The sequence below is a fragment of the Candidatus Hodarchaeum mangrovi genome, from assembly GCF_975850365.1.
Genome location: NZ_CDLCQJ010000133.1, coordinates 1 through 40,827, shown reverse-complemented (window position 1 = coordinate 40,827; position 40,827 = coordinate 1). Strand labels below are relative to the sequence as shown.

Here is a 40,827-nt window from a genome sequence, read left to right as displayed (position 1 = left end):
GTCCCCAATCCAGAAATTTATGGGTGTCTTGAGTTTAAGAACGATTTATTAGTTAAAATACATGAAAAAAGTCCAAAACCTATTAGTAACATGATTAATGCTGGAATTATGACCCTTCCTAGAACTATTTTCGATTTATACCCCGAAATTGTAATTTCTCCAAGAGGGGAAATTGAATTAACTGATATAGTTAATATGGCTATTTTAAAGGGATTTGAGTTTTCAATATTCCTTATCAAAGAACATTGGACTGATATTGGATATCCCTGGCATATTTTAGAAGCTAATGAAGCTTCTATGAAAGAATTAGTTCATAGAGCTCTCGAATCTAAATTTAATGGAGCAAATATCGAAGGTCCAGTTGAAATCAAGAATAATGTTGATTTAAAACCTGGTGTCTACATTCAAGGACCTGTATACATTGACGAAGGCGCCTTTATTGGCCCTAATTGTTATATTAGACCGTATTCTTACATTGGAAAGCATGTAAAAATTGGTAACGCTGTAGAAATAAAAAATAGTATTATTCTTGATAATACAACTATTGGACATCTCACCTATATTGGAGATTCGGTTATTGGTCGAAATTGCAATTTTGGTGCTGGAACTAAGGTGGCAAATTTAAAGCTTGAAAAAAACGAAATTAAAATGAATATAAAAGGGGAAAGACTTCAAACTGGTCATAGAAAACTAGGTATTATCATGGGTGACGGGGTTAGTACTGGAATCAATGCCTCCCTAATGCCTGGTGTTATTTTAGGAGAAAATTCTCAGATTGGAGCTCATACACTCGTTACTACTGATGTTCCAGCAAATACCATTTATTATTTTGATACGAAAAAGGGTTTAATGATAAAAAAACTTGGTAAGAGCAGAAATGACAAGTAAAATTAAAGAAATAAATGTAATTCAAAAACCCAAATCATCAATACAATGGCGAATAGGGCTAGTATATCCAAATTCGTATCAAGTTGGAATGTCAGGACTAACGATTAAGCTACTTTATTCTTTACTTAATCAACACCCAAATATTAGTACAGAAAGAATATTTTACTCAGCTAAGGATCCAAGATTGCCCACTTCCTTAGAAACGAAAAAAAACCTTCATCAATTTGATATCCTTGCTTTCACGTTTCAGTTTGAATTGGATTATATTAATGCAATACGAATGCTTCAACAGTCTAAAATACCAATTCTGTTACATGATAGATCTTCATCTTATCCTATTCTTATTGCAGGAGGACCCACGGTTACCATAAATCCAGGACCACTGCTTAAAATTTTTGATCTTTTCTTTATAGGGGAAATTGAAAGTGTTGTCCTTGAATTTCTTCAAACAATTGTTAACAGCAAATTTAAAAGTTTAAAGGATTCAATTTCCTCTATATCTGGTTTTTATTACCCTGATATTAAATTTGAGAAATGGTTTCCAGTAATTACACCTGATCTTGATAAAGTACCCTTTCCTACAGCTCAAGTTAGACCTTTAGTAAAAGAGAAGAAGAAAGGTAGTTTAAATGGGTTTTTTTTGCAAATAACAAGGGGTTGTCCGCATGGATGTCATTTCTGTTTAATTGGAAAAGCTTTTCGTCCAATGAGAGAACGTTCTTTAGCAAATCTTGAATTAATTATTAAAAAAGGAAGTATAGAAACACAAACTAATTTTTTTTCTCTTATTGGATCAAGTACAGCGGAATATAGCAAAATTGACCAATTAATTGATTTTTTTTCTTCTAAAAAGTTAAAATTTACTTTACCAAGTATTAGAATGGATTCAGGAATAAAATTTTTAGAAAAATTAAATTATTCAGGCCAAAAAAATCTTTCTGTTGCTCCTGAAACAGGTTCTGAAATATTACGAAAAAAAATAGGAAAAAATCTGTCGAATCAGCAGATCAAAGATTTTATAACGAATGCTGAACGCAATGGAATAAGAGAACTAAAATTTTATTATATTATAGGATTATCGGAAGACCCAGTAATAGAGGGACAACAAATAGCAGATTTTACACAAGAACTCGTGGATCTTTTTCCTTCTATTAGATTCAAATTATCAGTTAATCCATTAATTCCTAAATTAGGGACAAAACTCAGTTCACATCCAATTAATTATTCTTCAATTCAAGAGGGTCTTGAGTATCTAAAATTAAAGTTAAAATCTAAACATCAATTTAAAACATTTCCAATCGAATGGGCTACAATCCAAGCAATTTTATCTTTAGGAGGTCCAGAATTGACACCAATATTATCTTCAGTAGCTAATAATGGTGGCACTCTTCAATCATGGAAAAAGATCCTTAAAGGTAACCCTATAGAGTTTTTTAAATCAAATTATCAAAAATAAAAAATCTTTTCTTGCTATCTAGGTTGTGATTCAGTTACAGATTTAGCATCTTGAAGATATTGAATTACCTCTTTGAGATTACTCATTGGGGAAACCGGTGTTCCTGCAGAACGGGTATCACGAATATTATCCAATAATTTCTCTGCAAGAATTAAAAACCTTGGCACAGATTCCTTTGTATTAGAAATAAGTGATTCTAATAACTCTTCTGCTTCATCATATCTTTTTTGAGCAGTAAATAGGATAGCAGACAAATATTCTCCCTTAATACGACTTGGTATATCTTCAATTCTCTCTAAACCCCTTTCAATAACTTTTTGTGCCTCTAATAATAAATCATGATCTTCAGAGAGTCGAAATTCATGTAATAATATTTCACCATATTCTAATAATATTGTTGAATGTAATTTTTTACACTTATTTAATTCAGGTATTAAAGTAGAAATTATTTCTTTAGCTGTTCCAATATTTCGTTTCTTCAGTTCAAATTTCGATTTTACAAAATTAAAGTAAATCTGGATACAAGAATCTAAATCAGAGATATAAAGATTAATTTCATTCAGGTAGTTATTGATATTGTCCAAATGATTTAGTTCAATTAAAAGATCGATATGCTCAATTAAATAATATTTATAGAAATGACCGTCTTTAAAATTTGTACAATAAGAAAAAGCAGTCTCTGCCTGATCAATTGCTAATTTATTTTGGTTTAATAGAAAATAAACTTGAGCTAATCCATGATATGATTTTACCAGGTATATTTTACTTGAACATTTTTCAGCAATGATGATAACTGTTTTGAATAAAGCTTCCGAACTATGTAAATGACCCATTCTTAATTCAATGTAACCTTTCATTAAATACGGATAGAGATGCTGAGACCTCTTTTCTTCAGGTGAAATCTCATCTGCTAAATTTATAGCTTTGTTAGTATATTCTTGTAACATTTCTAGAGACTGCTTCGTCGAGTAATGACTTGCCAAGTTTGTATAAGCAATTAGTAATCGCTGCTTTGCATTAATTTTATTAAAGTGATATATTGCTTTTTTCATATTATCTATATAATTGGTATCCTCATGGAGATTTGCATAGTATATATATGTCAATCCAATAATTAAATTGTCCTTTCCTTCAATAGCAATGGTCAAGTAATCCAATTCTTCATCGATTATTGTTTTTTTATCCTTTTTATGCATAAATTGGGTGATTGGGATTGTTAAATGTTGATAAATTTTATTTCCATGAAATTTTTGAAGAAAAATTTCATCTATTTGTTTTTTGAATGAAATTAATTGATCAATCTTTTCTGAATTATTGAGAATTAATGCATAAGCCGTCGAAACTTCGAGTAGCCCTAACCAATCATTTTTTTCATTTAAAACGTCAATATTTTGCTCAATTAACGTAAACCCATCTTGGAAATTGAAAAATTCAGTTTGTGAAATCCCATAATAAATTAAGGATATTGAATCAGTTAATTCTGTATTAATTTTTTGCCCATATTCTTTGAAAAATTCAATATCAGCAAACAACCACGCAGTTTTGATTAATGCTGCCCATATCTCTTGTGGTAAAGAATCATGATTAAAAATTAGGTAATTTAGGAATTTATACCACGAAAGTAAATCATTTTTTATTTCATTCTTGAAATATTCTCGATTCTTATTCAATAATGTTTTTTTCCACTTATCGGTTAATCGATTTAAGATGAGAGCTATTTCAGATGGTATTTCTTGAGAACTTTTCACAATTTCCGTTATGAGAGAATAAATATAAACCTTAACGTACAATTATACGTATCTATCAATGTAAAGTGAATTCAGTATAATTTTTTTATTTTTTACATTGAGTTAAATTGTATCGAATAAAGGGTATTTAAAAAGTAAAATATTAGCTTCAAAATAATTTAGAAAAAAAAAAGTAAAAGGAGAACTAATTCTAATGGGTGTCTTAATAGGGATAGTAGGAAAACCGTCTAGTGGAAAAACGACTTTTTTAAATGCATTATGTGGGACATCAGCAAAAACAGGAGATTACCCCTTTACGACGATTGATCCAAACCAAGGAGTTGGTTTTGTCACAACACCCTGTGTATGTAATGAATTAAATGTTACTTGTCAACCTAGAAATTCTGAATGTATCGACAGAATTCGAAAAATTCCAATAAAACTTATTGACGTAGCAGGATTAGTTCCAGGTGCTTATAAAGGAAGGGGGATGGGTAATCAGTTTCTTGCAGATCTTGCTCAAGCTGATATCCTAATTCATGTAGTAGATGCTTCAGGTTCTCTTAATGAAGAAGGAGAAAATGTAGAACCAGGAAGTCACGATCCAATGATTGATATTTCTTTTTTGGAAGATGAAATCACCCAATGGATGAACGGAATACTCAAAAAAGATTGGAATCGGGCTATTAGAAAGGCTCAAACTGAACAAAAGAATATAATAGATTTTATCACTGAAAAATTCACGGGGTTAAAAATTACCAAATCGGACATTTTACACGCAGTTAATGAATCAAATTTAGACTTAAAGAACGTTCAGAATTGGACCGATGAAGAAATTCTTAAACTTTGTAATTCTGTTCAAAAAATTGGAAAACCAATACTTATTGCAGCAAATAAAATAGATAAACCAACTTCCAAGTCTCATCTTGAAAATCTGCAAAATATGTTTGGAAATTTTGTTATTCCAACTACTGCACTAACTGATCTAGTTTTAAAGAATTTAAATACGCAAAGAAAGATAAATTACATCTCTGAAAGTGGAAAATTAGAAATTATTGATGAATTATCTACTAAAGAACAGCAGATTATATTAAAGATTGAGAAAGAAATATTACTTCCTTATAAAACAACAGGTGTTTTTGAGACTCTTAACAGGGCTGTTTTTGATGTTTTAAAATTAATCCCAGTCTATCCTGTGGCAGATAGCACGCATTATAGTGATCAAGATGGCCGTATCCTTCCGGAAGTTTTTTTAGTAAAAGAGGGTACGACTGTTAAGGAACTTGCTGGTATTATTCATCAAGACTTGTTCAAAAACTTCATTTACGGAGTCGACGCTAAAACAAACAGAAAATTATCTGATAAATCTGTGATTAAATTTGGAGACGTAATTCGTATTGTTGCAGCAGTATAATAAAAAAAATTCAATCAAATTCTTCTAAGTCTCTAGATAAAGAGTATCTTTTTTTAATTACATGTTTGGTAGATATTTCCCCTGCTTTCTGAAAATAATAATTAGGTCCTCTCAAAGGTCCAAAGCTTCTAATTCCATCTTTTTTTATTTTTTCCCTTATTTCGGTAGCAATTTGAGAAGTAATTTTCTTTTGGTTTTCTAGAAAGTCAACTAACTCGTTTCCTTCAGCTTCTGTTTTTGCTCTGGCCAAATAATCAAATATATCTGGTTCGTAATTAGTAAAAGGATCAAATGTTGAATCATTTTGAGTTTTGAAGCCATTAGTTTCAACACTTTGTTCATCAATCTTTATTTTCATTACTTCTTTATTGATTTCTTGATAAAGAGCAGGAAAATGCTCCTTGAGTTTTTCAAGAGGAATTTTTTGTTCAAATGATAGAGTTTCAAACTCCAGGTCATCTTTTTCATTCGTTTTCTCTATGAAATCCTTTTTTTTAGGAGATCTTCCCATTTAAATCCTTCCAATTATTATTTAATCAAATATTTCATTATTAACACAAAATACAGGACGATTTCCTTGTAGAACAAATCTTATCTGTTCAGCAATAATTTCACCAGCTCTTTCTTGAGCCTCTATGGTTGAAGCAGCAATGTGAGGAGATACATAAACATTTTCTAACTCAAATAATTTATTTTCTTTGGCAGGTTCAATTTCAAATACGTCCAAAGCTACTCCTTTTATTCTTCGCTCAATTAAAGCTTCATATAAAGCTTTTTCGTCAATTATACCTCCACGAGCGCAATTTATGATAAAAGAGGAGGATTTCATAATAGATAATTCTTTTTCACCAATCATTCCGTATGTTTCATCAGTCAATAGAGCATGGATTGAAACAAAGTCAGAAGTTGCAAGAACATAATTGAGGTCATTAAAAAGTTCAACATTAATTGATTTAGCTATTTCTTTAGGGAGATAAGGATCATAGGCAATACATCTCATCCCAAAAGCTTGTGCCCGTTTTGCAACTTCAGCTCCAATCCTACCACAGCCTATAAATCCTAATGTTTTTGCATATAATTCTGTGCCCATTAAAGCATTTTTTGGCCATCTTCCAAGCTTTGTTTGATAATTAGCATCAACTAATTTACGACTTAATGCAAGCATAAAACCAAGGGACATTTCAGCAACAGAAATCGTTGAGGCGTGAGGTGAATTAACTACAGCAATTTTCCTTTCTGTAGCAGCTACAACATCAATATTGTCTATTCCTACACCAGCTCTTCCTATAGCTTTTAGGTTAGTTCCTTTTTCAATTACTAACCGAGGTACTTTAGTTGCGCTTCGTACAATTAGTGCATGAAATTTAGAAATTTCATCTATTAATTCATTTGGAGAATAATGATGGACTACTACGTCATAATCAGCTTTAAGAAGTTTTACTGCAGAGTTAGCGATTTCATCTGCTATTAATATCTTCATTTTAATATCTCCTATAAGAGCAGATCTTTTTAACAGTTATTTATATTGTAATTATCTGATTTCGAGAAAGAACTTAAATCATTTATATTTCTACGTTATTTAATCTTTTTAAAGCTTGAAAGAAATCTGTTCGTATTTATTCAAAATATATTCATTATCCATCATTAAATAATAAATTTTAATTAAACTTAGTAAGCGTTTAAAACACTACAAAACAACGCCAGATTAAAGTATCTCCACTTTGGAATGTTGCGGAGAGAACACAAATCTCATTTTCGCAGAACCTAAAGGAGGATTTTCAATGAATGCTTATAAATATGTGTCAAAATTTTGGAAAGAACAAAAAGAAGATTTTAAACAATTACGAATAGCAAGACTAATCGAATGGCGTAGGGAACCAAGTCTGGTTAGAATTGACCACCCAACACGAGTTGATCGTGCTCGTGCATTAGGATATCGTCGGAAAAAAGGTTTCATCTTGGTTCGTACTCGAGTTCCAAGAGGTGGAAGAAGAAAACAACGTCCTGTAATGGGAAGACGTTCAAAGCGAATGGGTGTTAAGCGCCTTACTCCAAAAAAATCAAGACAATGGATTGCTGAAGAAAGAGCTGCACGTCGTTTTAGAAATCTAAGAGTTTTAAACAGCTATCCAGTACATGAAGATGGTCTTTCACGATGGTTTGAAGTAATAATGGTAGATCCGAATGCTCCAGAAATAATTTCAGATTCTAAAATCAATTGGATATGCAATTCGAGTCATAAAGGGCGAGTGTTTCGAGGGAAAACCTCTGCAGGTAAAAAATCTCGAGGTTTAAGGCGAAGAGGAAAAGGATCAGAACATTTAAGACCATCTTATGATCGTTGATTATAGAAATAACTCTTTATCGAGCTATTACTTAGGTAAAAGCATTTAATTAAAAAATATAATTAAAAATAGTTGTCAATTTTTTTAAAAGATCCCTGAAAGATCATTAATTAAAGTGTATAAAATGGTTCGCGTATTCGTTGACACTTTAAATCCAAACCAATATACATCAGAAACTGAACTACTTACTTGTGTGAAATTGGTTAGAGCATTTAATTTTTCAGTGATTTGGTTAAGTAATTTACCCACTTCTCTATTTGATCAAATCAAAAAAAATTACCAAACTAAGAACTTTTTAATTTATCCAAGACTTGATCTAGACACAAGAAAAGAAAATAAAGAGGATATTGTCCATTTATTAAGGCAAAATAGAAGGAAATATCCTATTATTGGTATTGAATGTACAACTCCAGATATTGCAGCTTGGGCAGCTCAAGACAATCGTATTGATATATTAAAATTTCCAGTTCTTCAATTTAATAAACTTTTTTCACTTTCTGTTGGAAATTTAATGCAAAAATTCAATAAATTTTTAGAAGTACCACTATCAACTTTATATGCCTCATCTGAAAGAATTCATATCCCTATAATACGCGAAACAAGATTTGCGCTCAGTAGAGCTGTTAAAAAAGGTATACCTATTATATTTAATTCATCAGGTTCTAAACCAACTGATCAACGAAATCCACTTGAATTAGCCGCTTTGGGGCATATTCTTTGTCTAGACTCTCAGAAAGCTTTAGATGGCATAAGTACTATACCAAACACGCTTTTAGAGCACAATCTAAAAAAAATTGATTCAAATTACATCATGCCAGGTGTTTTTCGTTTTAATATTGATCAAAACGAGGAAGAATAAATCGTGATAAAAGAACGTACCCGTTACATTGTTATCAGATTCATTAGTTCCAGCCTTATGAATGAACGGGACGCATGGAAAGCAGTTTCCTCAGAAATTCGGAAACTTTATGGAGTTTATGGCGCAGCTAGAGTAGGACTTTATCTATCGTATTATGATTTTGACCTTCAAACTGGAATCTTTCGATCATCTCATAATTGTATACCTCATGTTCGTGTAGGACTTTGTTATATCCACAATTATAATAATCGTTACCTTTATGCATTCTCAGATTATGTTTCTGGAACATTAAAAAAATGTAAAGAATATTTAAAGAATCCTAAAAGCCAAATAATATATTCAAACCTTCGAGAACTCCTTCTCACACAAGAAGAACCCTTAAAACACAATGATGAGTATTACTAATCTGATTTTGATGATACCGTCCCAGACTGAGTGTTTTGAGGGAAATTCTTAAATTTAAAGAAATTTATACTTAATTTAGTCCGTATATCTAATTTTTAAATTAAGATTGTTAACCACAAAACCTGAAAAAGATGAATCTACATTATTCATGATTTAAAGATAAAAGATTTCTTAATTTTGCCCTTGAATTATTGAGAATTTGGCAAATACTACTCATTCTGCATTAATATGTATAAATACAAAAGAATTAAACCATTTAGACAAAGCAGGAATAATGTAAACCATTGATCATAGATCAGAATCGAAGTTACTAAAAATGCTATTAGAATAGCCCCAATTTCTAAAAGTCCTGTTCTTCGCCCACTATATTCTTTAACACTTGTATAGACCAGAAGAGTAGAGAAGAACATTATTCCCCAAATAGCTAAATGAAGAAGAACAAGCAATGGCTGAAAATTTCCTTCGAAAAGGATTATTTCCACCATTATAAATTGGAAAATCGTATTTTCAAGAATATCTGGAAAAAAAAGAAATGAAAATTCAAATAATACACACATTGTAAGTATTAAACTGGACAGAATCAGTGTGCGTGCATCTCTAGAAGCCCATATATTTCGATAAAGAACTTTCATCTTATACTTGTCCTCTTAAAAGAAAATTTTCTCATTCAGATTAAAAGAGCCTATAATGGACGACTTTAGAATGTACCTTTTGTGTTTTCTCGAATACTTTATTTTTACTAAAATCTTTTTGTAGAATTTTATTAAAAATAAGTTTAATTCCCCTAAAGGAAGATTTTTCCATCTTATTAAAACAGATTCCAAAAAGTATTGCCAAAATATAACGTTTTATTCCTTAAAATATTTTTAAACAGAATTTTTAAAATACAAAATCCTAAACTTGAAACTTAAATCCTTTAAAACTTGGTACAATAAGAATTAAGGAAGCAAATAAAGAAAGAAAGCGAATCTTTATAAGTAATTGAAATACTAGTCAATAGGCAAAGCTTAGCAAAGACTTCCTTTTTGTCTTTGATCGGAAAGGTATATTTAATTTACTTTAATCCCTATGAATAATCTTGCTTAGCTATAGAGAGTAACGATCTTAGAATATAAAAATCTCCGTATGCAGTCAAATTTGCGTGGCCCTGAAAAATGAAGATAGTTCTATTAGGTCCTTATAACAGTGGAAAATCAACAACAGTACACCAGATTTGCGGTGGATCAGCTATTTCTATTGATTATGGTGGTACAACTGTTGCATTAGATCACTGTAAAACCGAAATTTATGGTGTAAAAGTCTTTTTATTTGGGACACCAGGACTACAGCGTTTTGAAGTAATTCGAAAGATCTTGAGTAAGGGGGCAGATGGAGTTTTATTTGTAGTCGATTCAGTAAATGTGGCCTCCTTTGAAGAGGCAAGTAAATTATTACTAGAGGTAAATCAAATCCTTCCAAGTGTTCCTATAATTTTATGTGCAAACAAACAAGATATAATTGGTGCTAAGACTCCCGATGAAGTAGCTAATGCTGTTTTAGGTAAAAATTCCGATAAAATTACAGTAATTGGAACTTCTGCGAAATCTGGAGAAAATATTGAACGTGCTCTAGGAATGATAGTCTTAAATGCAATAAAACAATACTATGATGTTCTTCTTGCAGTTAAACATTCAACAGGCAATCTCAAAGATATAGCTCAAAATCTACGGCAATCAGAAGATAAAGTACTTTCCCAGCTTCAATTCGCCTCTTGGAGGCGTCTTATTCTTGCTGATTGGGATAATCAAATATTTAATTTACCTAAAGGAGTTGCTAACATCACAGATATTCTCGAATTTGGTCATAAACAAATCTAAATATTGTTGGTGGAAAAATGGTAGAAAAACCTGATGTTTATATTTGTCAGAATAAAAATTGTGAAAATAGATTCCAGAAAGCTGAATTTATAACATTAGAGGAAGACGGTATCTATATTACCAAACCTTCATGCCCAAAATGTGGATCCACAGATCTTATATCTTCTGCTTGGTTAATTCGTGAATAACCTAGGGTGGTGTCGAATATGAGCTTTTTAATTAGCTCACAAAGAAACCAAGAACGTGATGCGCTCTCGGAACTCTATTATGTGATTACTGATGTCTTAGATTATAAAACAAAACCTCTAAAATCACGTGTACCAGGTTTATCGCTACTCACGCTTCAAGATGAGGAAATCCATCCATTTCAGGTAGTTTTAAAAATCCGTGAATATATTGAAGAAAATGGTCCACTCATTGCCTGTTTAAGAATAACTCCGTTAGAACATTTATTTAAGACTGATATCTTACAGATCACTAATCATGCTTATGAATTAGTCCAAAAGAAAGTTACAAGAGAAAATACTTGGGCAATCGTATTACGTAAGCGACAAACTAATCTTAGATCAAAGGAAGTTATTTCAGCTGTTGCTGATAAAATAACATGGGGAACTGTTAAACTTACCGACCCCGATTATGAAATCCGAATAGAAATCATTCGAGATTTATCTGGAATAAGTGTGATGAAGCCAAAAACAGAAATCAAGACTTCAGATTATCTGAGAAGAATCTAGTATAAAAAGGCTTTATCCCAGTGCTAACAGTGCTATTCTTTGCAATAACACAGTTTCAATTCCCTGATAAGATAAATTATCCTTAATATAACCTTCTTGGATGAATTTCTTTGAAAAGTATTCATATTTTTCTGCTGTGGGATTAAGGATTTTTTTATTTAATTCTAGACTATATAAAGATAATAATTCATTAAAAGCTAAATGGATATTATGATGATTTGAACCTATTATAATTCCTAGTACTTTTCTTGTACCTTCCTTCAGTCCATACTCCTCAATAGCTTTACTTATTTGCCTCTCACCAGCGAGGTATAATAATAACTCAATTGCCAATGTATTAGAAATTAGATGATTATTTTTAAGCGCATTTATCGAATGCCAAACTGCTGACTCAATGTGCGCCAAGCTCCAAATATTTAAAGAATCCAGCATTTGGATTGCAACAAGAGAGTTATTGTCGCTTAATTCCTTGAGTTTTTGTCCCAATGAATATAACTCAATCTTGGACTTCAATTCTCCTTCAAAAATTAGCACTGAATATGTTTGTATTTTTTTCAAAATATATAAAGCTATAATTAACCCACTCCAGGACTTTCAGGTGGAAATTTATCATGTAACACAATTTTAAATTCAATTAAATAAGTAAATGTATTTCAAAATTAATTAAGATATACCACTGGTTTAACTCATGATGAAATTTAAAGTATTAAAGTGGCAAGATATAGATAGACTAGCAAGAACGTGTTTTCATTTGATAAAAAAAGATGGATACAACCCAGAAATAATCATTGGTATTAGTAGAGGGGGATGGATACCAGCTAGATTACTAAGTGATATGTTCGAAGCAGAGGTTCCTCTCCAGAAAAAAACAGGCACTTCAATTCTAGCAACAATGCAGATTAGATTTTATACTGCAATAGCAGAAACACATACTCGCCCTGTAATAGCACAAGATGTTGGTGTTGATATTTATAATAAAAAAATCTTATTGGTTGATGATTTAGCAGATACAGGTGAAAGTCTTGAAATTGCATTGGAATATTTAAAGCTTAAAAGCCCAAAAGAAATAAGAATTGCCACTCTTTTATATAAACCTTGGTCCAAGATAAAACCAGACTATTTTGTAGAGGAATCCACTGAATGGGTTGTTTTTCCACATGAATATTATGAATTTATGACAGAACGAACACTTTCTGAACAATATGATAAGACTCGGGCATGGGCAACATTTCTTGAACTGGGAATCCCAGATTCTTCTGTTAACTTTTTTGTTGAAAATTTTCTGTGAGGGAAACTTAGTAATCTTACGAGACAAGAGCTTTTGAATATTTGACAAATAAGTATAAAATGACTATAAATACCTCATAAATCCATTTAGGGTTGATCTTATGCAACTTTTACTTATCCATTCACATGGTTTTGCTTGGAAAATAAATGAAAAAGCTATCAAAGATCCTGAACCATTAGATGAAGTTTTAGGCGAATACAGTACAGAGAGTTCTGTTTTAATTGTCTTTATATCAGTTGAAGTTGAAGACACTAAAAATAGAGATAAAGTAATTCTACAAGGTTCAGATGAGATCATACATGCGTTAAACGATATAAAAGAAACTAATGTTATTATTTATCCTTGGGTGCATCTAACTAAAACTAATCCAGCCAGGTCATCAGAAGCTTTGGAGATGTTAAGGGAACTAACTACAAATATAAAAATAAAAAACCGAAAACTGAACATTATTCGTGCTCCATTTGGTTACTATAAAAGTTTTTCAATAAATTGCAAAGGACACGCCCTTGCAGAACGTTCAAAAGAGATTTTGGGCGATATAGATATTAAATCTTCAATTGAAGTTACCAAAGCTTTGGAAGCTGAAGATCAAACAAAATCAGAATTTTTTATACTTACTGAATTTGGGGAAAAAGTAAATTTCAGAGATTTTAATTATAACCAACATAAAGAACTTGATGTTTTTGTGAAATATGAAACTGCTAAAGATAGGTCAATAAGTACTCCTCCAAAACATGTGGACCTGATGAAGAAACTTGAATTAATCGATTATGAATCAGGAAGTGATTCGGGAAACTTTCGAATTCTTCCAAGAGGATTTGTTGTAAAAAGATTGATAGAAGACCAAGTTTTGAAGATAGCAGCTCAATATGGAGCTATGATTGTTGAAACACCTTTAATGTACTCTTATGAACATCCTTCTCTTAAAAAATATTTAGAAAGATTCCCTGCACGTCAATATGTAGTTAAATCTGGTGATAAAGATTACTTCCTACGTTTTGCTGCTTGTTTTGGTCAATTCTTAACTTTGTCAGATGCTCTGATAAGTTATCGTCAGCTTCCTGTTAAAATTTTTGAACTTGCACAATCTTTCAGACGAGAACAACGTGGAGAATTAGCGGGAATTCGCCGTCTTCGGGCCTTCACGATGCCTGATCTTCATACGGTCGCTTTAGACATTGACATGGCAAAAGCTGAATTCGAGACACAATTTAAAATGGCTTTTAAGTATATGAAAGACATTGATATTACTTTTGAGACTGCCTTTCGTATGACTTACGATTTCTATGAAGAAAACCATGATTGGATTAAGGCAATGGTTCAAAGCCTGAATAAACCAGTATTACTTGAGCTATTTAACATTAGGTATGCTTATTTTATTCTAAAGTTTGAATTTAATGTTGTAGATGCACAAAAAAAGGCAGCAGCATTATCAACAGTTCAGATCGATGTTGAAAATGCTGAAAGGTTCAATATCAAATATATAAATGATCAGGGGCAGGATAGTTATCCTCTACTACTCCATTGTTCATTATCTGGTTCAACAGAACGAGTTATTTATGCTATTCTTGAAGAACAAATTAAACGAATAGAAAAAGGCCAAAAACCACAATTTCCTTTGTGGCTAGCACCTATTCAAGTTAGAATCATTCCTGTGACTGATGATCTTACTTCTTATGCATTAGAGATCTCAGAGTATCTTGAAAGTCGAGGGATTCGTATTGAAATAGATGATAGAGATCTTTCTTTAAGTAAAAAAATTAGAGCAGCAGAAAAGCTTTGGACCCCTTATGTAATTGTTATTGGAAAAAAGGAATTTGAAGATAAAACTGTTAATGTTAGATCTCGTCAAAAGAAAAAACAAGAAACACTTTCATTAAAGGCATTAGAAGTGCTAATTAAAGAACAAGTAAAGGATAAACCGATTATTGCAAGAGTCTTCCCAAAATTAGTCTCAAAACAACCGATTTTTACCCGAGAGGTATAAAAAATAAGGAGAGAATTTCTAGTTTTAAAACAAACAGTTTTTAATGATGGACTTAATTTCTTAATTACAAACTAAGTCAAAACTCTTACTTTATTTAATGATTAATTCATTAATCATTGAAGAAAAAATCAAGAAAACGACCTATTTCACTTAAAATTTACAATGTAAAGCACCTAATTACTTTAATAATTCATCGATTAATTTATTATTTTGATTAAAAAAGGAGATTTTGTATGCCAACAAAAATATTCGGTCGTGAAATAGAAAATCAGATGACCTTCGTTGGATTAGCTAATGCAGGGAAAACAACATTAGTAAGAAGATTGAAAGGACAAGATAACCTAGAAACTGTTCCTACGATGGGTATGAATATTGAAACACTAAAAATTGGAGATATTGAGGTCATGGCTGCTGATCTGGGGGGTCAGGTTACATATCCAACTAGTTTATGGGAACCTTTCGTAACCAAGTCAGTAGGAATTGTGTTTGTTTTTGATTCAGCAGATAAATCAAAAGTTGAAGAAGCAGGGAAATGGTTGCAACAAGTAATTAAATGGGCCCCAGAAGACTCAGCTTTTCTTTTCCTAGCTAATAAACAAGATTTAGCTGAAGCAATGCCTTTAGAGAAGATAATTGAATCATTAGGGTTAGAAAGAGAAATTAGTATGCGACCAAGGACATTTGCAGTATATCCTTGCTCAGCACTTACAGGAGAAGGAGTTGATGAACCCTGGCAGTGGATGAGTGAAAGATTTCGCATTATAATAACACGGAAGAACAAATAGGTGCCCAAAAATGAGCTTTTTAACCAAACTTAGAGCAAAATTTGCCAAAGAACGTCTAACAGTCAAAATTGCATGGTTAGGGCTAGATCACGCAGGTAAAACAACGATTGTTAAAAGAATTACATCGGGTGAATTTGACAGTAGCACATTTAGAACTCTCGGAATGAATGTTGATGAATTCAGCTCGGGAAATGTAAGGTTTATTTCGTGGGACATTGGAGGGCAAGAAGCATTCCGTGAATCATTGTGGGAAAGTTACATGGCAGGTTCCATGGGAATAGTGTATGTGATTGATTCAGCTGATAAAGCACGATATGAAGAAGCAAGAAAGGAATTATGGAAGTATGTTCTTAACAATGATCGCGTTCAAAATATTCCTATATTGGTTTTAGCAAATAAACAAGATTTAGAAAATGCTGGTTCTGCAGGAGAAGTAGCTCGAGCTCTCAATCTCCACAAAGTTACCACACATTCTTATGCAATTGTACCAACTTCAGCGAAAACTGGATTCAATGTTGAAGAAGGACTTGAGTGGCTTCGACAACGTGTAACTGAAAAATTAGAAACCCTATAGAATTTAAAATTTTCTCTTCTGATCTAATTTCGAGTTTTTTTCATTACAGTTTTATCAAATACTTGGTCAACCCTCTCACACAAAGCCATAAATGTTATGTATAACTGTTCAAGGTCTAAATCCTTATTTATCTTGACGTATATTCGAATAGAAGGATCATCTGAGGAATCTATAGAAATTCGAACAAGATTGTTTCGCAATTTATGTATATTTTTCAGGAGAGTTTTATCTGAAAGAAAATACAATCCTGATCGGCTTGATGATGCTTTCCAAATATATGTCTCATCAAGCTGTCTCACCCCTAATTCTATTTCATCGAGAGTAAATAGCAAATCTTGGTGTTTCTTAATTTGTCCTTCTTCTTTCTTAGGAATTATTTGAATTTTGGTTGATGTTTTTCCACGTTTAGGATTAGCTTCTAATGCAATATAATCTTTAGCTCCTGAAAACCAAGAAATAATAACAGATAGCATTAAATGACGTTCTTCGAGAGCAAATACAACACGAAAGTCCTTAAAGGGAATTACAGCAGATTTTTTGTATTTAGGAAATAAAAGGCCCCCATTTGAACTCATCTGCTCCATAATGAGATCTTCGAACTCTTTTGAGAATACTTGGATTAAAGACTCCTGTGTTATCCTCATAATCTTGCGATTCTTCCTTTTTCCTGACCACCAAAGGTAGAACGTAAAGAAAAGTACTGCAGCTGGACCTAAAAAAACAAAAAAATAGTCAATTATTGTATAATCAGTTGCTGAACCGCTTTGAAGGAAAAAATGAGCTATTTGACCACTAATACGCTTATAAAAACTAAAAGATAATGATGTGGACACCATTTTTTATTATTCCTTTGAAAAACAATTAATATCTCGAAACAACTTATATTTAACCTAAATTAGTCTTTTGATTTTATGATATAGCTAGCTATTTCGTTATAAATAAAGGGTGAAATCCCATTTTCTCCTTTTACTTGATAACATGTAAAATCAGCACATTGATTATTAATTCTTGTTGGATCTAAAACTAGTGCCACAGATAGTGGATTATGAACTTGAAAGGAATAAATATGAGTTGTTAAATCAGTTGGAGAAAGAAACAATCCATATCCTGGATGAGAATGCCACCATCCAATGCAATGATTATTTTCATTAAGAAGATCCTCAAAAGACTTGAAATCATCATCTGAAAAAGATACTGAGACTTCGTCGCCAGTGGATATATGAATTACTTTTTCTACCAAAAGTTCACCTTTCCTAATTTCTCTCCCTCCGAGAAGACCGATAGCTTCGTTAGGTATAGATCGTACGGAAAAATCGGTCATCTTTTGAATGTGTTTCCAGTAGATCGAAACCGATTTTACTTTAATATCTAATTTAACAATCTTTTTCTTGTCTTTGTTCTTTGATGAAGGTTTCTTAACCTCATTTAGATGATTTTTTTGATTATTTTTTTCGTTGCTAGATTCTAAAGGCATTCGAATTTCCTCTAGTTCAGCTATGCTTCTTTGTCCAATCGGAAGCTTTTTCCCAGTAAGCCCGAAAGTTTTCTTTCATCTCTTTTCCTGCTTCTGGATTAAATGGATCCTCTGGATCAACAAGATACTCAGGAAAGTCAGCATTATCAACACTTTCATATATATCCAACATCATTTCAATATGTTCAAATACACTGGGTAAAGTAATCGTTTCTTTCCAGCCGCCTGGTTTCCCCAAATTATTCCAATTCACCAAGCTTAAACATACATTAGATCCCCAAGTCCATTTTGTTTTTCCAACAGCAATATTCGGATGCCAGATAGGTGTTATAAAGTTAACAATGGGAGGTTTGAACGGATACTCGGGTGGTAAATCTACTGTAATATCCCATTTTCCACCTTCAAATGGTGTCCCAGTTTTACCAAAAATAGTCGCACGATAATGATGAAGGTCATTATCGATTATTTTCCATTTAATATGACTGGATTTTGGTGGAAATATCTTTAACATTCTCTTAAATTCTTCTCTTAACCTTCTTGAATGCAGGTCTTGCATAGCTATCTCACTTCGGTAATAACTTAGAGTTCGATATAATGGATCTCTTAAAACACTCATTCAGTCCTCAATATTTAAAAGGTTGCCTTATTTATGGTTGAATTGCACCAGAATGAGCTATCTTTTTAAGGTCTGTATTCTAAGTCATCATACAAAGAATCGTATTCATCCGAGATGAATTAATTAATAAATCCTTCAACCCTATCTATAATCTGTAAGTTAAATAAAACAATATCTTAGTCATAATTAATTAAGATTTAAAATTAGCTTCCGTAAAAAACACATAAAATTATCTTTGGTGAGAATGTATGGATTTCGAAATTCAGAGTAATATTGCGCAGTGTAATGGTTGTGGTGCTCCTCTCTCTCAAAAACCCATTTTTCAATTTCCTGTGAAGTGTGATTATTGTGATCTTACAAATTACATAAAACGGTCCTCTTTCACAGCTGAAAATGAATCGATTGTCGATGATGAATTAAAAGCTGAATCTTACTATTTGATTTACCAAGAAGGGCAAAAAGTATTAGAAAACTTTCCTGGTGAATATATTGGGGATGAGATTGGAAAAATCAGAATCAAAATGCAAGTAGGGGCCTATGCATTTCCATTGCTCGTAGTTTTAGATGATCTGCCTGCTCGTCCATATATCGATGGACCCAGTCAACTTCGAGAAATTCTAGATTGTGAACTCAACGATTTACCGTCGATGAAATCTTGGACTCCTAATTCTTCAAGCATTCTCAACGTATTAGAAGAAATCTACAAGCTTGCGGAGGATAAAATTCCAAAAGCCTTAGGGGAGGTTGATGTAAGCATAAAAAAACCTGAATTTTCAACAGTTGAATATGAAAAAGACCCACTTATCAAAAAAATCCTTACAAACTATGATTCAACGGTTAGTACAAAAGATATTATTGTAAAATTCTATGCACAAGATGGGGAAATCATTAATTTAATTATCAAAAGAAAAAAGAACTATCCGATAGGGCTCGAAAGTGAACTACTAAACACATATCCGCTCATTAAAGGTCCTTTAGAGGATTATGCAAAAGGTAGAATTGATCTTTTAACAACTCTATCCGAAATTGAACGTTTACTATATGTCTAATTTAATAAAAGGTGATAATATTGTCTAAAAAAGATGTTATATGGGATAATTCAGTCAGAAAAGGTCCCTCCGATTCAAGTATAGAAAAAATGGTGAAAGTACGTTTTAAAGATCCTCAGCTCCCTCCAGATCAAAACGTTCGTGAAAAATATATCAATATGAATGGGAGCGTTTTTCAAGCTATTGGAGCAGCTCGTGATGCGTTCAATATTCCTGAAGTAGTGCCAATTGCTCTATTATACAAAGGTAGACGCATGAATCCATCAAATAGCTTATCAAGTTACAACATTGAAGAAAATGCAATGCTTATGATTGTCCCTGATCAGATTAAGGGTGGATAATACCTTTTCTTTTTATTTAAAAGGATTATTTCAATGTCACAAGAAGATCAATATAACTTGCGGTATGATAGACAAGAACGATTAGTTTTATGGGATCAAAAATTAATCCAGAATAGTTCAGTTCTTGTTGTGGGCATAGGTGGCACTGGAAGTGAGGTTATAAAAAATCTGTCACTCCTAGGCGTTGGAAAATTAATTTTGGTTGATGTTGATACAATTGAATATTCAAATCTAAATCGTCAAATGCTCTTTCGAGAAACAGATATTGGAAAGAGTAAAGCAGAAGTTGCGAAAGATAGAATTAGTACGATGTTCAATAAACAAGTAAATGTTGAAGCATTTTCAATTAAAATCCAAGACATCCCTACTGAAATTTTTGAAGAAGTTGACATTATTGCTGGATGCGTGGATAATTTTTTAGCTCGTCAATATATTAATTCATTAGCAATTGAATTATCTAAACCATATATTGATTCTGCTACTGATGGATACATTGGACAAGTTCAATATATTCAGAAGAATTTTTCATCTTGTTTAGCATGTGACAATCCTCCCCCACCAGATGAAACAAATATTTGGACAGCTCCATGTACATTGGTTGGAACTCCGAGAATTCGTGAACATTGTGCTTGGAAGGCTCTTTATTCCTTTTATACAAGATATAATCGAGAGCCCAGAGAAAATTCTAATAAAGATATGAAATTTCTTCAGAAAATTGCAAATAATTGCACAAAAAATCACAAATTTCCTAGTTATGATATCAAAGAATTAAAACAACTCATACTTACTCATATTCCAAGTATAATAACTGTCAATTCAGTAATTAGTGGTATTCAATCTCAATTGATAATTAACACACTTTTTTTTGAAAAAAGGTCTTCTCTTAAAAGAAAAGATCAAAAAATCTTGAGAAGATTACGAAAATCGGAGAGGTTCCAGATTCCTTCTTTAACTATTTATTCAGGACTTACAGGCACTTTTTCCACTTTTAAACTATTAGCAGATCCCGATTGTTTTGTTTGTGGAAATAGGGGAATAAATTCAGATCAAATATCAATGATCCATGTAAATCCAGATAATAGATTCAGAGAAATTGTTCAGGAAGTAAATAATAAATATGAAGATGAATTCTTAGCATTTAGAGGAAATAAACATCTGAATGAGGGAGATATAATAAAGGATATTCTCTCGAATGGGGATCGAATAACTTTTTCACCCTTATATGGTGAAAAAGACAAAAGAATTAAAGTTATATTTGAGAAAAAAAATAATTAATTATCAGAGGGTAAGAAAAGACGAATTGTTTCCCTCTTTTTGGGTTCTACTGAAGATAGAACTGGATTTATATAAGGTTCTTTATAACCCAATTCTTGTTTTTCTTCTAGAGTAAGTTTTTTATAAATATCATTATATATTTCATCTTTACTTCGTTGATGAACACTTTTATGCCGTAAATAACTTCGAACGTGGAGAGGCTGTTCAATTTTTATCGTTGATCGCTTTCCACATTTGGGACAATACCAATTCCCTGATACAGGAGACTCATGTGGAATATATCCACAATTTATACATCTAAATTCTGAATGACTCATATTTCAAAACCTAAGATATTCTTGAAAATGTATTACAGTTTTATAAAAGATTTCAAATAAAAACTTCATTCAAAAAAATTGATCCAGAATAATTTAGAATTTAATTAACAAAATATAAATGATTATAGATGACGATTTGCTTGAAGATGTTCTCGAGCTTATTGGATGAATAATATGTTTCGAAAAAAAGAGGATAAATGGCTAGATTTCGCTCAGAAACTGACAGAACCTGTGTCTCTTCAATCTTTTGATAGCTCAGAAGACCTTCAAAAAATCGCTCTCTTTATAAGAAAAAGCATTAGTGAAAAAGTGTTGAATGGAATTTTAACACCAGATGATGATTTTTACATTCCGCTTTCTTACATTAATGAATTAATTGAACATAATTTAACCCAAAAAGGAAATGTAGACATTTGTGATTTGATTGATGCAACCAATTTACCTGGAGAGATCCTAGAGATTGTGATGTTTCAATCACTTCAGAAATATGATGGATTCTTTGACCGGATTCGAAGATATTTTTTTACACCAAATGGAGCTATGATTTTTCTGCAGAATATACTAGGAAAAACAGGAAGTATAGACCTCAAATTTCTTTTAAAACAAATCAATTGGTCCGAAGAACACTTAGAAGCCATTTTAGATTTAATGGCACAACAAGGAACCTTTTACGGATATATAGATCCATTAAACAATCGTATATATAATCTAACTTTTTTAGATTTTTCGACTCCAAACCAAATTGAGAAAAATATCCAGTTTTTCGAACGTTTTCTCAATACTACCTTTATTCTTGAACCAGAAATATCTCTAAAGACTCTTAGCAGGTTATTTAGAATTGATATTGAAAAATGCCAAAAAATGTTAAAAGAAAATTGTAAAGGAATACCTTTCCTTTTTTCTTCTGATCAACAACATATATACTCAATAAGCCATATGGTTTCGCAAATACTCTTTGATATCTATATTTATCGTCATATTCCGATTGAATTCTGGTTACAACGCTTTAATATTGAATATTTAGAGTTTATTTCATTTTTAAATAAAATAAATAAAAGTTTAGATGGGATTATTAGAGAGAATGTCTATATTTCTCCGCGATTAGAAATCTGGCTAGATAGAGGAATAGATGTAGAATCAATTGCACGTAATCTTAATTTAGATACTGATTTATTATTAAATGTAATCATAAATTTATCCTTAGTCCTTGGTTTTCGTATTATTGCTGGTGAAAGTTCCTCTCCATTTCTCATTCGAGGTGTGAAGAAGTTTGAAGTATTTTGTCAAATTGATACTTCTTCTTATTCAGATCCAAATCTTTATTATGAGTGTCAAAATTGCCGAAGGATTGTATGTTCTGATTGCAGACCCTTAAATAGTAAACATGAATGTCCATTTTGTGGGAATATCGCTGCATTTATTATAGACCTTCCTAGGAATTGTCCTGACTGTAGAATAACATATACACATTCTTTCAACCTTGTTAGTGCTGAGCAGTGTTATTTTTGCAAAAAAGGACCACTGAAAAATGGATGGTATTTAGATGAATTTTCAAAACTTGACTCGCCCCCTAGTTTGAATTTCAATTTAAAATTTTTAATAGAAGATAAAAAAACAAGGAAAGTTCCCCTTCAAGAGATTTTTAGAGAGATTAAAGATTCAGAATCTAATATAATAAGAGAAATTGAGGATTTAATTATTTATGGAGAGATAAATGGGTATATTGACATTCCATCTACTTCTATCATTCTTGAAAAGTTTGGTTTTAAGTTCGATTGTAGCATATGTAATCTAGCTAATCATTCAGCAATTGGATTTCAGTGCATATCATGCAGAAATAATATCTGTGCTAATTGTTATGAGGAAATCAAAGCTGTAGGGGTAACTACATGTCCAGATTGTGGAGGTTCCCTCCAAACTCGGAAAATGTAAAGGCTGGTTATTAAAATTGAGCCTTTAGTTTAGCTAATTTTTTTGAATATTTATCTGTTAGTTCTTTGTATCGTTCTTCTGATAATTTTCCTGTTAAGAACATTTCATCAGCTTGTTCTATCATATGTTCATACTTCTTTATCAGTTCAGAAACTTCATTCATGGTTTTACGTGCTTCATCCAATTCTTTTTGGGTTTCTAAAACCTGTTTTTCAATCTCATATGAAAGTAGGGCTTGGTACTCATCTGGTACTTTAAAACCCCCAATATCTAATCCTACAAGTTCTAAACCCCATCTAGATGTCTCAGGAGCTAGTTCGGATTTCGTTTGAATAGCTAAAGTCCTTCTTTCCTTTAATAATTCAGGAACGGTATAACGTGACATAACATGTTTAACTGCAGAGGTAATTGTCTGTTTAACCCAGTTTCTTAATTCTTCACTAGTATAATATTGTTTATGTGATACAATATTCATAATAAAATTCCGAGGATTTACTACTCTCATACGAGAGATGCCAAAACATCCAACCATAATATTATCAGTTGTATAAACTCCAGGACTACCCCATTTAATAACAAATTCTCGTTTTGTAACCCAGATAATTTCACTACCAGGTTTTTTTGCATCTTTATCAAGTTCATATATTCCGCTTCCAGCAACGCCTACGAGAGTCCCTGATTGAAGGAGGATAGCATTTTCTGGATCTTTTACGATGAATCCGTCTATTTTACGAAAATTTTCTACATCATCAGATTTTATCCTCCATATTAAAGCATCAGATCCAAATTGAGAGCCAAGAATTGTCTTTCCTTTGAACGTTTTTGTACCAATATGAACTGCATCCCCGATTTTACGAAATAATCCACCAAATCTTTCTGTATCAACTTCAGTCATTTTTCATTACCTACCAATTATCTTCTCCATACAATCCAGGGAAGAAATACTGATCCCCAGAATCAAGACTAGATACTTTTCGAGCTATTTTCTGATTTACAAGGCTTTCAAGGACACGATCAACACGTTGTTGATCCCATTTTGTTCCCAAGATAACCTCCTCATATGTTACAAACCCTTTTTTTGATGCTAAAGAAAATATTTTCTTTGCATCTTCTCCTAAATTAACAGGTATAAATTCTACTATTTTAACCCCAGATCTTTTTGTAAGACCCGAAATTAGGTCTTGTTTAGCTAGAATCTTACAAACTTCTTCTAGATCCTTTGTTGAAAAATTAATATCTGGAACTTGCTCTTTAAGGGCAGCATAAAGATTTGCAAGAGATATATACCCCCCAGAGCTAGCACGAAGATTTTTTCCAAAACTTAAAATAAGATCTCCTAGTGAAGATTTGAATTTCTCTTTACCAAATATTTTAGGCTTTTTAACGGCATCTAATGCAGTAATTGTTAACGCGCGTCCCTCTTTTTTAAGGAGTTCTTGTTCTAGCTGAATTATTCTAGCTTCGTAACGTTTACTTAAATCTTGAATCGCCTCTGTTGATACAGGAGCACCATCAGCTAGTTTTTGTTGGACATGGATCACTTCACCTAATCGGAATACTTGATCTTTTATCTCCCTGATTTCTAATTTGACATCAACTTCTTCCTCTCTGAATTCAAGAGATTCACATAACTTTAAAGACAATTCTGTTATTCGATCACACAGAATAGAGGTTAATAACTGTGCTACTCGGATCTCACCACTTGCTTTAAGATTTGATTTTGTATTATCTGGACGAATTATAAAATCAGGAATAGTTTCAGCAATATACCTATATTCTTCGAACTCAGTATAAATCTTTAAAACTACGTCAGCCATACTTCGGGCATTAATAGAAACAGTATTATTTAACTGAGTTAAGGCATTACTAGCCTTTAACAGATAATCCTTCATTCTTATGATCACCATATTTTATTAAATTGAACAACAGAAATTATCAGCATAATTTAAAAAGTTTTTATTACTGATAAGTTTATTTTACCTTTGGTAACGTTTCGTTCTTTTTAAAGCTTTATATTTAGGTCCCTTCTAATTGAACCTAAGAGATTTATTACTAAAATAATGATTTTAGAATTCAGCAAACTTAAAAAAAACCCATAAGTTCTAGAATATCATTTTAGAGAACTATCGATAATTAGAATAATAAGTAGTGAACTTTAATCTTTTCACTAAATCTGATTTCTTTTGAAGAGATAAATTAATTTCTTTATTCAGATTTCAAATCAATTTATCTTTTGGTACTTTTTTGGCCATTAGATATGCAGATTCATAATCCCTATAATAATTTCTTATTTCTTTTAAAATTTCATACCCAAAATTTTTATAAAGATTAACTGCGGCATCATTTGACACTCTTACTTCTAAAAATAATTCATTAACACCATGTTCTACCATAGCTTCAATTGACCGCTTTAAAAGCATTTTTGCTATTCCTTTTCGACGATATTCAGGTTTAACTGCTATACTAACAGTATGCCCCTTTTTTCCCCTATGAAAAATCGAATAATGACTTAAACCAGTTTCAACGCGTGCCATTGTGTACCCAATTACTTGTTCCCCAATTTTAGCTACTATGAATGCTGATGGTAATTCTGAATAAATTGTTCGAAAGAATCTTTCTGGATAATTTTCTGGTAAGCATTCTCTATTAATCTCAATAACTTGATCCAAATCTTTTAACTGAAATTGTTGAATCAGTATTGGAGTCTGTTCGGTCATAATTCTTCTCCTTCACGAGCAATCTCTTTCATTTTCCTTCGATAAGTAGCATATTTGTCATGAAGTGAAAATTTAGGGGGATATGCACTTCTGAAATATGTTTTGCATTTTTCACACATTTTTATTGATTGATTAATAGTATATGTGCAATCACATTTTCTTAAGAGTCGCATTCTTACCCCATTAGTTTCGAGTTAGATTATTTTCGTTTAAAGGAAACTTCAGCATCATATTGTTTAAAGAATTCCGTAGCCCCATCTTGGAGGTCTTTCCAAATTGTTTCAGCTGATTTCCAATCATTACTTTCAATTACACAGCGATATTCAGGTGGAGAAATAATTTGAATTAAGAAATTTGATCCTTTAAATTTTTTCGAGAAATTTTTTTCATAAGATTTGAAGAAATTTCTTATATGAAGCGCTCCATCAGCTTCGTAACAGGTGATATCTATGTACCCAAATAATTCAACTTTGGGTGGTTCCAATTCTTTCACTGCAAGTTGGTAAATCTCTTCTGCAGCTTCCTTTGGAATTCCTATTTTGGTTAAAATGTCAACACTGCCTTCTCGGGCATTGATTAAACCATCATAAATAGAACCATACTCGGTCATTATTAGCTTTTCAATCTCTTCAGTTTTAATGTTGGATTTTTCACAGGCTACAGCGACGATTCCTCTTGCACGGTTTTCTTGCTTGAACTCATTCAGTTTAGCTCGTTTTTGGGGTTCTGAGACTCTTCGTATTGACATATCAATCTCTCCCCTTGCTTCATCAACCCGAAGTATCTTAACTACTGCTTTTTGTCCTTCTCGTATGTGACTTCGAATATTTCTTACCCAAGTTCGACTTAATTCAGAAATATGGACAAAACCTGCCTCTGAACCTAATTTTTCATAATCAAATATTTCAAAATAAGCTCCATGAGGAGTTAATTTAGTACATGTTCCGATTACAAGCTCATCGACAGCAGGAAAATTAACTTCCATTCGATATCGCCTATTCTACTCTAATACCTCAATTATTTCTGCAAATATTTCAACTTTTCCACTACGAGGTTGTGTTAATTTCTTTCCGCATACACGGCAATCTACTGAAGTTGTTGCATGAGAAAAAATCTCTTGAACATTTCCACATTCACATTGAATTTTAAAGAATCGACTACGAGGTTGAGGGACGTAATTTTTCTTCATTGTATTTCACTTGAAGTTGTTCTTGTGTTATTTTCAATAATACGAGCTACAGATTTAGCAATTAATGCTTTTGCATTCTCTAATGGTAGGTATGCCACATTATGCTTTTTTAAGGGTCCATACCGCCTATTATCTGTACCAATAAATTGGTCAGTATCAGCGAGAATTCTCACTGTTATGTATGTGACAGTATTATTATTAATCTCGCCATTTTTGTCGATTTGATCTGTATCTTGGTCTGGATCTTCCTGTAAACTCATGTTAGGAGAAATATCCTGAGTATAAAAATTTGGTTTCTCGATGCTTAATGTATTAATCGATTTCTGTAAATTCTCCACTAATTTTTGTTCTCCCCAAGTTAAATAAGCTGTCTCTATTGGTAATTCATTAATAATCGAATTTAATATTTTTTGAAGTCTAAGTTTGGTAAGATCCTGACGTAAAAATTCGAATCGCTCAATAATTAGATCATTTAATTCTCTCCATTGTACCTCAGAGGAAGTTCTATAAATCTTAGCTAATTCACTATCTATGGAAATATAAAAATCAGAGGGGATTTTTTGAAGCGAATGGCTTTTCCTCTCCTTTCGCCATAGGTCTAAAAGATCGATATAATCCATCCAATCACTTCAAGAATATTAAAGAGGACTCCTCAAAATATTATTTAGTAAAAGAATGATTTCATTATAATCTTTATTGAATTAAGGATTTTACTTCTATTTTAAGATATTAAGACATTATCCTTTTTTTATGATAATTTATAACCTTTGATGATTGTATAAAGTGAAGCCACCGGCGAGATTTGAACTCGCGACATCCTCCTGATTGTTTGCCATTACCAAGCTAGGAACAAATACCAAGGAGGCGCTATAACCTAGCTAAGCCACGGTGGCTAAAGTTCTGTACTAAAAATTCTTTTTTAGTAAAAATTATTCTAATTCTCTCTCCCATCCTACACATTTAAAACCATTGTGACTAAATAATAATCTTTAACTTATGTCCTCTTCTTTCTAGTCCTTCTAAATTCTTTTTACTCGAATATTATAAGGAGAACAAAAGGATGTTAAAGGAAATCCATTAGCTAAAGAAATAAAAAGAATATTGTAAAGGAAGGTAATTATTCTTAATTTTTTAAAAAAGGTAACTCGGATGATTGGTATTATACTTATATCCTTTTCATTATTCCTTCTCCTTATTGCTTCCTATTTTGACATCAAATATCGCGAAGTTGCGGACTGGGTTTGGTTAATAATGATTTTTGGAGGGATTATTCTTCATTTAATACAGATACTTACATTTATCCTTAATAAAGAACCATTTTTTAATTATTTCATAAACTGGAGTGGAAACTTAATCGTTGCAATTATAATCGCTCTAATTCTTCTTTTGGGAGGGTTATGGGGAGGTGCAGATATGTTTGCATTAATAGCTATTGCTGTTTGTTCACCAATGACAGTTCCTGTTTTTATTCTAGGTGATAATAGAGTTGAAGTACTAATAAAAATAGTACCCCGTAGTTTTTCTTTATTGTCAAATGCTATCTTGCTTACTGTACCGGTACCATTTATTCTTTTCTTCTATAATTGCTTTCATTTGTTAATTCAGTCTGATTTATATAAGTTTCAACAAGAATCTCTGAAAAGTAAAATAGCTGTTTTATTTATTGGATATCCACGAAATACGGTTAAAATTAGTGCTGAAATGGAAACTAAGCCATGGCATTTTGACTTTTTAGAAGAATATGATCAAGATACTGGTTGGAGAATAAAATTTCGATTAGGTTTAGATAATCCTGAAAATGATTTTAAGCGAAAAAAATTAATTATTACTTCTATAAAAAACACAAAGAAACAAACTATCTGGGTTCAACCATCCTACCCCTTTATTCTAATCCTTACACTTGGCTTCATCACAGAAATTCTTATTGGAAACATCTTATTTATTACTTTGAGTTATTTAATCCCTTAAGAAATCTATGATCGAATTTATAATACCATTTAAACAGGTCTTAAATCAAAATTAACTAACCTTAAATGTTAATGAGCTAGATTTATTAATATTCAATATTGAAATGAATTTAAGGAAATGAAAAGCGAGTTTATACAATTAACTTGCAAGTTATTTACAAGGAGCTATAATTATTGATTGATCCTAGGAGATTTGACACAGTACTAAGCAAGATCATAAAAAGCGAGCCAGGTATTAAGAAAGTCATTCTTGTTGATCGAACTGGTCTCACTATCGCTCATGTTTCGAAATTCAGCTATGTTTCAGTTGATGTAGACGGGATCGGAGCCATCGCATCCGCAGTATTTATGGCTTCAGCAGAACAAGGATCAAACCTAACAATTGGTGGATTAGACATTGTTACGTCTGAATTTGATACAGGCAAAATCTTTGCTAGCGCATGTGGTAGGGGTATTTTAACAATCATTTCGGATGCAGACGTAAATATTGGTATGATTCGCTTACTAATGAGAAAGGCGAATGAGGAACTAAGTTCAATTTTAGATGAATTTTTGGCTGGAAGACCAACACGAAAGATAACAGGAACACCCTCTGCTGTTCCTGAGGTTCGTACGAGCTTGGAAAAAGATGAATTAGAAGCAGCATTGCGTGAATTAGAAAAATTCTGAAAAATCTTCTTTAATCTACTCCTTTTCTTAATGGAGAAGACTTGGATGCGAAAAGATGCTGAAGGTCGACAGAGATTTAAAATTGTTTTCTATGGACCTTCTCTCTGTGGAAAAACTACCACACTTGCTTGGTTATATAAAATGGTTGATGGATTAGAGAAGGGAAAATTCACAAAAATCGAAGATCCAATGGGAAGAACGCTGTTTTTTGATTTTGTGCCAATGCAAGCAACTAAAGGAGTTGTATTTGATGTATATACGACAGCTGGACAAGAGAGACATAAAAACCAGCGTAAAATTGTGCTTCAAGGAGTTGATGGAGTCCTTTTCGTTGTAGATTCGAGTGCTTCACAACTCAATGAGAATATAGAATCCTTCAGAGAACTAAAAATGCATTTAAATGATCAGCTTGGCAAAAATATACCATTAATTATAGCTTTAAATAAAAGAGATGTCCCAGATGCAGTCTCAAAAACTGAGCTCATAAAAAAACTTGAATTGAACAATTTTCCGATTTATGAAACCGTTGCTACGACAGGTATTGGTATAAAAAGAGCATTTCAATCTCTTGCAAGAGAAGTTCTAATGACACAAATTTATTTTGAGAGAAAAGGAAATTAAAATATTTAAAAAAAATCCAGATAATTTCCTAGGAATTGATTATAGCGGTCCAACCTTTTATTTCAATTATCTTTGCCATTGCAGGTAAGCTTTGTCTTAATACTTCGAATGCTTCCTCACGATTATTATAGGGCGAATTTTTTAAGAATCTTACTTTCACTGATTTTTTTTGTTTCAATTGATCTTCTAGCTCTTCTATCAAGTTTTCAGTAATTCCTTTCTTTCCGATTTGAAATAGAACTGGTTCTTGTGTAAATTCGGATTTCCTTTCTTTCTTAATCTCTTTCAATTACAATCCCATATTTGAAGTTGCTTCCAAATTTTAACTAAAAATATTTACTCTTTTTTATAGCTTTCCTAAAGTATAAATGCCCATGGTATTATTAATCTTCAAATATTATTAGTATATTCCACAGCTATTTTATATTATTATTCTAGAGGTATATAATTTATACAGGGTCTTCTAGGTGAAAATGGATATAGTTAAATAGAAGATTGAGAAAAATGCAGTTGCATATCTCAATTTATTGATTCGATTCAGATTATCACTCATAAAACCCTTTAAAACGTAAAAAAGGAACTTCCATCTGACTAAAAGGCGTTATTAAGATGTATATCCCAGATTCTGAAACAGACCTCCAAATTCATAAAGAAATCATTGAGGTACTGGAAGCTTTTGTTAGTAAACTCCCAGCTATCGATTTTGCCAGTGTAGTTTCTTTAGAAGGATTACCAATTTCTTCATTCCCTCCCATATTACCACAAGGATTAGATGATGTTCGTATTGCAGCAATGACTGCCGCTATATTGAGTTTAGGAGAGAGAGCAGTTATGGAAACAGGTAAAGGAGAAATGAGTAGGATATTAGTTGAAGGAGACAGTGGTTATTTGATTTCAGTACAAGCTGGTACAAAAGCTGTCCTTACTGCATCAGCAAATCGAACTGTCAAATTAGGATTATTGTTCCTTGATTTAAAGGAAGCTGCAAGAAAAATAGGGGAAATTCTCGGATAAATTTCCTTAATCATCCAAAGTTTTTATTATGCATCATATAGCATATTTTTCATTCGTTGAGCCTTATTTCTATAATATTCCTGATATTGATGGGAAGTTATTTGTCGGGCTTTTTCAGCAGCAGCTTCATAATACATGAGAGCACCCTCATAATTCTGTGCGATTTCCTCTATCTCCCCGATTTCTCCACTAGCACACATTACCCCTAAATTATCACCAACCTCTTCTGAGAGGTCAATAGCTTCCTTCAAATACCATTCTGCTTGCGATTGGCTAGAACTATCCCCTTGTTTGAAGTATATTTTTAATATTTTTGCAAGGTTTATTTTTGACCGAGCTAAATTTTTTCTGTCATTCCTTTCTTCAGAAAGAGAATGAGATTTCTCGAAATTTTCCATTGCTCGTTCTATCATATTCATTCGATAATAACATTCTCCAATATTTGAATAAGCATTCACCACAAAATTATGTTTATTTGCTTTCCTAGCCCTTTCTAAAGCTTGAATAAATTTAGATGATGCCTGTTCAAAAAATTTCTGTTCATACAAAAGAACTCCTTCTGTACTTAGTACATTTTCCTCAAGCATAGGATCTCCTAATTGAGATGCTAATTCCCAAGCTTTATCTAGCTGTTCTTTTGAAGCATCATAATTCTTCAATTGTAAATATAATTCAGCTAATGCAAAAATGGCGTGGAATCTTCCATTGCTATCAGATAAAACATCAAAAATACTTAACGCTTTCTTAAAACTATCACTAGCCCTTTTTGGATCTGTTCCTGAAAGCTTTCTCCCCTGTTCAATTAAATCCCATGGCCTTTCTTCGATGCTGTCCGCTAAGATTTTCCATTCACTTTTACTTTTGGCAGAGATTATAATTTTACTTCTCCACAAGTTTGGTTTATCAAATAACTCATCAATATAAGTTAACAGAAGATTACTGTCTTCTCCCGCCTTTTCGGACAAACTTTTTGGTCCAATTGCACGTAAGTTCAGATCACCTTCAGAGAATTCGAATAAAACTCCAAGGGGTATTGATTTTTGCTTTTGGTCACCCCATTTTCTTCCAACAACCATTAGGAAATTTGATGGCAAATAATTAACTTCATTGCGTGTTACCTCTTTCAAGGCTATAATCCATGTATAAATTGTCTCAAAAAAGCCTTTAATATATCTTCCTTTAAATTCTGGATCCCAATCAACAATTGAGGCAACATCAAAAAGTTCTATTATTTCATCCTCAACACCACCTAGAGAAAATACGACTTTCCATGTAACCATTAATTAATACACCTTTCAAAAGTATTAATTTGATAAACCAGTGCTTTTTTACTTCTATCTAAGACATTCTTCATTTCGATCATTAGATTATTTAATTATTACCTATTAAAGAATCATCTTCATTAACTTATAGAATCCACCTTTATTTATTGTTCAAGTTCTTTAATTGACAATTTTTTATTTTTACTGCGATCAGAATGGTATACATTTATAGATTGGAAAAAATCCCTTTGAAGAATCCTCAGAAATTTTTGGTAAAAAGATTTTTTCTAATTCCAATATCTGGGAAATTTTTTGGAATTTATGGTAACCTTGGTGGAAAGATTCTTCTTCAAAGTAATCTGCAATAAAATAATCCTTTCTGAAAAACCTTAAAATATCTCTTTCCACTGTATAACCCTTCTATTTTCTTGAATTAAATAATTATAAAATAATGATTGTTTTTATCATGTTTGAAATTTAATTATTATGATTCCAATCTTTTTTTGATTATCATTTTTTCTAAGATCACTTATACTAATTAAATTATTGCCTATTATAATGCTCACGATTATCCTTAAGCTCATTTACAAGATTAGCAATCGGTATTCGTTTCTGTTCCATTGAATCTCGGTTCCTAATAGTGATTTGATTGTCATCTAATGTGTCAAAATCAATCGTAACACAATAAGGGGTTCCTATTTCGTCTTGACGACGATAACGTTTCCCTATCGATCCGCTATCATCATAATATACAACGAATCGCTCTTCTTTTAGTTTTTCATATATTTTTCGTGCAATTAAATTAATTTTGTCATTCTTTTGTAATGGGAAGATTGCTACATCATATGCAGCAAATCTTGGATGAATTTTCAAAACTATTCGTTTCCTACCTTTAACAATATCTTCCTGATAACCATCTGCAATTAGAGTAAGTAATATTCTACCTAAACCAACTGATGGTTCAGCTACTACATAAGGAATATATCTTTGCATTCCTTCTTCAGTATCTTCCATGAATTCTATTTTAACATTGGAATATTCCTTATGTTGTTGAAGATCATATTGAGTTCGATTTGCACAGCCTAAAAGTTCTTTCCACCCAAAAGGATATCTATATTCAATATCCCATGTATCTAACGCATAATGGCTAAGTTCTGACTCCATGTGCTGTCTTAAACGTAATTTTTCTTCTGTAATAGCTAAATTATTGACAAACCATTCAAAAAATATTGTGAGCCAATATGCTTGCCATTTATTTTTAAATATCTTTTTTTCCCATGCCTTTTGGGCGTTTAAGCGCTTGAATTCAACTTTATCCCCTTTTTCTTGAGCAATTTTATCACGAATATTGATTTCTCTTCCTTTAATATCATCAAATTGAGGACACTCATTAATTTTATCTGGATTCGTGAAATATTCAAATTCCATCAATTCATATTCTCGTACTCTAAATAAGAAATTTCTAGGTGAGATTTCATTTCTAAAAACTATACCTGATTGAGCTATTCCAAATGGCATTTTAACCCTAGTTGAATCAATAACATTTTTAAATCCTGAAAAAATCAACTGAGCGTTTTCTGGTCTTAAATAGGCGATTGAGGAAGTGTCTTCTGTAGAACCTACCTGTGTACTGAACATTAGATTGAAAATAACTGGCTCTCCTAAAGTTCCCTTGCATTCAGGGCAATATAACTTCTTTTCCTTAGCAATCACCCACATCTGATCAACAGTTAAGTTTTCAGTTTTCAGATCTAATAGATCTTCAATAAGATGATCCAAACGATGTTTCTTCATACATTTACCCTGACAAAATACTAAGGGATCATTAAAGCTGGAAACATGTCCTGAAGCTTCCCAAACCTTCGGATGAGTTATAATAGCTCCTTCATAACCCACGATATCCTCTCGATTTCTTACAAAATCGTTCCACCAAGCTTCCTTTATTCGGTTTTTAATTTCCACACCTATAGGACCATAATCCCAAAATCCTGCTAATCCTCCATAAATATTCCCAGTCAAATGTGCTATACCAGTTTTATTTGCATAGGCTATTATTTTTTCAAGAAAAAGTTTCATTTCTTTGTCTATATCCACGGAAATCGCCTTTAATTATCAAGCTTCTAGTATTAAATTGAATTAGATATTTAATTTATATTTAATTGGAAGGAGTGATTCATCAAATAATTTAATTAGGTTTGATCAAATTATTTGGAATCTTACTTTCATTTATGCAAAATAAATTGTGATGAAAAAAATTAATCTATGATTAATTGTCAAACTTCCTCCCAATATTGGATTTTTCCAGCTGTAAATTCCCTCATTACCAATTTTGCAGTTTCTAAAAGATTTAATAACCCTCCCTTGGATTTCATGCCCCTTAAAGCTGCAATTTGCTTTAGAATTTCCTCATTAGATAAGTTTATTGAAGTAATTCCGTAATAATTGACAAACCCAGAGCTATAATTTTCTCGGATTCGATCTATAAAAAAATTTACTGTACCAATAGGATCATCTAAATTATCGATTGAATATGCTCCTAAAAAAACTTGTAGATCGTCTTCAGGGTAATCGAAAGGGATCACTCCAGGTGTATCGTAAATAAGGATCCGTTGTGAAATTCGTATTAACTGAGGACTACGAGTTACTCCTGGTTTTTGTCCTGTAACTGCAACATGCTTTCCACGAAGAATATTTAATAAACTACTTTTTCCTGTATTTGGTACTCCAACTATGGATAAAATATTTTCTTTCTTTTTTTTTAAATATCGTGGGATTGCATTCCTAAATATTTTTGTTCCTTGACGCTCTCTTGAAGATATATAATATGTCGGAAATTCACGATTATACTTCTTTTTGGTTTTTTCGCTAATTTGATAGGGGATTAAATCACATTTGTTTAAAACTAAGATTAATGGAATATTTTGTTTTTTAGCTTCTTTCTCAATTGAAGAAACTCTTGTGAGATTTGGAATCCTAGAATCTAATACCTCAAGAATAAGATCACTATTCTTTATTAATTCAAAAACTTGTCTTATTTCTTTTTTCCTTCTAATCATCTGAGCTACCCATTATGCTAAATCTATTGATTTTTAAATTTCTACCAATTCAGAGATAAAATTATTTCCAACATATTTTCCATTTAACAAAGTCATTTAAGTTTATTTTAATTTAGGTAAATCAACGTGTTAGGTAAGCAAATGATGCTTAAATTAAGTAAATTACTAATTAGTAATTTTCTAATGCCTTAATTATAAGGATGATAACTAAAATGACAACAGAAAAAGATTATTTAGCTTCTTTAAAACGTGCGAGAGAAAATCTACCTGCACATATATTCGAAAAATCCAGATTTGAAATACCACAAGCGGATGTTTTTCAAGAAGGAAATAAAACTTGGATCACTGATTGGGGGCGAATATTAAAGGTTATAAACCGTGAAAATGATGCGGATCACTTAGCAAAGACTCTTGCAGGAAACTTCGCCACATCTGCAACTGAAGAACGAGGACGTCTAATGTTACAAGGTAAATTTTCTCGATCTATGATAAATAGGGAACTTTCCACTTATGTGAAGGAATTCGTTATTTGTGAAGAATGTAGCAAACCTGATACAAAACTTGTTAAGGAAGGACGGATTCTTATAAAAGTGTGTGAAGCCTGTGGGGCCCGTGTCGCAGTTAAATAATAAATCTGAAAAAAAAAATAATAGTCCTCGTGTCTTTTTTAAAATTCATCGAAGAGCTAAGAATGAAATTTTAGCTATTTGTGACGAAAATATCTTAGGAAAAACGCTTTTTAATGAAAAATCATCCATGCAAGTCCCCTCAAAATTTTATAAAGGCTCAGAAATTAGCGCTTTTGAAGCTCTCCAGTTGATGAAAAGCTATAACAATATTAATATAATTGGTTCGGTTATTAATCTAGGATTAGAGAAAAATCTGATCTCAGAAGACGCAGTGATTTGGTTCTCAACCAAAGATGGAGATAAAGTGCCTCATCTTCTCATTTTTTCAATGCCATATTTGTGAAGGAAGATATTTAAATGGATTCTCAATGCATTATATGTGGCAAAAAAGAAGAATTTTTTAAGCACCAATGCAAAGAATGTTACATTGAGGCTAATCCACTAATAAGAGAAAAAATTAATCTTAAAATTGTATCCTGTATCCATTGTGAGTTAATTTTTATAAATGGACATTGGAAAAGTTTTTTCCTCGCAGATGTTGGCTCCCAAAAAGTAGATTCAGCTCTATCAAAATATATTGTAAAAGAATGGAAATTTAATTATCGTCCAAAAGATATAATTCTTGAAGATGTCCATTTAAGCTTCAATGAAGACAATATTCCTATAAGTATTATAGGTAGAATTCATTTTTTCGCTAACCCTGACATATTTAGTCCTTTAATAGAATTTAATGATAATTTTGAAGCTGATATAAACTGGGGGGATTGTCCTGATTGTCGTGAGAGATTCACTGATGTATATACCTCTAAAATCCAAATAAGAAGTCAAAAGGATGAGTCTGAGAACACATTGAAACAGTGGGCCTCAGAAATTGAAAATTTGAGTTCAAATTTCCCTCAATCCAATGGTAAAAATCCTTTATCAAAAATTTTATTTGTCAAAAATGGTTTAGACGCTCTATTTCAAACGAAACCTTCTGCGAGCAATGTTGGAAGAATCTTCGCTAAATATTATAATGGAATAGTAAGTATCACTACAGAATTTTCGGGATTTGATAAATCAAAGTGGAAAGAATATCCCAGAATACCTGTTGTACTTATTAATCTACCTCCTTTTGAGACTGGTGATTTTATTCTTATTAATGACAATTTTTTACAAATAATTTCATCAGGAGACGGAAAAATTGAGTATTGGGACTTTAAAAGGAAAAAATTAGAAAAAATTCCTATAAAATCCTTTATTGAAGGGAATCCTAAAAAGGTAGACTTAGATCTCACAAAATATCAATTAATTAATATTGATCCAAAAGAAAATTTGGGACAAATTATGGACATGTTATCTTTTGATCTGTCCTATATTGATACTTTTTATATCGAAGATATTCAGGAAGGTGATGAATTTAGTGGTATAAAGTTTAATGGGATAGTTTTTAGAAATATGAAACAAAAATTCGTCTTTGAAGAGAAAAAAGGTGTTAGGATTTGAGCCAGGGCATTGAGCTGAGAACAAGATTGCTATTAATTGAAAACGCAGCAAAGATCATCTTATACTATCAAAAAAATCAGGTCTCATTAAGAAATGCAATGAAGATATTTTCTATTATCTGGGAGGATGGAAATCAGGAAAATTATTCCCAAGTTCATCAGCTAGTTTTTGAAACAGTCAGATTTCAAAATATTATTAATCGATTAATTCATTTATACGTTCAAAAACGGATTAATTTTAAAATTCCAGTGTATATACGAAATTTATTAAAAGTTATAACCTATATTCTAATTTCAGATACTTATAAGAAGGATTCAGAGTGGATTCAATCATGTAAACAAATTATTGATAAAATAAAGCATCCTCAACTGACTAATTTATTAGAAAATTTAATTTCCAATCTTTTAAAATGGGATAGGGATTCTTATTTACAATTAATTCAAAACAAAGAAGAAAGACTAGGAGTTGAATTTGCACATCCAACATGGTTAGTCCGTGACTATATCAATTTTTATGGATTAGAAACCACAAAACAAATAATAAAGGCAGGAAATCTTAATCTCCCATTATATTTAAGATTAAACTTATTACATTATGATAAATCTGAAATTTTAGAAAGATTAAGTTCTGAAGAGGTTGAATTTAAAGAAGATCCTGATTTGGATGATGTTATTAAGGTCATCTCATGGAAAATTCCTATTCCCCGTATTAATTCCTTTAAAAAAAATTTCTATTACGTTCAGAATAAAGGGTCTGCTCTTGTTTCCCATATAATCGATCCAAGGCCCCATGAACTAATTTTAGATGCATGTGCAGCTCCAGGAGGGAAAACAACTCATCTTGCTTCTTTACAACAAGATTCAGGTAGAATAATTGCTATTGATAACAACATAAGGCGTATGAAAGAATTAAAGAAAAAAATTGAATTATTTGATCTAAAAAGCATAGACCCTGTTATATCTGATCTAAGAATCCATCCAAATTTCAGTTTTAGATTCGACAAAATCCTTATTGACGCACCTTGTTCAGGATCTGGAACTTTTTCCTCACGACCTGATTCAAAATGGCGTGTTGACCGACACCAAACAAAATGGTTGAGTGATCTTCAATATACTCTCCTTTCAAATGTTTCTACTGTTCTTAAAGACGATTCTAATAGTTTCATTGTTTACTCAACATGTTCACTACACCCTCTTGAAAATGAGCATGTAATCCATAGGTTTCTACAGAATTTCCCTAATTTTGAACTAAAACCTCAAAAAATCATAGTTGGTGTTTCAAGTCCTCAATTTCCTTTAGGTCAAAGACTCTTTCCACATATAACCCAAACTGATGGTTTCAGTATTTTTAAACTGGGATGGAAAGTTTAGTTAAAAAATTCCATCAGATTTATCTGACCAGAAGCAAGTTCTTCGAGATTTATATCTAGAGCTCCCAATAGCTGATCAAATGTTGATTCAATCATTGATTTGTATGCTTTCACATCAGGTTTGATATCTTTCGTCATTAACTCAACAGGAGTTACATGATCACCTTCCTTTGTTTTAACAAACCTAATTAATTGTCCTGCTTTGATAAATCCCTCATTATATTTTTTTCCATTGTGTTTTGACATAAATCGAGATTGATAATGATTTTCTAGCTGACGAGCTGCTTTTACATGTTGTGAATTTACTTTGTATGATCCTAAAGGTTGAGTAAGCTGCATAGTTATTGAGAGATCCTCTGGAGAGTATTGATTCTTATCCAATTTCACATAAATAGTTTTTATTAACCCTTTAACTTTTTCTTTTGCCTTTGAAAACTCTTCAAGATTATTTACTTGAGATAATATATGCAATACCTCATTAAATCCATCCTGTAAAAATGGAGGAGTATTTCGTTTTTTACCCATTAATCCCTTAACCTCAACACTTCCATCCTCATAAACTCCGAAATAATTCTTTTTCCGTTGAGAAAGGACTACATATTTGTATACTTTTTCCATTTCAAGTCCTACTTCTAATTCTTTTTTACTCCATTGTATAATCTCATTAATTTTCTTTTTAGGAGGTGAAAGAAGAAAGACTGAATCTGTATCTCCATATAAAACTGTAATGTTTAAACTTTCAGCTTTTTCAATAGTCTTGTTTATTGCATCACGACCAAAAGCAGTTGTAGAGTCAGCAACGGGTAAACAATACAACGGGAATCGATCACTTCCTAGGACACCATACGAGGCATTGATCAAAACTTTCAGACTCCTTTCGAGTATTTGGAAAAAGTTTTTTCGGCCCAATTCCTCCTTGGAAGCAGGTTTAAGCCACATCACACGAATATCTTTTATAAATCCAATTATGTCAGCCATAATCCCACGATTCTTATTACAAACCCAGTAGCTAGTTTGTGGGACTATATTTTCTTTACATTCAACATGATTGCATAGTAAAGTTTCATAGCTGAGGTTTTTAGTCCCAATAATAGAGGGATACAGTGAAGCAAAGTCCAATACTGCAACATTAAAATGAATACCAGGAACAGGATCTATTACTTTAGCACCTTTGTACTTCTTTCCCTTGATTATTGCTTCTGTACTAGTTCCACCACCTTTTAATAGATGAATATCACTTTGATTGGGGATGAAATAACCTCTTCGACGGTGTTCATGGTAAAATAGGCTTTGTACCCAATTTGAAACACTTGTACGTACAAGATCATCAATTGGCATTCTTGAAATTCTAGCAAGTATAAATATCAGATTTAATGGAGTATTGTTATCATACAAGATGAGATCTCTTGTTATTCGGGCGTCTCTTAAACAATATCTTATTAACTCCCATTCTGTAAGCTCAGCTATTCCTTTAGTTAAAGAGATTTTTCCAACTCCTAGCAGGGTTGAAGCGATGGCATCTAAAGT

The 40,827-nt window shown here is 31.9% G+C and carries 46 protein-coding genes and 1 tRNA gene; 25 read left to right on the top strand and 22 right to left on the bottom strand.

The window, feature by feature from the left end; translation table 11 throughout:
• Both glmU and ACWVCY_RS12720 read left to right on the top strand, forming a co-directional pair.
• Nucleotides 1-888 (top strand): bifunctional sugar-1-phosphate nucleotidylyltransferase/acetyltransferase (glmU, locus tag ACWVCY_RS12725; protein ID WP_455143207.1); only part of this gene is annotated, 888 nt, incomplete at its 5' end.
• Nucleotides 878-2,344, top strand: coding sequence for a B12-binding domain-containing radical SAM protein (locus tag ACWVCY_RS12720; protein ID WP_455143206.1), 1,467 nt, complete (start codon nucleotides 878-880; stop codon nucleotides 2,342-2,344). The genes glmU and ACWVCY_RS12720, both read left to right, overlap by 11 nt.
• A 14-nt stretch (nucleotides 2,345-2,358) precedes the next feature.
• Here ACWVCY_RS12720 and ACWVCY_RS12715 read toward each other — a convergent pair whose 3' ends face one another.
• Nucleotides 2,359-4,092, bottom strand: a complete 1,734-nt coding sequence (locus tag ACWVCY_RS12715; protein ID WP_455143205.1) for a hypothetical protein — start codon at nucleotides 4,090-4,092, stop codon at nucleotides 2,359-2,361.
• A 193-nt stretch (nucleotides 4,093-4,285) separates the two neighbouring features.
• Here ACWVCY_RS12715 and ychF point away from each other — a divergent pair, with 193 nt between their 5' ends.
• A complete protein-coding gene (gene ychF / locus ACWVCY_RS12710) occupies nucleotides 4,286-5,485 on the top strand; it encodes a YchF-related putative GTPase (protein ID WP_455143204.1) in 1,200 nt (399 codons plus the stop codon).
• A 10-nt stretch (nucleotides 5,486-5,495) separates the two neighbouring features.
• Here the strand turns inward: ychF and ACWVCY_RS12705 are convergent, their stop codons facing one another.
• Both ACWVCY_RS12705 and ACWVCY_RS12700 read right to left on the bottom strand, forming a co-directional pair.
• A complete protein-coding gene (locus tag ACWVCY_RS12705; protein ID WP_455143203.1) occupies nucleotides 5,496-5,996 on the bottom strand; it encodes a DUF2095 family protein in 501 nt (166 codons plus the stop codon).
• A gap of 21 nt (nucleotides 5,997-6,017) precedes the next feature.
• Nucleotides 6,018-6,965: a hydroxyacid dehydrogenase gene (locus ACWVCY_RS12700; RefSeq protein WP_455143202.1), complete on the bottom strand. Its 948-nt coding sequence runs from the start codon at nucleotides 6,963-6,965 to the stop codon at nucleotides 6,018-6,020.
• 301 nt (nucleotides 6,966-7,266) lie between these two features.
• Here ACWVCY_RS12700 and ACWVCY_RS12695 point away from each other — a divergent pair, with 301 nt between their 5' ends.
• The 3 genes from ACWVCY_RS12695 (at nucleotide 7,267) to ACWVCY_RS12685 (ending at nucleotide 9,094) form a co-directional block, all read left to right on the top strand.
• Nucleotides 7,267-7,830, top strand: coding sequence for a 50S ribosomal protein L15e (locus ACWVCY_RS12695; RefSeq protein ID WP_455143201.1), 564 nt, complete (start codon nucleotides 7,267-7,269; stop codon nucleotides 7,828-7,830).
• A gap of 124 nt (nucleotides 7,831-7,954) precedes the next feature.
• On the top strand, nucleotides 7,955-8,689 hold the full coding sequence (locus ACWVCY_RS12690; RefSeq protein ID WP_455143200.1) for an RNase P subunit p30 family protein: 735 nt from the start codon (nucleotides 7,955-7,957) through the stop codon (nucleotides 8,687-8,689).
• A 3-nt stretch (nucleotides 8,690-8,692) separates the two neighbouring features.
• Nucleotides 8,693-9,094 (top strand): Rpp14/Pop5 family protein, encoded by a 402-nt coding sequence (locus ACWVCY_RS12685; protein WP_455143199.1) that lies wholly within the window; start codon nucleotides 8,693-8,695, stop codon nucleotides 9,092-9,094.
• Between the two features lie 209 nt (nucleotides 9,095-9,303).
• On the opposite strand, the gene ACWVCY_RS12680 is transcribed toward ACWVCY_RS12685, so the two are convergent.
• The gene (locus tag ACWVCY_RS12680) at nucleotides 9,304-9,726 is read right to left on the bottom strand and encodes a hypothetical protein (RefSeq protein WP_455143198.1); all 423 of its coding nucleotides are present in this window, start codon (nucleotides 9,724-9,726) and stop codon (nucleotides 9,304-9,306) included.
• A 522-nt stretch (nucleotides 9,727-10,248) separates the two neighbouring features.
• Here ACWVCY_RS12680 and ACWVCY_RS12675 point away from each other — a divergent pair.
• The 3 genes from ACWVCY_RS12675 to ACWVCY_RS12665 are packed head-to-tail and all read left to right on the top strand — an operon-like array spanning nucleotide 10,249 to nucleotide 11,684.
• The gene (locus ACWVCY_RS12675; RefSeq protein ID WP_455143197.1) at nucleotides 10,249-10,950 is read left to right on the top strand and encodes a GTP-binding protein; all 702 of its coding nucleotides are present in this window, start codon (nucleotides 10,249-10,251) and stop codon (nucleotides 10,948-10,950) included.
• 17 nt (nucleotides 10,951-10,967) lie between these two features.
• Nucleotides 10,968-11,138 carry a hypothetical protein gene (locus ACWVCY_RS12670; RefSeq protein WP_455143196.1) on the top strand — a complete coding sequence of 57 codons (171 nt, stop codon included), beginning with the start codon at nucleotides 10,968-10,970 and terminating at the stop codon, nucleotides 11,136-11,138.
• Between the two features lie 18 nt (nucleotides 11,139-11,156).
• Nucleotides 11,157-11,684, top strand: coding sequence for a THUMP domain-containing protein (locus ACWVCY_RS12665; protein WP_455143195.1), 528 nt, complete (start codon nucleotides 11,157-11,159; stop codon nucleotides 11,682-11,684).
• A 12-nt stretch (nucleotides 11,685-11,696) separates the two neighbouring features.
• On the opposite strand, the gene cgi121 is transcribed toward ACWVCY_RS12665, so the two are convergent.
• Nucleotides 11,697-12,197 carry a KEOPS complex subunit Cgi121 gene (gene cgi121 / locus ACWVCY_RS12660; protein ID WP_455143194.1) on the bottom strand — a complete coding sequence of 167 codons (501 nt, stop codon included), beginning with the start codon at nucleotides 12,195-12,197 and terminating at the stop codon, nucleotides 11,697-11,699.
• A gap of 178 nt (nucleotides 12,198-12,375) precedes the next feature.
• Between cgi121 and ACWVCY_RS12655 the strand changes: the two genes are divergently transcribed.
• From ACWVCY_RS12655 to ACWVCY_RS12640, 4 genes are all read left to right on the top strand, one after another.
• Complete coding sequence (locus ACWVCY_RS12655; protein WP_455143193.1) at nucleotides 12,376-12,972, top strand: phosphoribosyltransferase; 597 nt, start codon at nucleotides 12,376-12,378, stop codon at nucleotides 12,970-12,972.
• A 100-nt stretch (nucleotides 12,973-13,072) separates the two neighbouring features.
• Entirely contained in the window at nucleotides 13,073-14,959 is a 1,887-nt protein-coding gene (locus tag ACWVCY_RS12650; RefSeq protein ID WP_455143192.1) for a threonine--tRNA ligase, read from the top strand.
• Nucleotides 14,960-15,192: 233 nt separating this feature from the next.
• Nucleotides 15,193-15,744 (top strand): ADP-ribosylation factor family protein, encoded by a 552-nt coding sequence (locus tag ACWVCY_RS12645; RefSeq protein ID WP_455143191.1) that lies wholly within the window; start codon nucleotides 15,193-15,195, stop codon nucleotides 15,742-15,744.
• 10 nt (nucleotides 15,745-15,754) lie between these two features.
• Nucleotides 15,755-16,318 (top strand): ADP-ribosylation factor family protein, encoded by a 564-nt coding sequence (locus ACWVCY_RS12640; RefSeq protein ID WP_455143190.1) that lies wholly within the window; start codon nucleotides 15,755-15,757, stop codon nucleotides 16,316-16,318.
• Nucleotides 16,319-16,341: 23 nt separating this feature from the next.
• On the opposite strand, the gene ACWVCY_RS12635 is transcribed toward ACWVCY_RS12640, so the two are convergent.
• From ACWVCY_RS12635 to ACWVCY_RS12625, 3 genes are read right to left on the bottom strand one after another with little or no spacing between them, the layout of a single operon-like run.
• Complete coding sequence (locus ACWVCY_RS12635; RefSeq protein WP_455143189.1) at nucleotides 16,342-17,154, bottom strand: hypothetical protein; 813 nt, start codon at nucleotides 17,152-17,154, stop codon at nucleotides 16,342-16,344.
• A 59-nt stretch (nucleotides 17,155-17,213) separates the two neighbouring features.
• Entirely contained in the window at nucleotides 17,214-17,792 is a 579-nt protein-coding gene (locus tag ACWVCY_RS12630; protein WP_455143188.1) for a Mov34/MPN/PAD-1 family protein, read from the bottom strand.
• A 16-nt stretch (nucleotides 17,793-17,808) separates the two neighbouring features.
• Nucleotides 17,809-18,408: a ubiquitin-conjugating enzyme family protein gene (locus ACWVCY_RS12625; RefSeq protein WP_455143187.1), complete on the bottom strand. Its 600-nt coding sequence runs from the start codon at nucleotides 18,406-18,408 to the stop codon at nucleotides 17,809-17,811.
• Nucleotides 18,409-18,656: 248 nt separating this feature from the next.
• Here ACWVCY_RS12625 and ACWVCY_RS12620 point away from each other — a divergent pair, with 248 nt between their 5' ends.
• The 3 genes from ACWVCY_RS12620 to ACWVCY_RS12610 are packed head-to-tail and all read left to right on the top strand — an operon-like array spanning nucleotide 18,657 to nucleotide 21,073.
• Nucleotides 18,657-19,457 carry a hypothetical protein gene (locus ACWVCY_RS12620; RefSeq protein WP_455143186.1) on the top strand — a complete coding sequence of 267 codons (801 nt, stop codon included), beginning with the start codon at nucleotides 18,657-18,659 and terminating at the stop codon, nucleotides 19,455-19,457.
• Nucleotides 19,458-19,477: 20 nt separating this feature from the next.
• Nucleotides 19,478-19,798, top strand: a complete 321-nt coding sequence (locus ACWVCY_RS12615) for a hypothetical protein (protein ID WP_455143185.1) — start codon at nucleotides 19,478-19,480, stop codon at nucleotides 19,796-19,798.
• A gap of 33 nt (nucleotides 19,799-19,831) precedes the next feature.
• On the top strand, nucleotides 19,832-21,073 hold the full coding sequence (locus tag ACWVCY_RS12610) for a ThiF family adenylyltransferase (protein WP_455143184.1): 1,242 nt from the start codon (nucleotides 19,832-19,834) through the stop codon (nucleotides 21,071-21,073).
• Here the strand turns inward: ACWVCY_RS12610 and ACWVCY_RS12605 are convergent.
• A complete protein-coding gene (locus tag ACWVCY_RS12605; RefSeq protein ID WP_455143183.1) occupies nucleotides 21,070-21,390 on the bottom strand; it encodes a hypothetical protein in 321 nt (106 codons plus the stop codon). The genes ACWVCY_RS12610 and ACWVCY_RS12605 overlap by 4 nt on opposite strands.
• 174 nt (nucleotides 21,391-21,564) lie before the next feature.
• Here ACWVCY_RS12605 and ACWVCY_RS12600 point away from each other — a divergent pair, with 174 nt between their 5' ends.
• Nucleotides 21,565-23,322, top strand: coding sequence for a hypothetical protein (locus ACWVCY_RS12600; RefSeq protein WP_455143182.1), 1,758 nt, complete (start codon nucleotides 21,565-21,567; stop codon nucleotides 23,320-23,322).
• A 10-nt stretch (nucleotides 23,323-23,332) separates the two neighbouring features.
• Here ACWVCY_RS12600 and ACWVCY_RS12595 read toward each other — a convergent pair whose 3' ends face one another.
• The 8 genes from ACWVCY_RS12595 to ACWVCY_RS12560 form a co-directional block, all read right to left on the bottom strand.
• Nucleotides 23,333-24,217: an SPFH domain-containing protein gene (locus ACWVCY_RS12595; RefSeq protein WP_455143181.1), complete on the bottom strand. Its 885-nt coding sequence runs from the start codon at nucleotides 24,215-24,217 to the stop codon at nucleotides 23,333-23,335.
• A gap of 10 nt (nucleotides 24,218-24,227) precedes the next feature.
• On the bottom strand, nucleotides 24,228-25,214 hold the full coding sequence (locus tag ACWVCY_RS12590) for a hypothetical protein (RefSeq protein WP_455143180.1): 987 nt from the start codon (nucleotides 25,212-25,214) through the stop codon (nucleotides 24,228-24,230).
• Nucleotides 25,215-25,538: 324 nt separating this feature from the next.
• Nucleotides 25,539-26,039 (bottom strand): ribosomal protein S18-alanine N-acetyltransferase, encoded by a 501-nt coding sequence (gene rimI, locus ACWVCY_RS12585; protein ID WP_455143179.1) that lies wholly within the window; start codon nucleotides 26,037-26,039, stop codon nucleotides 25,539-25,541.
• Nucleotides 26,036-26,212: a nucleolar RNA-binding Nop10p family protein gene (locus ACWVCY_RS12580; RefSeq protein WP_455143178.1), complete on the bottom strand. Its 177-nt coding sequence runs from the start codon at nucleotides 26,210-26,212 to the stop codon at nucleotides 26,036-26,038. Before ACWVCY_RS12580 ends, rimI begins: the two co-directional genes overlap by 4 nt.
• 26 nt (nucleotides 26,213-26,238) lie before the next feature.
• Nucleotides 26,239-27,024: a S1 RNA-binding domain-containing protein gene (locus ACWVCY_RS12575; protein ID WP_455143177.1), complete on the bottom strand. Its 786-nt coding sequence runs from the start codon at nucleotides 27,022-27,024 to the stop codon at nucleotides 26,239-26,241.
• Between the two features lie 15 nt (nucleotides 27,025-27,039).
• Entirely contained in the window at nucleotides 27,040-27,228 is a 189-nt protein-coding gene (locus ACWVCY_RS12570; protein ID WP_455143176.1) for a 30S ribosomal protein S27e, read from the bottom strand.
• Entirely contained in the window at nucleotides 27,225-27,848 is a 624-nt protein-coding gene (locus ACWVCY_RS12565) for a DNA replication complex subunit Gins51 (RefSeq protein WP_455143175.1), read from the bottom strand. The genes ACWVCY_RS12570 and ACWVCY_RS12565 overlap by 4 nt, the downstream gene beginning before the upstream one ends.
• A gap of 167 nt (nucleotides 27,849-28,015) precedes the next feature.
• A tRNA-Thr gene (locus ACWVCY_RS12560) sits at nucleotides 28,016-28,121 on the bottom strand.
• A gap of 256 nt (nucleotides 28,122-28,377) precedes the next feature.
• Here ACWVCY_RS12560 and ACWVCY_RS12555 point away from each other — a divergent pair.
• The 3 genes from ACWVCY_RS12555 (at nucleotide 28,378) to ACWVCY_RS12545 (ending at nucleotide 30,485) form a co-directional block, all read left to right on the top strand.
• Entirely contained in the window at nucleotides 28,378-29,196 is an 819-nt protein-coding gene (locus tag ACWVCY_RS12555; RefSeq protein ID WP_455143174.1) for an A24 family peptidase C-terminal domain-containing protein, read from the top strand.
• A gap of 173 nt (nucleotides 29,197-29,369) precedes the next feature.
• On the top strand, nucleotides 29,370-29,864 hold the full coding sequence (locus ACWVCY_RS12550) for a roadblock/LC7 domain-containing protein (protein WP_455143173.1): 495 nt from the start codon (nucleotides 29,370-29,372) through the stop codon (nucleotides 29,862-29,864).
• A gap of 45 nt (nucleotides 29,865-29,909) precedes the next feature.
• Entirely contained in the window at nucleotides 29,910-30,485 is a 576-nt protein-coding gene (locus tag ACWVCY_RS12545) for a GTP-binding protein (RefSeq protein ID WP_455143172.1), read from the top strand.
• A gap of 28 nt (nucleotides 30,486-30,513) precedes the next feature.
• On the opposite strand, the gene ACWVCY_RS12540 is transcribed toward ACWVCY_RS12545, so the two are convergent.
• Entirely contained in the window at nucleotides 30,514-30,774 is a 261-nt protein-coding gene (locus ACWVCY_RS12540) for a YhbY family RNA-binding protein (RefSeq protein ID WP_455143171.1), read from the bottom strand.
• A 320-nt stretch (nucleotides 30,775-31,094) separates the two neighbouring features.
• Here ACWVCY_RS12540 and ACWVCY_RS12535 point away from each other — a divergent pair, with 320 nt between their 5' ends.
• Complete coding sequence (locus tag ACWVCY_RS12535) at nucleotides 31,095-31,499, top strand: roadblock/LC7 domain-containing protein (protein ID WP_455143170.1); 405 nt, start codon at nucleotides 31,095-31,097, stop codon at nucleotides 31,497-31,499.
• A 26-nt stretch (nucleotides 31,500-31,525) separates the two neighbouring features.
• Here the strand turns inward: ACWVCY_RS12535 and ACWVCY_RS12530 are convergent, their stop codons facing one another.
• From ACWVCY_RS12530 to ACWVCY_RS12520, 3 genes are all read right to left on the bottom strand, one after another.
• Entirely contained in the window at nucleotides 31,526-32,779 is a 1,254-nt protein-coding gene (locus ACWVCY_RS12530) for a tetratricopeptide repeat protein (protein ID WP_455143169.1), read from the bottom strand.
• A gap of 525 nt (nucleotides 32,780-33,304) precedes the next feature.
• Nucleotides 33,305-34,855, bottom strand: coding sequence for a glycine--tRNA ligase (locus tag ACWVCY_RS12525; RefSeq protein WP_455143168.1), 1,551 nt, complete (start codon nucleotides 34,853-34,855; stop codon nucleotides 33,305-33,307).
• 179 nt (nucleotides 34,856-35,034) lie between these two features.
• Nucleotides 35,035-35,817, bottom strand: coding sequence for a GTPase (locus tag ACWVCY_RS12520; protein WP_455143167.1), 783 nt, complete (start codon nucleotides 35,815-35,817; stop codon nucleotides 35,035-35,037).
• 212 nt (nucleotides 35,818-36,029) lie between these two features.
• Here ACWVCY_RS12520 and ACWVCY_RS12515 point away from each other — a divergent pair, with 212 nt between their 5' ends.
• Genes ACWVCY_RS12515 through ACWVCY_RS12500 form a run of 4 tightly spaced genes read left to right on the top strand, consistent with a single transcriptional unit; the run spans nucleotide 36,030 to nucleotide 39,301 of the window.
• Nucleotides 36,030-36,446, top strand: a complete 417-nt coding sequence (locus ACWVCY_RS12515) for a translation initiation factor IF-2 subunit beta (RefSeq protein WP_455143166.1) — start codon at nucleotides 36,030-36,032, stop codon at nucleotides 36,444-36,446.
• Nucleotides 36,430-36,789, top strand: coding sequence for a DUF424 family protein (locus ACWVCY_RS12510; protein ID WP_455143165.1), 360 nt, complete (start codon nucleotides 36,430-36,432; stop codon nucleotides 36,787-36,789). Before ACWVCY_RS12515 ends, ACWVCY_RS12510 begins: the two co-directional genes overlap by 17 nt.
• A gap of 14 nt (nucleotides 36,790-36,803) precedes the next feature.
• Nucleotides 36,804-37,931 (top strand): NMD3-related protein, encoded by a 1,128-nt coding sequence (locus tag ACWVCY_RS12505; protein WP_455143164.1) that lies wholly within the window; start codon nucleotides 36,804-36,806, stop codon nucleotides 37,929-37,931.
• The gene (locus tag ACWVCY_RS12500) at nucleotides 37,928-39,301 is read left to right on the top strand and encodes an RsmB/NOP family class I SAM-dependent RNA methyltransferase (RefSeq protein WP_455143163.1); all 1,374 of its coding nucleotides are present in this window, start codon (nucleotides 37,928-37,930) and stop codon (nucleotides 39,299-39,301) included. The genes ACWVCY_RS12505 and ACWVCY_RS12500 overlap by 4 nt, the downstream gene beginning before the upstream one ends.
• Here ACWVCY_RS12500 and ACWVCY_RS12495 read toward each other — a convergent pair.
• The coding region (locus tag ACWVCY_RS12495; RefSeq protein ID WP_455143162.1) for a DNA polymerase domain-containing protein at nucleotides 39,298-40,827 on the bottom strand (1,530 nt) is incomplete at its 5' end. The two genes, ACWVCY_RS12500 and ACWVCY_RS12495, sit on opposite strands and share 4 nt — an antisense overlap.

Excerpts from the sequence above, each read along its gene's own strand:
- ACWVCY_RS12720 (WP_455143206.1), top strand. The coding sequence starts at position 878 with ATGACAAGTAAAATTAAAGAAATAAATGTAATTCAAAAACCCAAATCA.
- ychF (WP_455143204.1), top strand. The coding sequence starts at position 4,286 with ATGGGTGTCTTAATAGGGATAGTAGGAAAACCGTCTAGTGGAAAAACG.
- ACWVCY_RS12705 (WP_455143203.1), bottom strand. The coding sequence starts at position 5,996 with ATGGGAAGATCTCCTAAAAAAAAGGATTTCATAGAGAAAACGAATGAA.
- ACWVCY_RS12700 (WP_455143202.1), bottom strand. The coding sequence starts at position 6,965 with ATGAAGATATTAATAGCAGATGAAATCGCTAACTCTGCAGTAAAACTT.
- ACWVCY_RS12695 (WP_455143201.1), top strand. The coding sequence starts at position 7,267 with ATGAATGCTTATAAATATGTGTCAAAATTTTGGAAAGAACAAAAAGAA.
- ACWVCY_RS12690 (WP_455143200.1), top strand. The coding sequence starts at position 7,955 with ATGGTTCGCGTATTCGTTGACACTTTAAATCCAAACCAATATACATCA.
- ACWVCY_RS12680 (WP_455143198.1), bottom strand. The coding sequence starts at position 9,726 with ATGAAAGTTCTTTATCGAAATATATGGGCTTCTAGAGATGCACGCACA.
- ACWVCY_RS12675 (WP_455143197.1), top strand. The coding sequence starts at position 10,249 with ATGAAGATAGTTCTATTAGGTCCTTATAACAGTGGAAAATCAACAACA.
- ACWVCY_RS12670 (WP_455143196.1), top strand. The coding sequence starts at position 10,968 with ATGGTAGAAAAACCTGATGTTTATATTTGTCAGAATAAAAATTGTGAA.
- ACWVCY_RS12665 (WP_455143195.1), top strand. The coding sequence starts at position 11,157 with ATGAGCTTTTTAATTAGCTCACAAAGAAACCAAGAACGTGATGCGCTC.
- ACWVCY_RS12655 (WP_455143193.1), top strand. The coding sequence starts at position 12,376 with ATGAAATTTAAAGTATTAAAGTGGCAAGATATAGATAGACTAGCAAGA.
- ACWVCY_RS12650 (WP_455143192.1), top strand. The coding sequence starts at position 13,073 with ATGCAACTTTTACTTATCCATTCACATGGTTTTGCTTGGAAAATAAAT.
- ACWVCY_RS12645 (WP_455143191.1), top strand. The coding sequence starts at position 15,193 with ATGCCAACAAAAATATTCGGTCGTGAAATAGAAAATCAGATGACCTTC.
- ACWVCY_RS12640 (WP_455143190.1), top strand. The coding sequence starts at position 15,755 with ATGAGCTTTTTAACCAAACTTAGAGCAAAATTTGCCAAAGAACGTCTA.
- ACWVCY_RS12635 (WP_455143189.1), bottom strand. The coding sequence starts at position 17,154 with ATGGTGTCCACATCATTATCTTTTAGTTTTTATAAGCGTATTAGTGGT.
- ACWVCY_RS12630 (WP_455143188.1), bottom strand. The coding sequence starts at position 17,792 with ATGCCTTTAGAATCTAGCAACGAAAAAAATAATCAAAAAAATCATCTA.
- ACWVCY_RS12625 (WP_455143187.1), bottom strand. The coding sequence starts at position 18,408 with ATGAGTGTTTTAAGAGATCCATTATATCGAACTCTAAGTTATTACCGA.
- ACWVCY_RS12620 (WP_455143186.1), top strand. The coding sequence starts at position 18,657 with ATGGATTTCGAAATTCAGAGTAATATTGCGCAGTGTAATGGTTGTGGT.
- ACWVCY_RS12610 (WP_455143184.1), top strand. The coding sequence starts at position 19,832 with ATGTCACAAGAAGATCAATATAACTTGCGGTATGATAGACAAGAACGA.
- ACWVCY_RS12605 (WP_455143183.1), bottom strand. The coding sequence starts at position 21,390 with ATGAGTCATTCAGAATTTAGATGTATAAATTGTGGATATATTCCACAT.
- ACWVCY_RS12600 (WP_455143182.1), top strand. The coding sequence starts at position 21,565 with ATGTTTCGAAAAAAAGAGGATAAATGGCTAGATTTCGCTCAGAAACTG.
- ACWVCY_RS12595 (WP_455143181.1), bottom strand. The coding sequence starts at position 24,217 with ATGACTGAAGTTGATACAGAAAGATTTGGTGGATTATTTCGTAAAATC.
- ACWVCY_RS12590 (WP_455143180.1), bottom strand. The coding sequence starts at position 25,214 with ATGAAGGATTATCTGTTAAAGGCTAGTAATGCCTTAACTCAGTTAAAT.
- rimI (WP_455143179.1), bottom strand. The coding sequence starts at position 26,039 with ATGACCGAACAGACTCCAATACTGATTCAACAATTTCAGTTAAAAGAT.
- ACWVCY_RS12580 (WP_455143178.1), bottom strand. The coding sequence starts at position 26,212 with ATGCGACTCTTAAGAAAATGTGATTGCACATATACTATTAATCAATCA.
- ACWVCY_RS12575 (WP_455143177.1), bottom strand. The coding sequence starts at position 27,024 with ATGGAAGTTAATTTTCCTGCTGTCGATGAGCTTGTAATCGGAACATGT.
- ACWVCY_RS12570 (WP_455143176.1), bottom strand. The coding sequence starts at position 27,228 with ATGAAGAAAAATTACGTCCCTCAACCTCGTAGTCGATTCTTTAAAATT.
- ACWVCY_RS12565 (WP_455143175.1), bottom strand. The coding sequence starts at position 27,848 with ATGGATTATATCGATCTTTTAGACCTATGGCGAAAGGAGAGGAAAAGC.
- ACWVCY_RS12555 (WP_455143174.1), top strand. The coding sequence starts at position 28,378 with ATGATTGGTATTATACTTATATCCTTTTCATTATTCCTTCTCCTTATT.
- ACWVCY_RS12545 (WP_455143172.1), top strand. The coding sequence starts at position 29,910 with ATGCGAAAAGATGCTGAAGGTCGACAGAGATTTAAAATTGTTTTCTAT.
- ACWVCY_RS12535 (WP_455143170.1), top strand. The coding sequence starts at position 31,095 with ATGTATATCCCAGATTCTGAAACAGACCTCCAAATTCATAAAGAAATC.
- ACWVCY_RS12530 (WP_455143169.1), bottom strand. The coding sequence starts at position 32,779 with ATGGTTACATGGAAAGTCGTATTTTCTCTAGGTGGTGTTGAGGATGAA.
- ACWVCY_RS12520 (WP_455143167.1), bottom strand. The coding sequence starts at position 35,817 with ATGATTAGAAGGAAAAAAGAAATAAGACAAGTTTTTGAATTAATAAAG.
- ACWVCY_RS12515 (WP_455143166.1), top strand. The coding sequence starts at position 36,030 with ATGACAACAGAAAAAGATTATTTAGCTTCTTTAAAACGTGCGAGAGAA.
- ACWVCY_RS12505 (WP_455143164.1), top strand. The coding sequence starts at position 36,804 with ATGGATTCTCAATGCATTATATGTGGCAAAAAAGAAGAATTTTTTAAG.